Here is a 57,671-nt window from a genome sequence, read left to right as displayed (position 1 = left end):
GAGCCAATTTATTGCCGATATCCAGGGATAATCATGAAGCAAACCACCCTTTTTCCGGTAGTCATGGCTGGTGGCACGGGTAGCCGCCTGTGGCCGCTCTCCCGCGTGCTTTACCCCAAACAGTTTCTCTGCCTGAAGGGCGAGCTGACGATGTTACAGGCGACGATTAACCGTCTGAACGGCGTCGAGTGCGAAAGCCCGGTAGTGATCTGCAATGAAGAGCACCGCTTTATCGTTGCCGAGCAGCTGCGTCAGCTTGATAAGCTGACCGAAAACATCATTCTTGAGCCGGCGGGACGCAACACCGCGCCTGCCATCGCCCTCGCGGCGCTGGCCGCTAAGCGCAACAGCCCTGATGCGGATCCGCTTCTGCTGGTACTCGCTGCCGATCACGTGATCCAGCAGGAAGAGTCCTTCCGCGAGGCGGTGCGCGCGGCAATGCCCTATGCCGAAAGCGGCAAGCTGGTGACCTTCGGCATCGTGCCGGATCTGCCCGAGACCGGCTACGGCTACATTCGTCGTGGCGAGGTCAGTCAGGGCGGGATCGATACCGTTGCCTTCGAAGTGGCGCAGTTTGTCGAAAAACCCAATCTGGAAACGGCGCAGGCCTACGTTGCCAGCGGCGAATACTACTGGAACAGCGGCATGTTCCTGTTCCGCGCCGGGCGCTATCTCGACGAGTTAAAGCGCTTCCGCCCGGACATTCTCGAAGCCTGTGAGAACGCCATGCGCACCGTTGATCCGGATCTCGACTTTATCCGCGTTGATGAAGAGGCGTTCCTCGCCTGCCCGGAAGAGTCGGTGGACTACGCGGTGATGGAGAAGACCGCCGACGCAGTGGTGGTTCCGATGGACGCGGGCTGGAGCGACGTCGGCTCCTGGTCCTCGCTGTGGGAGATCAGCCCCCATACGCCGGAGGGAAACGTTCACCACGGCGACGTCATCAGCCACAAAACCGAAAATAGCTATGTCTACGCCGAGTCAGGCCTGGTCACCACCGTGGGGGTCAAGGATCTGGTGATTGTCCAGACCAAAGATGCGGTGCTGATCGCCGACCGCAACGCGGTGCAGGACGTCAAAAAAGTCGTCGAGCAGATCAAAGCCGACGGTCGTCATGAGCACCACGTCCACCGCGAGGTATACCGTCCGTGGGGTAAATATGACTCCATCGACTCAGGCGAGCGTTACCAGGTAAAACGGATCACCGTCAAGCCGGGGGAGGGACTCTCCCTGCAGATGCACCACCACCGGGCCGAGCACTGGATCGTGGTAGCGGGCACGGCGAAGGTGACCATCAACGACGAAATCCGCCTGATTGGTGAGAACGAGTCGGTTTACATCCCCCTTGGCGCGACCCACTGCCTGGAGAACCCCGGCAAGATCCCGCTGGATCTGATTGAGGTGCGCTCCGGCGGCTACCTCGAAGAGGACGACGTGGTGCGCTTCGAAGACCGCTACGGGCGAGTTTAGTACGCATTAACTCTGCCCGGCAGCGTGCGCTTACCGGGCCTATGGAGGCCATTATGGAAAAATTAACCTGTTTTAAAGCCTATGATATTCGCGGCAGGCTGGGCACGGAGCTCAATGAAGAGATCGCCTGGCGCATTGGCCGCGCCTATGGTGAATACCTGAAGCCGCAAACCATCGTGCTGGGGGGCGACGTGCGCCTGACCAGCGAGGCGCTGAAGCTGGCGCTGGCGAAGGGGTTGCAGGACGCCGGGGTAGACGTGCTCGACCTCGGGATGTGCGGCACGGAAGAGATCTACTTCGCCACCTTCCACCTCGGGATTGACGGCGGTATCGAAGTCACCGCCAGCCACAACCCGATGGACTACAACGGCATGAAGCTGGTGCGCAAGGGCGCGCGCCCGATCAGCGGCGATACCGGCCTGCGCGACGTGCAGCGTCTGGCAGAGGCCAACGATTTCCCGCCGGTTAATCCGGCGAAGCGCGGCAGCTATAAGCAGATCGATCTGCGCGATGCCTATATTGACCACCTGCTGGGCTATATCGATGTGGCGAATCTCAAGCCGTTGACGCTGGTGATTAACGCTGGCAACGGCGCGGCGGGCCCGGTGATTGATGCCATCGAAGCGCGTTTCCAGGCGCTGAAGGTGCCGGTAACCTTTATCAAAGTGCACAACACCCCGGACGGCAACTTCCCGAACGGTATTCCTAACCCGCTGCTGCCGGAGTGCCGGGACAGCACCCGCGATGCGGTGATTGCCCACCGTGCCGATATGGGCATCGCTTTTGACGGCGACTTTGATCGCTGCTTCCTGTTCGACGGCGAGGGTCAGTTTATCGAGGGCTACTACATTGTTGGCCTGCTGGCGCAGGCGTTTCTGGAGAAGCATCCCGGCGCGAAAATCATCCACGACCCGCGCCTCTCCTGGAACACCGTAGACGTGGTGACCCAGGCCGGCGGCACGCCGGTAATGTCGAAAACCGGCCACGCCTTTATCAAAGAGCGGATGCGCGCCGAGGATGCGATCTACGGCGGCGAGATGAGCGCCCACCACTACTTCCGCGACTTTGCCTACTGCGACAGTGGGATGATCCCCTGGCTGCTGGTCACCGAGCTGCTGTGCCTCTCCGGTCAGCCGCTGTCGGCGCTGGTGCGCGATCGCATGGCGGCGTTCCCTGCCAGCGGTGAGATCAACCGTACCCTCAGCGAACCGGCGCAGGCCATTGCCCGCGTGGAGCAGCATTTTGCCAGCGGGGCGCAGGAGATTGATCGTACCGACGGTCTCAGCGTCGCCTTCCCAAGGTGGCGCTTTAACCTGCGATCCTCTAATACCGAGCCGGTGGTACGCCTGAACGTCGAGTCCCAGGGCGACGTCTCGCTGATGGAGGCGAAGACGCAGGAAATTCTGGCGCTGCTCGACAGGTAGCCGTTGCGAGCCCTCTCTTCGGAGAGGGCATTAATGAACAGGAACAACGATGACAAACTTAAAAAAGCGCGAGCGAGCCAAAACGAATGCATCGTTAATCTCTATGGTGCAGCGATTTTCGGACATCACTATCCTGTTTGGCGGGCTTTGGGTGGTCTGTAAGGCAAACGCCTTACCCTTTTTCTATCTGCATCTGCTGATGGCGCTGATGGCGCTGGTGGTTTTCCAGATGATTGGCGGTATGACCGATTTCTACCGCTCGTGGCGCGGGGTGAAGATCTCCACCGAGCTGGTGCTGCTGCTGCAAAACTGGACCCTGAGCCTGATCTTCAGCGCCGGGCTGATGGCCTTTAACGCTGATTTTAACGACGACTTCTCGCTGTTTTTCGCCTGGTACGTGCTGAGCAGCATTGGCCTGGTGGTCTGCCGCTCGCTGATCCGCTTCGGCGCGGGCTGGCTGCGTAACCGTGGATATAACACCCGCCGGGTGGCCATTGCCGGCGATCTGCCGGTGGGGCAGATGCTGCTGGAGAGCTTCCGCAACGAGCCGTGGCTGGGCTTTGAGGTGGTGGGCGTCTATCACGACGTGGGCCCCGAGGGCGTGTCGGCGGAGTGGACGGGCACTATTGCGCAGCTCATTGAGGATGCCAAGGCGGCGAAAATCCACAACGTCTACATCGCCATGTCGATGAACGACGCTGCCAGCATTAAAAAGCTGGTGAGCGATCTGGCGGATACGACCTGCTCGGTGATCCTTATTCCCGATGTCTTTACCTTCAATATCCTGCATTCGCGTATTGAGGAGATGAACGGTATTCCGGTGGTGCCGCTGTACGACACGCCGCTCTCCGGCATGAACCGCGTCCTGAAACGCCTTGAGGACATCGTACTCTCCTCGCTGATCCTGCTGATGATCTCCCCGGTGCTGCTGAGCATTGCTGCTGCCGTGAAGTTCACCTCGCCGGGCCCGGTGATCTTCCGTCAGACTCGCTACGGCATGGACGGCAAGCCCATCATGGTGTGGAAGTTCCGCTCCATGAAGGTGATGGAGAACGACAGCGTAGTCACCCAGGCGACGCAGAACGATCCCCGCGTGACCCGCGTCGGCAACTTCCTGCGTCGTACCTCGCTCGACGAGCTGCCGCAGTTTATTAACGTCCTCACCGGTGGCATGTCGATTGTGGGCCCGCGTCCGCACGCCGTGGCGCATAACGAGCAGTACCGGACGCTGATCCAGGGCTACATGCTGCGCCATAAGGTCAAGCCAGGCATTACCGGCTGGGCACAGATCAACGGCTGGCGCGGAGAAACCGACACCCTGGAGAAGATGGAGAAACGGATCGAGTTCGACCTGGAGTACATTCGCGAATGGAGCCTCTGGTTCGATATCAAGATCGTTTTCCTGACCATTTTCAAAGGCTTTGTTAACAAAGCGGCCTACTGAGTGAGTACCCTGTGAGCCTGAGAGAGAAAACCTTAAGCGGGGCCAAATGGTCGGCGATGGCTACCGTCACGATCATTGGCCTCGGCCTGGTGCAGATGACCTGGCTGGCGCGAATTATCGACAGCCACCAGTTTGGCCTGCTGACCGTGGCGCTGACGATTATCGCCCTTGCCGATACGCTGTCCGATTTCGGCATCGCCAACTCGATTATCCAGCGCAAAGAGATCAGCCAGCTGGAGCTGACCACCCTCTACTGGCTGAACGTCGGCTTGGGGCTGCTGGTCTGCGTGGCGATGTTCCTCCTGAGCGATACCCTGGCCCGGGTGCTGCACAACCCGGATATCGCCCCGCTGATCAAAACCCTGTCGCTGGCCTTTGTGGTGATCCCCCACGGCCAGCAGTTCCGCGCGCTAATGCAAAAAGAGTTAGAGTTTGGCAAAATTGGCGCAATTGAAACGCTCTCCGTGGTCGCGGGATTCAGCGTGACGGTGATTGGCGCGTGGTTCTGGCCGCTGGCAATGACCGCCATCGTCGGTTATCTCGTTAATACCCTGGTGCGCACCCTGCTGTTTGGCTTCTTCGGGCGCAAAATCTATCGTCCGGGCCTGCACTTCTCCCTCGCCTCGGTCAGAGCCAACCTGCGTTTTGGGGCCTGGCTGACGGCGGATAGCGTCATCAACTACATCAATACCAACCTCTCCACGCTGGTACTGGCGCGCATTCTCGGGGCCAGCGTCGCCGGGGGCTATAACCTCGCCTACAACGTGGCGGTGGTGCCGCCGATGAAGCTTAACCCCATCATCACCCGCGTACTGTTTCCGGCGTTCGCCAAAATCCAGGACGATACCGCCAAGCTGCGGCTCAACTTCTACAAGCTGCTGTCGGCGGTGGGGATCATCAACTTCCCGGTGCTGCTGGGCCTGATGGTGGTTGCCAATAACATGGTGCCGCTGGTGTTTGGCGAGAAGTGGCGCGGGATTATCCCCATTCTCCAGCTGCTGTGCATTGTTGGCCTGCTGCGCGCCGTGGGGAACCCCATTGGCTCCCTGCTGATGGCCAAGGCGCGGGTCGATATCAGCTTTAAGTTTAACCTCTTCAAAACCGCGCTCTTTGTGCCCGCCATTATTCTCGGCGGGCAGTGGGCGGGGGCGCTGGGGGTCACGCTGGGCTTCCTGCTGGTGCAGATTATCAATACCGTGCTGAGCTACTTCGTGATGATCAGGCCAGTGCTCGGCCCCAGCTACCGCCAGTACGTGCTTAGCCTCTGGCTACCGTTCTACCTGTCACTGCCGATGCTGGCGGTGAGCTATGGGCTGGGTCTGGCGCTGAGCGGCCATCTGCCGCTGGTGACCCTGCTGATCGTCCAGATCGCCGCAGGCGCGCTGACGTTCGCGGTCACCCTCGCGCTGTCGCGTAACGCGCTGGTAGTGGAGATCAAACGCCAGCTTTGCCGCAATGAAAAATTAAGAACGCTCCTGCGGGCAGGTTAATCCTATTTCTTTAATGAGGTCACAATGAAACTATTGATTCTGGGCAACCATACCTGCGGGAACCGTGGCGACAGCGCCATCCTGCGCGGCCTGCTGGACGCGATTGCCGTGCTTGAGCCGAACGCCGAGGTGGACGTGATGAGCCGCTACCCGGTGAGCTCCTCCTGGCTGCTGAACCGCCCGGTGATGGGCGATCCGCTCTACAGCCAGATGAAACAGCACAACACGGCCGCCGGACTGATGGGGCGGGTCAAGAAGGTGCTGCGCCGCCGCTATCAGCATCAGGTACTGCTCTCCCGGGTCACCGACAGCGGCAAGCTGCGTAACATCGCCATCGCCCAGGGCTTCACTGATTTTGTTCGCCTGCTGGCGGGCTACGATGCCATTATCCAGGTCGGCGGCTCGTTCTTTGTCGATCTCTATGGCGTGCCGCAGTTCGAGCATGCGCTGTGCACCTTTATGGCGAAAAAGCCGCTCTATATGATCGGCCACAGCGTTGGGCCGTTCCAGGACGCCCAGTTTAACCAGCTGGCGAACTATGTCTTCGGCCACTGTGACGCGCTGATCCTCCGCGAGCGCGTGAGCCTGGAGCTGATGGAGCACAGCCAGATCACCACCGCGAAAGTCGAGCAGGGGGTGGATACCGCCTGGCTGGTGGATCACGACGAGACGTTCGTGCCGAACTATGCGGTTGCCCACTGGCTCGACGTGGCGGCAAAAGAGAAGACGGTCGCCATTACCCTGCGCGAGCTGGCCCCCTTCGACAAGCGGCTCGGCACCACGCAGAAAGCCTACGAGCAGGCTTTTGCTGGCGTGGTCAACCGCATTATTGATGCAGGCTACCAGGTGCTGGCCCTCTCGACCTGTACCGGCATCGACAGCTACAACAAAGACGATCGCATGGTGGCGCTCAACCTCCGCGAGCACGTCAGCGATCCCTCGCGCTATCACGTGGTGATGGACGAGCTGAACGATCTGGAGATGGGCAAAATTTTTGCCGCCTGCGATCTGACGGTGGGGACCCGCCTGCACTCGGCCATTATCTCGATGAACTTTGGCACCCCGGCGATCGCTATCAACTACGAACACAAGTCGGCGGGCATTATGCAGCAGCTGGGGATGCCGGAGATGGCGATCGATATTCGCCATCTGCTGGACGGCTCGCTGGAGGCCATGGTGGCCGACACCCTTGGCCAGCTCCCGGCGCTGGAGCAGCGCCTCTCTGATGCCGTGGCCCACGAGCGGCAGCACGGCATGGAGATGGTGGAGTCGGTGCTGAAACGCGTTCGGGAGGGTAAATGAAGGTCAGTTTCTTTTTGCTGAAGTTCCCCCTCTCGTCGGAGACCTTCGTGCTGGATCAGATCGTCGCCTTTATTGAGATGGGCTACGAGGTTGAGATCGTGGCGATGCATAAAGGGGATCTGAGCAATACTCATGCGGCATTCCAACACTATCGGCTGGCAGAGAAGACCCACTGGCTGCTGGACGAGCCGCAGGGCAAGCTGGCGAAGCTGCGCTATCGTGGCGCGGCGCTGCTGCGCGGGGCAGGGCGGGGCGCAACCTGGCGGGCGCTGAACGTAGGGCGCTACGGAGCCGAGGCGCGCAATCTGATCCTCGCGGCGATGTGCGGCCTTGCGCCGCGCACGTTCCATGCTGATGTCTTTATCGCCCACTTTGGCCCGGCGGGCGTCACGGCAGCCAAGCTGCGCGAGCTGGGCGTCCTCAACGGAAAAATCGCCACCGTATTCCACGGCATCGACATCTCCAGCCGGGCGGTGCTTAGCCACTATACCCCGGAGTATCAGCAGCTCTTTCGCCGGGGCGACCTGATGCTGCCTATCAGCGAACTGTGGGCTGGACGACTCATGAATATGGGCTGCCCGGCGCATAAAATTGCCGTCTCGCGTATGGGCGTTGATCTGTCACGTTTCTCCCCGCGTCCCGTACAGGCTCCGGCAAACCGGCTGAATATCATCTCCGTTGCCCGCCTCACCGAGAAGAAGGGACTGCACGTAGCCATTGAGGCCTGCCGCCTGCTCAAGGCGCGGGGCGTGGCCTTTCACTATCGCATTCTCGGCATCGGGCCGTGGGAGCAGCGTCTGCGCGACAAAATCGCCGAGTATGGCCTGCAGGAGATGATCGAGATGCCGGGCTTCAAGCCGAGCCACGAGGTAAAGGCGATGCTGGACGAGGCGGATCTCTTCTTGCTGCCCTCGATCACCGGCGCGGACGGCGATATGGAGGGGATCCCGGTGGCGCTGATGGAGGCGATGGCGGTGGGTCTGCCGGTCGTCTCTACCGTTCACAGCGGTATCCCCGAGCTTATCGACGCCGATCGGTCCGGCTGGCTGGTGCCAGAGAACGATCCCCAGGCCCTCGCGGATCGGCTGGCGGCGCTCAGCGCTATCCAGCAGGAGACGCTGGTGCCGGTCGTTTCCCGCGCGCGGGAGAAAGTCGAAACCGAGTTTAATCAGCGAATCATTAACCAGCGGCTTGCCACGCTGTTGCAAGCGCTCTAAGCCAGAGGTGATATGCCAGATATCTTACTCTCCCGTCGTCGCTTTATTGGGGCAGGCTCTGCCCTGGCGGCGCTACCCCTTCTGCACTCGCCGCTGCTTCAGGCTCAGGAGGCCGGCAGCGTTGATATCCGTCGCTACCTGAAAAATGACGTTATTGCTGCCTTTAAGCAGGCCTTTGCCGAGGCCAGCACGGTGCTGGTGCCGGCGGGCGTCGTCTGCGAGAACATCAATACCGCGATCTTTATTCCAGCGGGTAAAACGCTGCTAATTCGCGGGGCGCTCAAGGGCAACGGCCGGGGGCGCTTTGTATTGCAGGATGGCTGTCGGGTCCGCGGGGAAGAGGGCGGAAGCCTGTATAACATTACCCTCGACGTGCGCGGCTCGGACTGCACTATTGAGGGCGTGGCGATGAGCGGCTACGGCCCGGTGACGCAGATCTATATCGGCGGCAAAGAGAAGCGGGTTATGCGTAACCTGGTCATCGATAATATCACCGTGACCAAAGCCAACTACGCTATTCTGCGCCAGGGTTTCCACAATCAGATTGACGGGGCGCGCATTACCAACGGCCGTTTCAGCTACCTGCAGGGGGACGCCATCGAGTGGAACGTGGCGATTAACGATCGTAACCTGCTGATCTCTGACCACGTGATTGACCATATCGACTGTACCAACGGCAAAATCAACTGGGGGATCGGCATCGGGCTGGCGGGCAGCACCTATGACAACACCTACCCGGAAGACCAGGCGGTAAAACACTTTACCGTGGCCAACATCACCGGCAGCCACTGCCGCCAGCTGGTGCATGTCGAAAACGGCAAACACTTTGTCATTCGTCATATCACGGCCACGGATATTACTCCTGACTACAGTAAAAAAGCGGGCATTGATAACGCCACGGTAGCGATTTACGGCTGCGATAATTTCGTCATCGACGATGTTAAAATGCGCAACAGCGCCGGAATGCTAATAGGTTATGGGGTGATCAAAGGTAATTATCTTTCGATACCGCAAAATTTCAGACTAAACGCGGTCCATTTAGACAACGGCGAGCAGACGCGGAAATTACGCGGGATCCAGATCTCATCGGGAAATGCCGACTCGTTTGTCTCGATCACCAATCTCAATATTCAGCGCGCGTCGCTGGAGATGCATAATAAGCCCCAGCATCTGTTTATGCGCAATATTCAGATAATGCAGGAGGCCGCGACAGGCCCGGCGCTGAAGCTCCACTTCGACCTGCGCAAGGACGTGCGCGGCCGCTTTATGGCGAAGCGGGACACCCTGCTGTCGCTGGCGAATATTCATGCTGTGAATGAAAATGGGCAAAGCTCGGTGGATATTGACCGGCTCGATCAGCAGACAATTAATGCTGAAAAATTAAACTTTTCCCTGCCAGCAAAGCGCTCATAATTGTTCTGTCGCCATTTTGCGAGGATTCCTGGAGCCGCAACCTGCGGCTTCGTATTACATCTATTGCAGATGTTTTAGTTGATAGTCTCAACCCAGCGAAATCCTACTGGCTAAACGAGATCAAAGGGCTATAATTCAGCAACCATTTTATAGGTGGAAGTGATAATGATTAATTTGAAAGCGGTTATTCCGGTAGCGGGTCTGGGGATGCATATGCTGCCTGCCACCAAGGCGATCCCAAAAGAGATGCTGCCGATCGTTGATAAGCCAATGATCCAGTATATTGTCGACGAAGTGGTTGCTGCAGGGATCAAAGAGATCGTTCTGGTTACCCACTCCTCTAAAAACGCGGTGGAGAACCACTTCGACACTTCCTACGAGCTTGAGGCTCTGCTGGAGCAGCGCGTTAAGCGTCAGCTGCTGGCGGAAGTACAGTCTATCTGCCCGCCGGGCGTGACTATCATGAACGTGCGCCAGGCGCAGCCGCTGGGTCTGGGCCACTCCATTCTCTGTGCGCGTCCTATCGTCGGTGACAACCCGTTCGTGGTGGTGCTGCCGGACATCATTCTGGACAACGCCAGCGCCGATCCGCTGCGCTACAACCTTGCCGCGATGGTTGCTCGTTTCAACGAGACCGGCCGTAGCCAGGTGCTGGCAAAACGCATGAAGGGCGATCTCTCTGAGTACTCCGTTATTCAGACCAAAGAGCCGCTGGATAGCGAAGGTAAAGTGAGCCGTATCACCAACTTTATCGAGAAACCGGATCAGCCGCAGACGCTGGATTCCGACCTGATGGCGGTAGGACGCTATGTCCTGTCGGCGGATATCTGGGCTGAGCTGGAGAAAACCGAGCCGGGCGCATGGGGCCGTATTCAGCTTACCGACGCCATTGCTCGACTGGCGGAAAAACAGTCCGTTGATGCCATGCTGATGACCGGCGATAGCTATGACTGTGGCAAGAAAATGGGCTACATGCAGGCGTTCGTGAAGTACGGTCTGCGTAACCTGAAAGAAGGGCAAAAGTTCCGCAATCGCATTCAGAAGCTGCTGAGCCAAAGCCAGGCCTAGGCCACAAATAAGTAATATTTATTTAATTCGACGGCAAGAGATCGTTCATTGTGCGGTACCAAATCGCGGTGAACAATCCCTTGCCGTTTTTGTTTTACAACCCCCAAATTCTTGTAGATCAAGGGGTTGTGATGATTAAACATACAGCAAAACGCTAAGAATTTTCCTTGTTTCTGTACGCGTTTAGGATGACAATTAGCACCTGATTTATTGCCTATACGTCATCGTTAGGCATGAGTTGTGGTACAAATTGGTCCGTACAGTCCACGGGTAGCTGTTGAGCCTGGGGCGGTAGCGTGCCTGCGAATGGAGTGAGGCTAACCTGTTTCACACAGTCTCGCGTAAAATACCCCCTTCCTTATTGAATTGACGGAATTGATAGCGTGAAAATCCTTGTTACTGGCGGAGCGGGTTTCATCGGCTCTGCGGTCGTCCGACATATTATTAAAAATACCCAAGATTCCGTTGTGAATGTTGATAAATTGACTTACGCCGGTAATCTGGAATCGCTTGTTGACGTCGCCGATAGCGATCGTTATGCCTTTGAGCGTGTAGATATTTGTGATGCCGCTGAGCTGGCACGCGTCTTTGCCGAGCACCAGCCTGATGCGGTAATGCACCTGGCGGCAGAGAGCCATGTTGACCGCTCTATTACTGGCCCGGCTGACTTCATCGAAACCAACATCGTCGGAACTTATGTTCTGCTGGAGGCTACGCGTGCCTACTGGCTGACCTTGAGCGATGAGGCGAAAAACGCGTTTCGCTTCCACCATATCTCTACCGATGAAGTGTATGGCGATCTGCCGCATCCGGATGAGCATCCGCAGGGCACGGCGCTGCCGCTGTTTACCGAGCAGACCGCATATGCCCCCAGCAGCCCGTACTCCTCATCGAAAGCATCCAGCGATCACCTGGTGCGCGCATGGCGTCGTACCTATGGTCTGCCGACGCTGGTCACCAACTGCTCCAATAACTACGGTCCGTATCACTTCCCCGAGAAGCTGATCCCGCTGGTGATCCTTAACGCCCTTGAGGGCAAACCGCTGCCGATTTATGGCAAGGGCGATCAGATCCGCGACTGGCTCTATGTTGAAGATCATGCCCGCGCGCTCTATACCGTGGTAACGCAGGGGGCACCTGGCGAGACTTACAACATTGGCGGCCATAACGAAAAGCAGAACCTGGACGTGGTGCATACCATCTGTGACCTGCTGGATGAGATCGTGCCGAAAGAGGGCTCTTATCGCGACCAGATCACCTATGTGACAGACCGCCCGGGACACGACCGCCGCTACGCTATCGATGCTGACAAAATCAGCCGCGAGCTGGGCTGGAAACCAGAAGAGACGTTTGAATCCGGGATCCGTAAAACCGTCCGCTGGTATCTGGATAATCAGCAGTGGGTGGATAACGTGAAAAGCGGCAGCTATAAGACCTGGATCGAGCAGAATTACGAGAAACGTTAATGATGAATATTCTGCTGTTTGGCAAGACTGGCCAGGTAGGCTGGGAGCTGCAGCGCGCGCTTGCGCCGCTCGGCACGGTGACGGCGGTTGACGTTAAATCAACCACCTTTTGCGGTGACTTTAGCAACCCAGAAGGCGTAGCGGAAACCGTTCGCCGCGTGCGTCCGGATGTGATCGTCAATGCGGCGGCCCACACCGCCGTTGATAAAGCCGAGTCCGAGCGCGAATTTGCCGAGCTCTTAAACGCAACCAGCGTTGAAGCTATTGCTGTCGAAGCCGAAAAGCTTGGCGCATGGCTGATCCACTACTCTACCGACTATGTTTTTCCGGGGACCGGGGAGAGGCCGTGGCTGGAAACTGATGCCGTTGCGCCATTAAACGTCTACGGTGAAACCAAGCTGGCGGGCGAGAAAGCGGTGCAGAAGAACTGCACGAAACACCTCATCTTCCGTACCAGCTGGGTCTATGCGGGTAAAGGCAACAACTTTGCCAAAACCATGCTGCGCCTGGCCAAGGATCGCCCGGAGCTATCGGTGATCAACGATCAGTTTGGTGCCCCAACCGGCGCGGAGCTGCTAGCCGACTGCACGGCGCACGCCATTCGTACCGCGCTGCACAAGCCAGAGGTGGCAGGCTTATACCATCTGGTAGCATCGGGTACCACAACGTGGCATGACTATGCCGCACTGGTCTTCGCCGAAGCGAAAGCGGCAGGTATGGAACTGGCAATTGAGAAGCTTAACGCCGTACCGACCTCTGCTTACCCGACGCCTGCCCGCAGGCCGACCAACTCCCGTTTGAACACCGAGAAATTCCAGCGTCAGTTTGACCTGGTGCTGCCTGACTGGCAGGTTGGCGTCAAACGCATGCTGGCTGAGCTGTTTACCACGACCTCATTCTGATCGAAATTGATAATGCCCGGTGTCGGGCATTTTTTGTACACAGAGAAAAAAATGAAAACACGTAAAGGTATTATTCTCGCAGGCGGATCTGGGACCCGTCTTTATCCGGTCACGATGGCCGTCAGCAAGCAGCTGCTGCCGATCTATGACAAGCCGATGATCTACTATCCGCTCTCGACGTTAATGCTGGCGGGCATTCGTGACATTTTGATCATCAGTACTCCGCAGGATACACCGCGTTTTGAGCAGCTGCTGGGTGATGGTAGCCAGTGGGGCCTGAATCTGCAGTACAAAGTACAGCCGAGCCCGGATGGTTTGGCTCAGGCCTTTATCATTGGCGAAGAGTTCATCGGCGACGATAACTGTGCCCTGGTGCTGGGTGATAACATCTTCTATGGCCACGATCTGCCGAAACAGCTGGAAGCAGCCGTAAGCAAAGAGAGCGGGGCAACCGTCTTTGCCTACCATGTTAACGATCCAGAGCGTTACGGGGTAGTAGAGTTTGATAGCAACGGCACGGCCATCTCTCTTGAAGAGAAACCGCTGGAGCCGAAGAGTAACTATGCAGTAACTGGCCTCTACTTCTACGACAACAGCGTCGTTGAAATGGCGAAGAGCCTCAAGCCCTCTCCGCGTGGGGAGCTGGAAATTACCGATATCAACCGTCTCTACCTGGAGCAGGGTAAACTGTCGGTAGCAATGATGGGCCGTGGTTTTGCATGGCTGGATACGGGGACTCACCAGAGCCTGATCGAGGCCAGCAACTTTATTGAAACCATTGAAGAGCGCCAGGGGCTGAAAGTCTCCTGCCCGGAAGAGATCGCTTTCCGGAAAGGCTTTATCGATGCTGAACAGGTCAAAAAGCTGGCAGCACCGCTATCCAAAAATGCGTACGGTCAATATCTGCTTAAGATGATCAAAGGTTATTGAAATGAATGTGATCAAGACAGCCATTCCCGAGGTACTGATTTTTGAGCCCAGGGTCTTTGGCGATGCGCGCGGATTCTTTATGGAGAGCTTCAACCAGCGGATCTTTGAAGAGGCGGTTGGGCGCAACGTTGAATTTGTGCAGGATAACCATTCTAAATCCAGTAAGGGTGTGCTGCGTGGTTTGCATTATCAACAGGCTCCCCACGCGCAAGGTAAACTGGTGCGCTGCGCTGTAGGTGAAGTATTCGATGTCGCCGTTGATATCCGCGAAAATTCACCGACGCTAGGGCAGTGGGTGGGCGTTAACTTATCCGCTGAGAACAAACGCCAGCTCTGGATCCCGGAAGGGTTTGCCCATGGGTTCCTGACATTAAGTGATACGGCTGAGTTTCTCTATAAAACCACAACCTACTATATGCCAGCAATGGAAGCGGGAATTAAGTGGAACGATACCGATCTGAATATCGACTGGCCAGCGCACGGTGAGTTACTGGTTTCAGATAAAGATAAGATCTTGCCGTCATTCTCTGATGTAGTTTCAAATTTTAAAAATTTGGATGTAGCTACTTTAAAGAGTAACCATTAATAAAAATTATGCTGGCTAATAAATTATTTCTAAATTTGATCGTAACATTTAGTCTTTTTTCCGGTAGCTATATTCTGGGGGGGGTGAAGTTTTATCCCCCGCTTTTATTTGCGCTATTAGGGATCGGCCAAAGTATTTTAGGCAGAAAGATGCCTGCAATTATCGTAACCGAGATTAAATGGTGGGCATTTTTCCTTGTATTAATGCTTGTATGTTTTTTTATTGGCCAGAATAATGATTATCTTTTTGTCCTGTTTCGCTACTTATCTAAAGCGATACTGATACCTTTTGGGTGCTGTCTATTAATACGTAATATTGCTCAAGATATCACCAGAACACGGGGCGATTTCCACACCGTCATTCGTCAATCTGTTGCCTTTGCGCTCTATTTCCAGTTTACGATTGTCATTCTACAGCTCTCACTGCCTCCTTTCAGAGAAGCGTTTAACTCAATTATCGAGCTGACAGACGAATGGAAAGCGTTGGCTGACGTGGGGCACTTCAGGGCTACCGGTCTTGCCGGGCTGTCAATTTATGATACTTCAATAGCTTATGGTATCCTTTATCTGTTTTTCCTACCGTGGTGTACGTCGTATAAGTTTACGGTAAACTTTAAGTTCCTGCTTATTACGCTCATCATTACCGTTCTCTCATTGATTGCTGGCAGAAGCGGTTTTATTTTAGTGCTGACGATATTTATATTCTTCTTCCTGTACTGTCGTCGTAAGATATTTTATTCAGTCAATTTAGCCGCGTTCATCACCTTAGCGATAATGGCTGTGATTGCTGTAATGGGTATAGACCAGTTCACACGATTCCTGCAGTTTGTTTTTGAACCTATTTATAACTATATGGATACCGGGTCGTTTGAAACGGCTTCGACCAATGAACTCATTGATAGCTATCTTTTCATCCCTTGGGAAGTACCACCGCTAACAGGTTTCGGTTTTTGGGCCCAGCCAAGCCTTAGCGAACCGCATCATTTCATATACAAAACGGACTCTGGCATCCTGTTAAATTATATCGCATTCGGTATTACCGGCTTAATCTTTGTCTTGGGGTATACATGGCATTTTATCAAAAACCATGTTGTCTATACTGAGATCAACAGTTCAGCACTCAAAGTATTGTTTGGTATCAGTATGGCAGGGTTGATCGTCAGTTTTGCCCTTAAAGGACCTATCTATTTTTCTGAAAAGATTATGACTGCGTACTTTATTTGGCTGGTTTATAATTCTCAAACGAAAAAAGAGTTAACGGTTTAAAATGAAAAATATCATTCTGGTTGTTTTGTATAATGAGATAATAACTAAAACGCACAGCTTCATCTCGTTAGAAAAAGCGTTTGAGAATAGCGCGCATAGTGCAGAAGGGTATGAGGTTCTTTTTTGGGACAACAGCAGTGCCAGCATTAATGAAGCGCATGTTGATGAGGCAATCAGTAAGTTAACTGGACTGGGGCTAACGGCAAAATATATTAACACCCCTGAGAATCTGGCCTTATCGAAGCTCTATAACAGAGTTATTGAACTGTACCAGAATGAAAAAGATTATCTTTTTGTACTGGATCAGGATTCAGAGTTCGATAGTGGTTATTTCTCAACATTTGAAAGTATCACTAATCAGCAGACTCCGGATGTTATATTGCCGGTAGTGAAATTCAAAGAACAGATTGTCAGCCCAACGAAAATCCTCTATTTAAAAGGTTTTTACTACGATAGCGCACCGAAGGGGTTCATCAGTAGCAGCACGGTTTCTGCGATTAATAGTGGGATGATAATAGCGTTATCCTATATTGTTAAGCATGGCTACCGTTACAATGAACAACTGCGAAACTACTGTACCGATGATGATATCATGCAGTTTGTTCGTAAAACCAAAGGCAGCGTGTTCGTGATGGACTACAGCTTTGAGCACGACCTGAGTCTGTGTACGCTTAATGCCAATTCAGATAGCTTGCGTACGCGCTATAACGAGATGGTGCGTTCGAGAAAAATATTGCATTCAAGGAATATCTTTGAAAGCGCAATTGTAAATGTTTACTTTTTTGCGCACCGTGCCTATATGGCAATGAAGTATAAAGATATAAAATATTTTAAAGGTTAATGACGTGATTATCCACATAGCAATACCTCGGTTTGCATTATCTGGTGGAAACCTGGTATCTTTAGAACTTGCAAATTATCTGGAAAATGAAGGAATTACCGTCTATTGCCTGTCAGGCTCCCAGAAAAAACGCGCTCATGATGTCGTGCTGGTTAAGCCCCAGCGCGGTTTGATAAACTCCTTAAAAAACCTGTTCGCATTTTTTTCTCTTTCTGTACAGGCGCTGTTTTATAAAAATTATATTGCGACACATCATCTGACATCGCTTTTTAATTTTATAAAACGCAGCCAGTTTGCTTTAGTACAGGATCTGGAAGCCGATTTTTATCCGCAGCGGTTAAAAAAAGTGGGGGCCATTTTTTGGCAGAATTATCTTTCTGCGCGCCACCTGCTCTTTACGAATACTACCCTTGCAGCAAGAGTTCAGCGCATCAAACCCACCGCGGTTAAAGGCTTATCATTTGTTCCTTTTGAAATTGATGCGGTAGAGGGAAAAGAAAAAGAAATTGATGCCGTTGCTATTATCAGAGATGGAAAATATAAAGATCCTGATAAGACGCTACAGGTTATGATGTCTCTGGAAGATAAAAAATATAACGTCTGCATTATTAACGCCTCGCGACAGGCCCTGTCCGGTAAGAATATTATCAGCAACGTAAATCGTAAAGATTTTGTGGACGTGCTGCTCAGGGCTAAAGTATTTGTTTGCCTCTCGCAGTGGGAAGGATTGGGGCTACCAAATCTTGAGGCGTTTGTGGCAGGGTGCCACGTTGTTTCTACCGCGATCCCTTCGGCGCTGGCTATGCAGGAGTACGAACTTGAAGGGGTTAACGTACTCGATGAACAGTATAGTGTAGAGACAGCAGTAAATAAGATTGAGCAAGTTATCACAACTAATAGTTTTCCTGCTGCAGATATCAACGCTCGCTTGAATCTATTAAAGCACATCCAGCTTCAGTGGTTAGATGACGTAAAAGAGCAAATCATTAAAGGGAAAAATCAGTGAGTATCGTTATATCTGTAGTTTCTCATAAACATTTTAAAATAATTAAAGACTTGCAAAGCCTGGAGCATCTTGCCCCCTATTTTGATGTTTATTTAATTGATAATGTCAAAGAGGCTGGGCTCGAGGAGTGGTGTCAAAATCACAATATCAATTATCTTGCAAATGAGATTAAATGCGGCTTTGGTGAAAATAATAACAAAGTATTTGATGCGGCATTTAAAAATGGGATCGGCGAGGACGACTGGTTCCTCGTACTGAACCCGGATGTGGTCATTGAGAAAGAGCGAATTTTTGAGTTAGTAGAAAAAATGCGCCACGATCGTGTACGTCTGGCAACGGTAAATCTGTATAAAGACATTAATTTTAAAACCTATGATAATGCCGTTCGTCATTTCCCAACCCTAACTGATTTCTTCAAGTCTTATTTAACCGGGGCTAACCCAACCATTATCGACAAAAGTAAAATTACAGAACCGGCTAAGGTTGATTGGGCTTCTGGTTCCTTCTTAATGTTCGACGCTGAGCTATACCAGCAGATTGGCGGATTTGATAAAAGCTACTTTATGTATTGTGAAGATATTGATATCTGCTTACGATCCATGGCGTTACAGAAAGAGAAAGTCACTTTCTATCCTACCGTTAAGGCGTTGCACTTTGCTGCTCACTCCAACCGGAAGCTGCTTTCTAAAAGCTTCTTCTGGCATCTGAGGAGCATGGTTCGCTATCTGTGGGTAAAGAAAACGATGCCGCATAGTTTATAAGAGGGAATAGCATTGGATAAGCTTCTGCTTAAAAATATTTTCTCTCTGTTTAGTATTCAGGCAGTAAATTATTTACTGCCTCTGCTGATCATCCCCTTACTGGTCAGAGTGTTAGGCATTGAGTTGTTCGGTATATATATACTTATCCTGACGGTTATCCAGTATTTTATTATTGCTAGCGAGTATGGGTTCAATCTGACCGCGACGCGTAAGATCGCAATTAATATTGAGGATAAGCAGAGCGTATCAACGTTCTTCTTTGCTGTTATTAGTGCCAAACTGTTGATCGCAGGGATTGGTTTTGTTGCGATGAATGCGGTATTACTCTTGTTACCGCAGTATCAGCACTATACGCTATATCTAAACCTGGGATACCTGAGCGTCCTGGGAAGCGTTTTTTTCCCTATTTGGCTATATCAAGCTTATGAAAAAATGATTTGGATTGCTATCTGCAACTTCATTTCGCGCGTGGCGGGGATTATTCTTATTTTCTGGATGGTGACAGCAAAAAGCGACCTTTTATTGGCGATCGTTATCCAGAGTATTATGCCTATTATTGCTGCTGTCATTGCGCTGGTATACTGCTTTTCAAGCGGCATGGTGCAATGGACACGAATCAGCTTTCGCGAGGTTGTTGAGGAACTTAAAGATAGTTGGGACATATTTGTATCCACGTCCTTTGTCAGCCTTTACACAACGAGTATCCCTCTTATTTTAGGATATTTTGCAGGTGCGGGTAGCGTAGGGGTCTTTTCAGCCGCAGATAAGATTCGCATAGCATTACAGTCGGTGATCAACCCGGTCTCACAGGCAATCTATCCCCGTTTAAGCAAGTTAATGATTAAAGAAGAAGAGTCAGCGCTGAAGCTTATTCGCGTGATGTTTAAATTCTTTGTGTTACCTTTCTTCGGATTTTCTCTGGTGGTGATGCTGCTTTCAGACGAGTTGATTCGGATCTTCTATGGAGAAGATCTGATGGAAGCGGCTAGCGTGCTTAAAATACTTATCTGGATCCCACCGGTCGTGGCTATTGCTAACCTGTTAGGAATACAGATCATGCTGCCGCGCGGCATGAAGAAGCAGTTCAGCCTGACGTATATCATATGTGGGATCATCGGCCTGCCGTTGCTTTTTATAGGCGCTTATTTCTTAGCCGCCTGGGGCGTAAGTATCGCATCAGTTGTCATCGAAATTATTGTGGTGAGTATGTTCTGGTACTTTATCTCAGCCTCATCAAATCCATTTAAATTATTCGATAAATAATATTATGCCAATTGTCTCAATTTGTATTCCAACTAAAGACCGTCTGGAACATTTAACTAAAACGATTGATTCTATAATTAATGATGGCGTTGATGCTAACGATTTTGAAATAGTTATTTCTGATAATTCGGATAATGACGTCATCAAAAACCATTGCGATCGTATTGCTGCTCAAGGCTACAATATCAAGCACGTTCGTAATCCCGTCCTCGGTTTTTATAATTCGATTGTAGCCTTACGCAACGGCAGCGGTGCACTACTGAAGCTGCATAATGATTACAGCTGCTTTCTGTCGGGCCAGTTTAGATATCTTGTCGAGCTGGCGAAGCAGAATCTGGTCGATAAGCCAACGATCTTTTTCGCTAATGGAACCCTAAAGCTTGCAGAAAATACGCGGTGTAATTCGAAAGATGAGTTTATCGCCGCGACGCATTTTCAGAATAGCTGGAGTTCGGCGTTTAGCATCTGGAAGGCGGATTTCGACAAAATACCGCATGAGAAAGAAGATGTTAACCCCATGTTCCCTCACACATCGCTGTTGTTAAACTCTACAAATACACGTTATCTCATTTGTGATAAGACGGTCTTTGAAAATATCGCCGTGGCAGGCAAGGGGGGATATAACCTCTTTGAGTGCTTCTGCCTTATCTATCTCGGGTTAATTAAAGATAAAGTTAAAGCAGGTGAAGTTTCTGAGACAACGTTCAATGCGGTTAAATGGAAAATGTATCAGAAATTCGTTATTCCCTGGTACTATAAAACGGTATACACCAATCAAGGTTTTACCTTTATTACGGATAATGCTGACGAGATTTTGAAAAAAACCTATGGTTTGCCAGCCTGGCTGTTAATTCGCGTGGCATGTAAAATTAAAAAAACAATCAGCCGGAGCTAGCAATGTCTCGTCTTTCAAGCGAACGTTCTTTGTTGTTGACATTAAAAGCCTTGTTTTTCCCCTATAACAAATTACGTAATAAGTATTATAGCTATGCATTTTCGACGCAGGGTCTCATCGTAGGTAAAAATATATCTATCGTTGGTTCTAAAAATATAAAGCTTGGACGCCATGTTATTTTAGGAAACCAGACCTGGCTAGATGCTATTGGCACAGGGAGTATCATCATCGGTAATGATGTCTCTTTAAGTCAGAATGTGCATATTGCTGCTGCTGAATCCGTTACGATTGAGGATGGTTGTCTGATCGGGAGCGACGTGCTGATTAGCGATCATGACCATTCCTTCGGCGGCGACTCAGCAATGATATTGCCAAAACATCGTCCACTGACGATCCGCGATGCGACAAAGCTTGGAAAAAACTGCTGGCTAGGCGATAACGTTAAGATCCTATCGGGCGTAACCTTAGGTAATAATGTTGTGGTAGCGGCTAATTCGGTTGTGACACGCTCATTTCCTGACAATGTAGTCATTGGCGGCATACCGGCAAAGGTTTTAAAAAATATCTGAATCATTTTTCAACGTATCCCTAATCAGCCTGGGGTGGGGTAATGAGCAAGCACGTTTTAATCATCGGCGGATCAAGTTTTATAGCGCTTAATCTGATTGAAAAATTTATCAAAGAGTCCTGGCAGGTTATTGTCTATGGACGGAACAAACCACAATTAGATTTTGCAGGGCTAACCTTTATCAGCGGTGAACTCTCGGAAATCGATGTTAAGCTAAGCCATTTTTCCGAATCAACTATCGATAGCGCGATCTATCTCGTTAACAATATCCCTGTTAATGCTGATCCCACTGACTACGAAGCACGTTTAGAGGAAAACCGTTCGGCGATTGATTTTCTCTACACAATCGTCAAGCGCGTGGTCTATTTTTCTTCCGGTGGCAGGATCTATAAGACCAGCCCGGAACCGCATAAAGAGACGGATCCGCTTTCACCGACCTGCTCCTATGGGAAAAGCAAGGTTGAGCTAGAAGAGTATGTGGCGCAACGCAGTGCCGCTCTGAACCGAGACTACCTCATTATCAGACCTTCAAACCCTTATGGGCGGCATCAAAATTTGTATGCTAATCAGGGGCTAATCGCTATTCTTTTAGGAAAAATAAAAAGCGGTAAAGATATTGAAATTTGGGGTACGGGTACAGAGGTCAGAGACTACATCTATATTGATGATTTTGTTTCAGCTTTTTATACTCTTTTTAACTATATCAATCCTCCTTACACTATTTTCAATATCGGTTCAGGCTATGGGACCTCGACTATTCATATTGTTGAAACGGTGTTGGAGTTAGCGGGTAACAGTGGCGTTGAAAAGAAATATATTGATATTCACCGCAGCTTGATTCCTTCAAATATTCTATGTAACCAGCGATTAACGGATGTGATTGGCCCTTATCCGCTCACCCCTTTAGTTGATGGGATCTCAGCGTTTATTAAAAGTACAATGGATAAATAATTTGTCATACCGATTTATCGTTTAGCATAAATCGGTACTATCACCTGAGAAAATCCTGAGTTAACATATTTGTTACTTAACCAGCTGAAATGTTAACCAGCTGCAAAACACACCTGACAGGAGTATGTAATGTCTAAACAGCAGATCGGCGTTGTAGGTATGGCCGTTATGGGGCGCAACCTGGCGCTCAACATCGAAAGCCGTGGTTATACCGTTTCCGTTTTCAACCGCTCCCGTGAAAAAACTGAAGAAGTCGTTGCTGAAAACCCAGGCAAGAAGCTGGTGCCTTACTATACCGTACAAGAGTTTGTAGAGTCTCTTGAAACGCCGCGTCGTATCCTGTTAATGGTGCAGGCGGGTGCGGGTACCGATGCTGCTATCAACTCGCTTAAACCTTACCTGGATAAAGGCGACATCATCATTGATGGCGGCAACACCTTCTTCCATGACACCATTCGTCGTAATCGTGAACTCTCTGCTGAAGGCTTTAACTTTATCGGTACCGGCGTTTCCGGTGGTGAAGAGGGGGCGCTGAAAGGGCCTTCCATTATGCCTGGGGGCCAGAAAGAGGCTTATGAGCTGGTTGCGCCGATCCTCACCAAGATTGCTGCGGTAGCGGAAGACGGCGAGCCGTGTGTAACCTATATCGGTGCTGACGGTGCCGGTCACTATGTGAAGATGGTTCACAACGGCATCGAATATGGCGATATGCAGCTGATTGCTGAAGCCTATGCCCTGCTGAAGGGTGGCCTGAACCTCTCTAACGAAGAGCTGGCCCAGACCTTCACCGAGTGGAACGAAGGCGAGCTGAGCAGCTACCTGATCGACATCACTAAAGATATCTTCACTAAGAAAGATGAAGAGGGTAAATACCTGGTCGATGTGATCCTTGATGAAGCTGCCAACAAAGGCACCGGTAAGTGGACCAGCCAGAGCTCGCTGGATCTGGGCGAGCCGCTGTCGCTGATTACCGAATCGGTGTTTGCGCGTTACATCTCTTCGCTGAAAGAGCAGCGCGTTGCCGCCTCTAAAGTCCTGAGTGGACCGCAGGCTAAGCCAGCCGGTGACAAAGCCGAATTCGTCGAGAAGGTGCGTCGTGCGCTCTACCTGGGCAAAATCGTCTCCTATGCTCAGGGCTTCTCTCAGCTGCGCGCCGCGTCGGAAGAGTACAACTGGGATCTGAACTATGGTGAAATCGCGAAGATTTTCCGCGCGGGCTGCATCATCCGTGCCCAGTTCCTGCAGAAAATTACCGACGCCTACGCTGAGACCCCGGCGATTGCCAACCTGCTGCTGGCACCTTACTTTAAGCAGATTGCCGATGACTACCAGCAGGCGCTGCGTGACGTCGTGGCTTATGCTGTACAGAATGGTATCCCGGTGCCAACCTTTGGCGCAGCCGTTGCTTACTATGACAGCTACCGCTCTGCGGTGCTGCCGGCGAACCTGATCCAGGCCCAGCGCGACTACTTTGGTGCACACACCTACAAACGTACCGATAAAGAGGGTGTATTCCATACCGAATGGATGGAATAATCTGATTTATTAATTATTTATTAAGCCCGGTTTTGCCGGGCTTTTTTTATTTTGTCTGATTGTAATTTGTTAAAAAAGGTATGTATCTGCTACTGATTATGAAGCTTATCTGAATATGAAGAGGGTGTATTGACACTGTAATCTGAGTGTCGTTATCGTTAAAGCCGTTCCACTCACTGGCTGTGTCGTTTTCAGGCACTACGTTCTTTAACGAGAAAAAGTCAAACGTATGAAAATTACCATCTCCGGTACAGGTTATGTAGGCCTCTCCAACGGCATTTTAATTGCCCAGAATCATGAAGTTGTTGCGCTGGATATCGTGCAAGAAAAAGTGGATCTGCTGAATCAGGAAAAGTCGCCGATTGCTGATAAAGAAATTGAGGAATATCTTAAAACCAAGCCGCTCAATTTTCGCGCCACTACCGATAAGTACGATGCCTATCGTGATGCAGATTATGTGATTATTGCTACGCCTACGGATTACGATCCGAAAACCAACTACTTTTGCACGACCAGCGTTGAAGCCGTCATCAAGGATGTAAATGAAATTAATCCCAATGCGGTGATGGTTATCAAATCAACGGTTCCCGTTGGCTTTACGCAAAAAATTAAAGAGACGCTGGACATTGATAACGTTATCTTCTCCCCGGAGTTCCTGCGTGAAGGGCGGGCGCTGTACGATAACCTGCATCCCTCCCGGATTGTCATCGGCGAGCAGTCGCTGCGTGCTGAGCGTTTTGCTGCCTTGCTGGTAGAGGGCGCGATTAAAACCGATATTCCCGTTCTGTTTACCGACTCAACCGAAGCCGAAGCCATTAAGCTTTTTGCTAATACCTATCTGGCGATGCGCGTGGCTTACTTTAATGAGCTGGACAGCTACGCTGAAAGCCTGGGTTTAAATACCCGACAGATTATTGAAGGGGTGTGTCTCGATCCCCGTATTGGCAATCACTATAATAACCCTTCCTTTGGCTATGGCGGTTACTGTTTACCGAAGGATACCAAGCAGCTGGTTGCTAACTATAAATCCGTACCAAACAACATTGTTTCGGCTATTGTCGAAGCCAACCGCACCCGTAAAGATTTTATTGCCGATGCGATATTGGCGCGCCAGCCGAAAGTGGTTGGGGTTTATCGGCTGATCATGAAAAGCGGCTCTGACAACTTCCGTGCCTCATCCATTCAGGGCATTATGAAGCGTATCAAAGCGAAAGGTGTCGAAGTTATTATCTACGAACCGGTAATGAAAGAAGAACAGTTCTACAACTCACGTGTTGTGCGTGATATCACTGCCTTCAAGCAAGAGGCCGACGTTATTATCTCAAATCGTATGGCGGAAGAGTTACTTGACGTTGCAGAAAAAGTTTACACCCGCGATCTGTTTGGCAATGACTAATGTACCGTTCTGGAAGGCAAAAGCCTGATGCCAAGCATCAGGCTTTTTTTTGTTCAGTTTGTCGGGCTATGTGCTTGAATTGTTCATATTTTGTACACCTGGATGGGGGTGAACACTGACTCTGCAACATTCAGGTAATGAATTAGAATGAATCTTATAGTAAAAAAAAACGCCTTGGGTAAACTACGCTAAACGTAACGGTTACTTGCGCTTTCATCACAAAGGTTGCTATGACGCACAACGACAATGATGTGGTAAGAAAGGGAAATTACAATCCTGAACAAGTTGATATGATTGATCTTCTGCTGCAGCTTTGGCGCAGCAAATGGACAATTGCAATTTTTGTGGTTGCTACCCTGGCATTAGCAGCAGTGTATTTGACTGTGGCTAAAGAGAAATGGACCTCAACGGCAGTTATCACTATGCCGGATGCGGGTCAGATTACTGGCTACACCAACGCAATGAGCGTCCTTAACGGGGTCTCATCTGCCGATATCGATAATATCCAGCAGCGCGTTATAGGTCGCTTTAATGCTGCTTTCTCTGCACTATCGGAAATTTTAGAAAACCAGGAGGAGCCTGAAAAGCTCACTATCGACTCTGCGGTGCGCGGGCAGGCCCTGCCGTTAAAACTTACTTATCAGGGCGATTCTGCAGAAAATGCACAGAAAACGCTGGCCCAGTACATTCAGCAGGTAGACGAACAGATCGCTGACGAACTCGACCTGGATCTCTCAGTAAACATTAAGTCGCGCACAAATGAACTGGTTGCACTATTAGCGACCCAGGAGAAGGTGGCTCAGGAACAGAAAGATCTGCGCCTGAAACAGATCTCAGAGGCGTTGAAGGTCGCACAAGAGGCGCAAATTAAGAATCCACAGGTGCAGCAAACCCAAGAGGTAACGCAGGATACGCTCTTCCTGCTGGGTGGGGAAGCGCTGGAATCTATGGTTAAAAATGAAGCATCCCGACCGTTAGTTTATCCGGAAAGCTATTACCAGATGCGCAAAAACCTGTTGGATATTGCACGTCTGAAGCCCGATCCGTCCAATATGCACAGCTACCGCTACGTTATGAAGCCTACTCTGCCAATATGGCGTGATAGCCCGAAACGCGCGTTAACACTGATTATGGCCGTGTTGCTGGGTCTTATCCTTGGCTCCGGCTACGTCCTTACCCGCAACGCGCTGCGAAACTACCAGCCGAAAGCGTAATAAAAAAAACCGGGCTTGCCCGGTTTTTTTATCTCTGCGGTACTACTTGTGCCGCGCTCTCAAGTTTTCAATGATGGCCGTCATGTCCAGATCCTGATCCTGCAGCAGTACCAGCAGGTGGTAGATCAGATCGGAGGCTTCGTTAGTCAGCTCTTCGCGGTCGTTAACGGTAGCGGCGAGGGCGGTTTCAACCCCTTCTTCCCCGACCTTCTGGGCGATACGCTTGGTGCCGCTGGCGTAGAGCTTCGCCGTGTAGGAGCTGGCAGGATCGGCGCTTTTGCGCGCTGCCAGCAGCTGCTCCAGCTGGTAGAGGAACAGCCACTGATGGCTCTTCTCTTCACCAAAGCAGCTGGTGGTGCCGGTATGACAGGTTGGACCGACGGGATTGACCAGCACCAGCAGCGTGTCGTTGTCACAGTCCGGCGTGATACTGACCACATTAAGCACGTTGCCGGAGGTTTCACCCTTGGTCCACAGGCGCTGTTTGGTGCGCGAGTAGAACGTGACCAGCCCGCTCTCTTCGGTCTTCGCCAGCGCCTGCTGGTTCATATAGCCCAGCATTAACACCTCGCCGGATACCGCATGTTGGATCACGGCAGGCAGCAGCCCATCGGTTTTGGTCCAGTCCAGCAGGCTGCGTTGTTGCTCTGTTAACATATCCTTATCTCCACGCCCTGCAGTGCCAGGTACGCTTTCAGTTCACCAATATTAATAATCTGCTTGTGGAACACTGATGCGGCCAGCGCCCCGTCGACGTCAACATCCCGGAAGGCTTCCAGGAAGTGCTCCATGGTTCCCGCGCCACCGGAGGCGATCAGCGGAACATGGCAGACCTCGCGCACCTTCTTCAGCTGCACCAGATCGTATCCGTTACGCACCCCGTCCTGGTTCATCATGTTAAGCACGATTTCACCCGCGCCACGCTTCTGGACTTCCTGCACCCAGTCCAGCGTCTCCCAGGTAGTGACGCGGGTACGGCTCTCGTCACCGGTATACTGATTAACGTGATATTTGCCGGTGGCTTCATCAAACCAGGTATCAATGCCGATGACGATACACTGCACGCCAAAGCGGTCGGCGAGGCGGGTGATCAGCTCCGGGTCGGCCAGGGCCGGTGAGTTAATAGAGATCTTGTCCGCGCCAAAGGAGAGGATCTGTGCCGCGTCGTCAACGGATTTAATCCCACCCGCTACACAGAAGGGGATATCGATCGCTTCTGCTACGCTGGAGACCCAGCTCTTATCCACGACGCGTCCATCGCTGGAGGCGGTGATATCGTAAAACACCAGCTCGTCCGCGCCTTCCTCTGCATAGCGCTTCGCCAGGGGGACGATGTCGCCAATGATCTCATGGTTGCGGAACTGCACGCCTTTTACTACCTGGCCGTTGCGCACGTCCAGACAGGGAATTATCCGTTTTGCCAGCATTGGATCGCCTCCGTTACGTTAAATTTGCCTTCCAGCAGCGCCCGGCCAACGATCACCCCGCGCACCCCAGTACCACGTAGGGCGGCGATATCCTGTAGCCCGCCGATGCCGCCCGAGGATTGAAAAGCGATCTGCGGATAGCGGGCGCACACCTCTTCATACAGCGAGACGTTGGAGCCTGCAAGGGTGCCATCGCGAGAGATATCCGTGCACAGGACGTGCTTCAGGCCCACGGGCTGATAAGTTTCAATCAGTTCTTCCAGCGATACGCCGGAGTTCTCCTGCCAGCCGCTGACCGCCACCTGCTTCACGCCCTCGGCGTCGATGCGTACGTCAAGCGCCAGCACCAGCGCCTCTGCGCCGAAGCGCGTGAACCAGCCTTTAACGACCTCAGGGGATTTTACCGCCGTCGATCCGACTACCACGCGGGCAACGCCTGCTTCCAGTAGGGCGGCAACGTCCTCTTCCGTGCGGATCCCGCCGCCGACCTGCACCGGCACGTTTACGCCAGCTACCAGGGTTTTAATCAGCGGGATCTGCCGCTTAGCCGGATCTTTCGCCCCGGTCAGATCGACCAGGTGCAGCACCTCTGCGCCTTCGGCGGCATAGCCCTGCAGGCGGGTCAGCGGATCGTTACCGTAGTCGCGCTGCTGCGCGTAGTCCCCCTGATGCAGGCGGACTACCGTGCCATCAATTAAGTCTAACGCTGGAATAATCATTACATCTCCAGGAAGTTTTTCAGCAGCTGCGCGCCCGCCGCACCGGAGCGCTCCGGGTGGAACTGGACGCCGTAGAAGTTATCTTTCTGCACGGCGGCGGTGAAGGGCGCGCCGTAGTGACACTGGGCGATGGTCTGGGCATTCACCGGCATGGCGTAGCTGTGCACGAAGTAGAAGTAAGCCCCATCCTCAATGCCGCGAAACAGGCGATCGCCCGCTTTCGGGTAGACGCGGTTCCAGCCCATGTGCGGTAAAGGAAGACCGACGTCCTCCATCTTAACCACTGGCTCATCGATAATTCCCAGCAGCTCTACGCCGTGGGTCTCTTCGCTGCGGCTGCCCAACAGCTGCATGCCGAGGCAGATCCCAAGCACCGGCTGGGTGCAGGCTCGGATCAGGTTCACCAGTTCGCGCTGGTGGATCTGATCCATCGCAGCCTGTGCCGTCCCTACGCCAGGTAAAAAGAGCTTATCGGCGCGCAGCACCACGTCCGGATCGCGACTCACCACCGGCTGGTAGCCGTGGCGGGCAATCGCAGAGGTTACCGAGTGCAGGTTGGCGCAGCCGGTATCAAGGATCACCACGTTCATTACAGCACTCCTTTCGAGGAGGGAAGGGTATCGCCTTCCACACGGATCGCCTGACGCAGCGTACGGCCAAAGGCCTTAAACAGGCTCTCCACGCGATGGTGATCGTTCTTGCCCTTGGTTTTCAGGTGCAGGGTGACGGCCATGGTGTAGGAGAGTGAGCGGAAGAAGTGCTCAACCATCTCGGTGGTCAGGTCACCCACGCGCTGGTAGGTAAACTCGGCCTTGTACTCAAGGTGCGGACGCCCGGAGATATCCAGCGCGCAGCGGGCCAGGCACTCGTCCATCGGCAGGACAAAGCCAAAGCGGTTAATGCCGCGCTTGTCGCCGAGGGCCAGCTTCAGCGCCTCGCCGAGCGCCAGGCCGGTGTCTTCCACGGTGTGGTGATCGTCAATGTAGAGATCCCCCTTGACCTGAATCTCCATGCGAAAACCGCCGTGAGTGGCAATCTGATCCAGCATATGATCAAAGAAACCCACGCCAGTGTTAATTTTGCTGCCGCCTTCGCGATCCAGCCATACCTTCACGTCAATCTGCGTCTCTTTGGTCTTACGCTCGACGTGGGCGTAGCGGTCGCGTTTGGTCAGCTGGTCGCCAATGGCGCGCCAGTTCAGCGTTTCTCGATCGTAGCGCAGGCCGGTGATACCCATGTTTTCGGCCAGGGTCACGTCCGTCATTCGATCGCCAATCACGTAGCTGTTGGCCTTATCCAGCGCCTCGTTGGCGAGATAGCCTTCAACCAGCTTCACCTTCGGCTTACGGCAGTCGCACTCGTCGGCGGGCAGGTGCGGACAGATCAGCACCTCGTCAAAGATCACGCCCTGGGAGGTGAAGATCTGCATCATCAGGTTGTGCGGGCCGGTAAAGTGCTCCTGCGGGAAGCTGGCCGTGCCCAGTCCATCCTGATTGGTGATCATCACCAGCTTAAAGCCTGCCGCCTGCAGCTTGAGCAGCACCGGGATGGCATCTGGCTCAAAGGCCAGTTTTTCAAAGCTATCGACCTGAAAGTCGCTCGGCGGCTCGCTAATCAGGGTGCCGTCACGGTCAATAAAAAGGTACTTCTGGCTCATACTTGCTCCGCACGTAGGGCGTCGATGACGCGCTGGCTCTCTTCCCGGGTACCGATGGTGATCCGCAGGCAGCCGCTTAAAGAGGGTTGTTTGTTTTGATCGCGTAGAATAATGCCCTGATCCCACAGGGATTTAAATACCGCGCTGGAGGCGGTGATGCGCGCCAGAATATAGTTGGTTTCTGAATCGAATACCGTTTCCACGCAGGGAATCGTGCGCAGCTGCTCAACCAGATAGCGGCGTTCATTGAGGATCTGCGCCACCCGGCCCTGCATAGCCTCAATGCCCGCTGGGGAGAGGGCTTGAGCGGCGATCTCGGCGACCGGGGTCGAGAGCGGGTAGGGGGCAATCACCTTCAGCAGCAGGGCGATAATCTCCTGGCTTGCGAGGGTAAAGCCGCAGCGCAGACCGGCCAGCGCAAAGGCTTTCGACAGCGTGCGTAAGATCACCAGGTGCGGATAGTCCGCCAGCCAGCCGCTGAGCGTCGCCTGCGGACAGAACTCAATGTAGGCCTCGTCGGCAATCACCAGTGCTTTTCCACGGGTCATCTCTAACAGGGCACGCATATCCTGCGGGTCGATAATCTGCCCGGTCGGGTTGTTGGGGCTGCACACATAGATAAGCTTTACCCCATCGAGGGACTCAGAGATGCCCTCCAGATTGAGCTGCCAGCTCTCCAGCGCCGGAACGGTGCGCGCCTCAACGCCAAAGGTTTCGGCGCTCACGCTGTACATGCCGTAGGTCGGCGGGCAGTAGAGCACCGCGTCCTTGCCTGGCTCGCAGAAGGCGCGGATCAGCAGCTCGATACCTTCGTCCGCGCCGCGGCTGACCAGCACCTGCTCCGGCTGCAGACCGGCATAGCGGGCGTAACCCTCAATCACCGCTTTCGGCTGGCACTCCGGGTAGCGGTTGAGCGATGACTGGGTCAGCTCAAAGGCCACCGGAGTAGGGAACTCGTTGGCGTTCAGCCAGACGTCGCCTTTGCCGCCCAGGCGACGAGCGGACTGATAGGGCGTCAGGTTTCGCACGTTCTCGCGCGCTAAGTCTTCGATGCTCATGCTTGCTCCTTGAGGGCGTTAACGCGCAGGGTAACGGCATTCTTGTGGGCGTGCAGACGCTCGGCCGCCGCCAGGGTCTCAATGGTCGCCGCCAGCGCCGAGAAGCCCTCCCGGGACAGCTCCTGCACCGTCATGCGCTTCTGGAAATCCGCCAGCCCGAGGCTGGAGCAGGTGGCAGTATAGCCGTAGGTCGGCAGCACGTGGTTGGTCCCCGATGCATAGTCGCCCGCCGACTCCGGCGACCAGTCGCCGAGAAACACCGATCCCGCGCTGGTGATGCTGTCTACCAGCGAGCGGGCGTCGCGCGTCTGAATAATCAGGTGTTCCGGGCCGTAGGCGTTGGAGATAGCTACGCACTGGGCAAGATCCTTCGCGACGATCAGCCGGCTGGCGGCCAGCGCCTGGCGGGCGGTGTCGGCGCGCGGAAGCTCGGCCAGCTGGCGCTCAACGGCGTCGGCTACTGCTTCAGCCATCTGTGTGTCCGGCGTCAGCAGGATCACCTGCGAATCCGGGCCGTGTTCGGCCTGGGAGAGCAGATCCGAGGCGACGAAATCCGGCGTTGCGCCACTGTCGGCAATCACCAGTACCTCAGACGGACCGGCAGGCATATCAATCGCCGCCCCGTCCAGCCGCTGGCTGACCTGGCGCTTGGCTTCGGTTACGAAAGCGTTGCCAGGGCCAAAAATTTTATCCACCGAGGGGATCGATTCGGTGCCAAAGGCCAGGGCGGCGATGGCCTGCGCCCCGCCCACCTTGAAGACCTCCTGCACGCCGCAGAGACTGGCGGCATAGAGGATCTCATCGGCAATCGGCGGCGGCGAGCAGAGCACTACCCGCTGACAGCCCGCGATGCGCGCCGGCGTGGCCAGCATCAATACCGTTGAGAACAGCGGCGCGGAGCCACCGGGAATATAGAGGCCTACGGAGGCTATCGGGCGGGTCACCTGCTGGCAGCGCACGCCAGGCAGGGTTTCCACATCCACAGGCTGGAGCTTTTGCGCCTGGTGGAAGGTGTCGATGTTCTTCACCGCCACGGCCATCGCCTGCTTGATATCATCACCCAGGCGGGCGCTGGCGTCGGCGATCTCCTGCGCGGTGACCTTCAGCGCGCCGACCTCGGTTTTATCAAATTTAGCGCTGTATTCACGCAGGGCGTCGTCGCCGCGTGCTTTTACATTGTCGAGGATCTCTACCACCGTGCGGGTGATGCTTTCCGAGGCGGAGATTGCCGGACGCATCAGCAGATCGCGCTGCTGCTCGTCGCTACAGGTGTTCCAGTCGATAACGGTATTGAAGCTCATGGCCATTACTCCATCATCTTCTCAATCGGCAGCACCAGAATAGAGCTGGCCCCCAGCGCCTTCAGCTTCTCCATGGTTTCCCAGAACAGCGTTTCGCTGCTGACCATGTGCATTGCTACGCGCTGCTGGTCGCCTGCCAGCGGCAGAATGGTCGGACGTTCAGCGCCTGGCAGCAGGGCAATCACCTCGTCAAGACGCTCGGTCGGAGCATGCATCATGATGTATTTTGATTCGCGGGCCTGGATAACGCCCTGGATACGGGTCAGCAGCTTGTCGATCAGCTGCTGCTTGGCCGCCGGCATCTCGCCGTCGCGCTGGATCAGGCAGGCTTTCGAGCGATAGATCACCTCTACCTCACGCAGGCCGTTGGCTTCGAGCGTCGCCCCGGTCGAGACCAGGTCACAGATAGCATCGGCCAGACCCGCGCGCGGGGCCACTTCGACCGAGCCGTTCAGCAGACAGGATTTAAACGCGACGCCTTTCTGATCGAGGTAGCGCTTCAGCAGGTGCGGATAGGAGGTCGCGATACGTTTACCGTTCAATGCTGCCGGGCCGTCCCACGGCTCGTCAACGGCGGTGGCCAGCGACAGGCGGCAGCCGCCAAAATCGAGACGGCGCAGGGTAAAGTAGCGCGGGTCTTCGCCCTGTGCGCGACGGGTCAGCAACTCCTCTTCCAGCACGTTCTCGCCGATAATGCCGAGATCCACCACGCCGTCCATGACCAGCCCCGGAATGTCGTCGTCACGTACGCGCAGAATATCGATGGGCATATTCTCTGCCAGCGCAATCAGACGCTGCGTGTGCAGATTAATTTTGATGCCGCAGCGGGCCAGCAGTTCGCGTGAATCATCGCTTAAGCGGCCAGATTTCTGCATAGCTATGCGTAAACGGGAGTTATCTAACATTCTACTTATCCTCTTATCCTGCCTGAATTAGGTTCAAAAAAAAGCCCCCGGAAGAGGATCTTCCGGGGGCTTTTTCATGCGTTCATGCACCACTGGAAGATCCAAACGTCTTCCAGCACACATCGCCTGAAAGACTAGTCAGGATGATGGTGATGATGGTGGTGTTTAAATTGAACGCGTGTCATAAAATTTCCAATGAATGCTTATTCATGTCTTGTCAATTAACCTAAACCACTTTGCCCGCTGAAAGCAAGGGCTTTTTTACATCATTACATCATTTCATCTTGCCTTCTGAATTGTCAGTTGCCCTTGCCTGGCGTAGCCTTAATCCTAACGTATGAAAGCCGGGAGAATTAAGGATGAAAAAAGTCGCGATTGTCGGTTTAGGCTGGCTGGGGATGCCGCTGGCGCTCTCGCTGCAGTCAAAGGGCTGGCAGGTTACCGGCAGTAAAACGACCCACGACGGCGTCGAAGCGGCGCGCATGTGCGGTATTGAAAGCTATCCGCTGAAGCTTGAGCCGGAGCTGGTGTGTGACGCTGACGACCTGGAAGCGCTGATGAACGTGGATGCGCTGGTGGTCACGCTGCCCGCCCGACGGAGCGGCAGCGGGGACACGTTCTATCTGCAGGCGGTGCAGGAGATTGTCGACAGCGCGCTGGCGAGGCGTATTCCGCGCATTATCTTTACCAGCTCGACGTCGGTATACGGTAACGCAGAGGGCACCGTCAAAGAGAGCATGCCGCTTCAGCCGGTGACCCACAGCGGGCGCACCTTGAAAGAGCTGGAGGAGTGGCTGCACAACCTGCCGGGTACGTCGGTGGATATCCTTCGGCTTGCCGGGCTGGTCGGGCCGGGTCGCCATCCGGGGCGCTTCTTCGCCGGTAAAACGGCTCCCAATGGCAGCCAGGGCGTTAATCTGGTGCACCTGGAAGACGTTATCGCCGCGATTACGCTGTTATTGCAGTCGCCGAAGGGGGGGCATATCTACAACCTCTGCGCGCCTAAGCACCCTGCGCGATCTGAATTTTACCCGGTGATGGCTCGCCAGCTGGGCCTGGCGCCGCCGCAGTTTACCGAGAGCGACGCTGACAGCAAGGGCAAGCTTGTTGACGGGAGCCGCATCACCAATGAATTAGGGTTCGAATATCAGTATCCCGATCCGCTGATCATGCCGATGGAGTAGGGCAGCAGCCTGGGGACTGGTCGCACACCCTATGGGGCGAACATGAAACCATTGCTGGATGTTCTCGTTATCCTTGATGCCCTCGAAAAAGAGGGCAGCTTTGCTGCGGCCTCGGCGAAGCTCTACAAAACGCCCTCTGCGCTGAGCTACACCGTGCATAAGCTGGAGAGCGATCTTAATATTCAGCTTCTCGACCGCAGCGGCCATCGGGCCAGGTTTACCCGCACCGGCCAGATGCTGCTGGATAAGGGGAGGGAGGTGCTGCACACGGTGCGCGAGCTGGAGAAGCAGGCCATCAAGCTCAACGAGGGCTGGGAGAGCCATCTTACTATTGGTGTGGATGACACCTTTCCCTTCTCCCTGCTTTTACCGCTTATCGATGCCTTCTATCTGCAGCACAGCGTAACCCGGCTGGCGTTTATTAATGGCGTACTGTCGGGATCGTGGGAGGCGCTAATTCAGGGGCGGGCCGATATTATCGTCGGTGCGCTGCACGACCCACCGCCGCTCAGCGGATTTGGCTTTGCCAGGCTTGGCAGCCTTGAGCAGGTCTTTGCCGTTGCGCCCCATCATCCGCTGGCTGGGGCTGCGGAGCCGCTCCCCCGGAGGGTAATCAAACGCCATCGCGCTATTGTCGTTGGCGAAGCGCGGCCGGGCTGCTCACGCTCCCAGCTGCTGCTGGAGGATCAGGAGGCGATCACCGTTTTTGATTTTAAGGCTAAACTGGATCTGCTGATTGGCGGTCTTGGCTGTGGCTATTTGCCACGCTATATGGCGCAGCTTTTCTTAAATAGCGGCGCGCTGGTAGAGAAGCAGGTGGTCGCGCCAATCTCAGCCGAACCGGTCTGGATGGGCTGGAATGAGCAGACCGCAGGGCTGGCAAGCGGATGGTGGTGCACGGAAATTTTAGCAAATAGTGCGATCGCTGGCGTTTACATTCCGGTGAGCGGCCGTGAATCAGGCGTGCGTTAAAAAAGATGGCCTGATGGGTGTATGCCATCTTGTCATCGCGCCTCAGTTTGGGGCAAAATATGTCGCCTGCAAAAAATGACACTAACCGACGTTAAACGCGTCGGTTATTTTTTTGCATCAAAACGTCATTTAAAACCAAGAGGCCGGGCTTCGTACCGGATAGATACACATTTAAAAACCGACAGTCGTTGTCGCTGAGGAAAGAAACAAAATGGGGCAATTTTTTGCTATTGCGACGGCATTCGCCGTAATGGGGGCTGACCATGTCGCATAACGTTACTCCAAAAACCTCTCGCGTGGAACTGCGTAAATCGCTTACGTTGATTCCGGTTGTTATGATGGGTCTTGCCTATATGCAGCCGATGACGCTGTTCGATACGTTCGGCATTGTCTCTGGTCTGACCGATGGTCATGTCGCGACCGCGTATGCGTTTGCGCTGGTGGCTATTCTCTTTACTGCCCTGAGCTACGGTAAACTGGTGCGTCGTTTCCCGTCCGCTGGCTCAGCCTACACCTATGCCCAAAAATCCATTAGCCCGGCGGTTGGCTTTATGGTGGGCTGGTCGTCGCTGCTGGACTACCTGTTCATGCCGATGATCAACATCCTGCTGGCTAAAATCTACTTCGAAGCGCTGGTGCCCAGCGTGCCGTCGTGGATCTTTGTGGTGGCGCTGGTGGCCTTTATGACCATCTCGAACCTGCGCAGCATTAAATCCGTAGCTAACTTCAACACCCTGATTGTTATTCTGCAGATGGGTATTGTGGCAGCCATCGTCGGCCTGATTGTTTACGGCGTGGCGCACGGTGAAGGTGCGGGTACGCTGACCAGCTCCCGTCCGTTCTGGTCTGAAGGCGCGCACGTGGTGCCGATGATCACCGGTGCGACCATTCTGTGCTTCTCGTTCCTGGGCTTCGACGGCATCTCTTCTCTGTCGGAAGAGACCAAAGACGCCGAGCGCGTGATCCCGAAAGCGATCTTCCTGACAGCGCTGATTGGCGGCCTGGTGTTTATCGTGGCCTCCTACTTCCTGCAGCTCTATTTCCCGGATATCAGCCGCTTCAAAGATCCTGACGCGTCTCAGCCGGAAATCATGCTCTACGTGGCGGGTAAAACCTTCCAGTTCGGCGTGCTGGTCTTCTCGACCATTACCGTACTGGCTTCTGGCATGGCAGCGCACGCAGGCGTTTCCCGCCTGATGTATGTGATGGGCCGTGACGGCGTATTCCCGAGCCGCTTCTTTGGCTACGTGCACCCGAAATGGCGCACCCCGGCCTGGAACGTGCTGCTGGTGGGCGCGATTGCCCTGCTGGCGATTAACTTTGACCTGGTGACTGCGACGGCGCTGATCAACTTCGGTGCGCTGGTAGCCTTTACCTTCGTTAACCTGTCGGTGATTTCACAGTTCTGGATCCGTGAGAAGCGTAACAAGACGCTGAAAGATCACTTCCAGTTCCTGATCCTGCCGCTGTGCGGTGCGTTGACCGTAGGTGCGCTGTGGCTGAACCTGGAAGAGAGCTCAATGATTCTGGGTCTGATCTGGGGCGGTATCGGTCTGGTTTACCTGGCCTGCGTGACTAAAAGCTTCCGCAACCCGGTCCCGCAGTACGAAGACGTTGCGTAATGCGCTAAGCCGTAAGTAAAAAGAAAAGCCAGCTGAGAAGCTGGCTTTTTTGTTTATACAATCTCTTGCGCGTACTGATACAGGGCTTTGATCAGGGCGAGTTTTTCACTATCCCCCGCGTGCTGCTGGTAGAGCGTCTCCAGCTCTTCCGCCCAGGCCTGCAAAAATTCTGGTGTAAAAACGTTACGCCGATGCTGGAGCCAGCGCTGCTGCTCGTTTTCATCCAGCGTGCCGGGGAAATTGCGTGCCCGGTAGTTAAACAGCAGCTTCTCAATGCGCTTGTCGGCAAAGGTAATATCCAGCGCCGGCAGGTTCTGCGGATCGGTCGCCAGCACGATTTTCATCGCTGCACGATCGGCGTCGCTAAAGAAGCCGTTATAGAGCTGGGCGTCAACGTTATCCGACGGTACAAACGGCTCGGCTTCGGCGAAGATAGCCAGCACTTTTTCCCGCACCTCTGGGTTGTCGCGCAGAATTTGCAGGTTCGCCAGGCACGCCTGACGGTTGATACCCAGCCGATCGGCGTCTTCCGGACGCAGGGTATTCGCCTGCGCCAGCACCGGACACTTATTGAGGTGCACCAGCTTCACCGGTACGGGGGACTCGTCGCCCAGATCCGCTTTAGGCGTATAGAGGCGCTCGCGCAGGGCGTCGGCGTCCAGTTCCAGCAGAGGAGACATATCCCCCGCCAGGTCGACCATGATCACCGCGTTTCGGTTCTCGGGGTGCCAGGCCAGCGGCGCAACCCAGCTGGTATTGCCGCGATGGGCACCGAACATACCGGAAACATGCACCAGCGGTTTCATCTGCGGCACGTCGATCAGCGTGGTCAGCTTCTGCTTGCTGCGATAGGCGTAGAGGTAGTTAAACAGCTTGGGTTGGCGGGCTTTAACCAGCTGCGCCATGGCAATGGTCGCGTAGACGTCCGCCATCGCGTCGTGGGCGTTGCTGTGCTCGATGCCGTTGGCCTGCGTCAGATGCTCAAGGCGGAAGCTGGGCAGGCCGTCATCGTTCTCCGGCCAGTTGATGCCTTCCGGGCGCAGCGCGTAGCAGGCACGCATCACGTCCAGCAGATCCCAGCGGGAGTTACCGTGCTGCCAGCTCCAGGCATAGGGGTCATAGAAGTTGCGGTAGAAAACGTTGCGGGTGACTTCATCATCGAAGCGAACGTTGTTATAGCCCACCACGCAGGTGCCCGGCACGGTAAAGATATCGTGGATACGCTTCGCAAAGGCGGCTTCGTTGTCACCTTTTTCCAGGGCGATCTGCGGCGTAATGCCGGTGATCATCACGGCTTCCGGCTGCGGCAAATAGTCATCGGCAGGCTGGCAGTAAAACACCTCCGGCTCGCCAATCGGCGTGAAATCCTCATCGGTGCGGAGGGCGGCAAACTGTGCCGGCCGGTCCAGCGACGGGCTGGTTCCGAAGGTTTCGTAGTCGTGGAAAAGAAAAGTTGGCTGCGCAGCGGAATCTGACACCTGATATTGTCCTGTTGTTATATCACCTCTTTATGGTAAACCATGCCGCCCGCTAAACAGAAATAAAAGCGCTGTTTTTACCCGAACTGCGTGCCTGCTTCCGCCGCGTACCTCTTCGCTGTCACATTTGTTTGCAATTGTTCCAGGATTCGACACAAGATTTTCCGTACAAAGGTCAGCTCTTTTGTCACACCTTAAGGATATCCTCTTGAAACGCCGTTTGTTTGTTGCCGTCTCCCTCCTTGCTGTTTGCGTGAATTCTGCCCTGGCTGCCAGCCCCTCTTTTACTGTACAGCCTCCGCAGATCCAGGCCGGTGCCTGGGTATTAATGGACTACACCACGGGGCAGATATTGACCGCAGGCAATGAACACCAGCAGCGTAACCCGGCTAGCCTCACTAAGCTGATGACCGGCTACGTGGTTGACCGCGCTATCGATAGCAAGCGCATCACGCCGGACGATATTGTTACCGTTGGTAAAGACGCCTGGGCAAAGGGAAATCCGGTATTTGATGGCTCCTCGCTGATGTTTATCAAGCCGGGGGATCGCATCACGGTGCGCGATCTGAGCCGTGGCCTGATCGTTGACTCCGGCAACGACGCCTGCGTGGCGCTGGCGGACTATGTTGCTGGCGGCCAGCCGCAGTTTGTGAAGATGATGAACAGCTACGCGCAGAAGCTCAACCTGCGCGATACCCACTTTGAGACCGTCCACGGTCTGGATGCACCGGGCCAGCACAGCTCGGCCTACGATCTGGCCGTACTTTCCCGAGCCATCATTCACGGTGAGCCCGAGTTCTACCACATGTATAGCGAGAAGAGCCTCACCTGGAACGGTATCACCCAGCAGAACCGTAATGGCCTGCTGTGGGACAAGTCGCTCAACGTCGACGGTCTAAAAACCGGCCACACCTCCGGGGCGGGCTTTAACCTTATTGCTTCCAGCGTTAACGGCCAGCGGCGGCTGATCGCGGTCGTGATGGGCGGTGAAAGCCCGAAAGGTCGTGAGGAGCAGGCACGTAAGCTGCTGCACTGGGGCGATGATAACTTTGATACCGTACAGATCCTGCATAAAGGGAAACAGGTAGGAAGCGAGCGCGTCTGGTACGGCGATAAAGAGAAGGTGGCGCTGGGTACGGACCGCGACTTCTGGCTGGCACTGCCCAAGGCCGATTTGGACCACATCAAAGCCAAGTACGTGCTGAACGGTAAAGAGCTGGAAGCGCCGATGCCCGCGAACCAGCAGGTGGGCGAGGTGGAGCTATATGATAACGGCAAGCTGGTTGCCCGCTCACCGCTGGTCACTCTGGAAGCGATTGAGAAAGGCGGCGTTTTCTCACGTATGAGCGACTATCTGCACCACGTGCTGTAAGAGAGCGCGGGCAGGCTGGCAACTCTGCGAGTCTGCTCGCATACTGAACAGTTCAGGGGTGACAGTAAGCCCTTAAAAAGAGAGAGTGTATATCCATACAGCAATCATCGCGGAGGCAGCATGGACTACAGTATCAAACAGCTCGATAAGCGCACCATTGCCGGGTTTCATCTGGTGGGTCCGTGGGAAAAGACCGTTAAGCAGGGTTTTGCACAGCTTACTCTGTGGGTGCAAAGTAATCATCTCCAGCCGCAGGAGTGGATCGCCGTCTACTACGATAACCCCGACGAAGTCCCGCCGGAGAAACTGCGTGCCGACACGGTTATTTCAGTGCCCGAAGGGTTCACCGTTCCGGAAAACAGCGAGGGAGTGATCCTGAGCGAGCTGCCCGGCGGTCAGTATGCTGTGGCCCGGGCGCGGGTCTATAACGAAGAGTTTGAAAAAACCTGGGATCTCTTTTTTGACAGCCTGCTCCCGGATGCCTACTACCAGATAGCGGCCCGGCCCTGCTTTGAGCGCTACCTGAATGCAGACAGCAGTAGCGGCTACTGGGACGTTGAGATGCACATTCCCGTTGAGCCGAAGTCACTTTAAGCGTCCGCTTACCGTTGATCCTGTCAGCCTGTTTACTGATTTTAATCATTAAAAGCAGCTTTTACGGGGCTTTCGGTCACAACGCCAGGGCCCCGGCGCGAAAATTCGCTACAATTGCGCCTTTGGACGTCTTAGCCGGAGAGCGTGGTGCGCACCGACAAATCACTTAGCCCTTTTGAAATACGCTTATACCGCCACTATCGCCTTGTGCATGGGGCCAGAATAGCGCTGGCGTTTATTCTCACCTTTCTGCTGGTGCGCCTGCTAAACATTCCTGAGGGCACCTGGCCGCTGATTACCCTGGTGGTGATTATGGGGCCTATCTCCTTTTGGGGTAACGTCGTGCCGCGTGCCTTCGAACGTATCGGTGGCACTATCTTCGGTTCGGCGCTAGGGCTGATAGCCCTGAAGCTGGAAGTGATCTCTCTGCCGCTGATGCTGCTCTGGTGCGCCGCCGCGATGTTTCTCTGTGGCTGGCTGGCGCTGGGCAAGAAGCCCTACCAGGCGCTGCTGATCGGTATTACGCTTGCGGTTGTGGTGGGTGCACCGGCGGGAGATATGCAAATTGCGCTGTGGCGAGGCGGAGACGTTATTTTAGGCTCGCTGCTGGCAATGCTGTTTACCGGTATCTGGCCGCAGCGGGCTTTTCTGCACTGGCGTATCCAGATGGCGAACTACGTCACCAACTTCAACCGTGTCTACCAGGCGGGCTTCTCACCGAACCTGGTGGAGCGCCCGCGGCTGGAGAAGCATCTGCAAAACATTCTCAATGATGTCGTAAAGATGCGCGGCCTGATTGTGCCTGCCAGCAAAGAGACGCACATTCAGAAAGCGATTTTCGAAGCTATTCAGACCGTAAGCCGCAACATGGTGTGTATGCTTGAGCTGCAGATCAACGCCCACTGGGCGTCGCGGGCCAGCCACTTCGTGATGCTTAACGCCCGGACGATCCGCGAGACCCAGACCATGACGCAGCAAACGCTGCTGACCATCGCCCATGCGCTCTACGAAGGTAATCCGCAGCCGATTCTTGCCAACAGCGAGCGGCTTAACGAGATAGTGGTGGAGCTGCGGGAGCTGATCCAACAGCATAAAGATGAGCCATTAGCGGAAACTCCGATGCACAGCTACGTGTGGTTAAGCATGGAGCTGGCGCGGCAGCTGGAGCTGCTTTCGCATCTTATCTGCCGGGCGCTGCGCAAATAAGCTGCATCCGTAAATGAATCAGCAGCCGGTTGTTTCGATTCAGCCTGATTTAGCGTTATGATATTTAGAGGGATAAAATCATTGTCATCAGCAACGCCTAAAAGTATGTTTACCCTACAGCGGTTGCTTTAACGAATCCGAATCTGATATTAGCAGGGGTGTAAAAATGGAAACTACTAAGCCTTCATTCCAGGACGTTCTGGAGTTTGTACGTCTGTTCCGCCGTAAGAACAAACTTCAGCGTGAAATTCAGGACGTTGAGAAAAAAATCCGCGATAACCAGAAACGCGTTCTGCTGCTGGATAACCTGAGCGACTACATCAAGCCGGGCATGAGCGTTGAAGCGATCCAGGGCATCATCGCCAGCATGAAGACCGACTACGAGGACCGCGTAGATGACTACATCATCAAAAACGCTGAGATCTCGAAAGAGCGCCGTGAAATCTCTAAAAAGCTGAAAACGATGGGCGAACTGAAACACGCCGCGGTTGAAGCGAAAGACGAGTAACGTTTTTAAGCCGGGTCTGGCAACGCTGCCACCCGGCGTTTTACCCCTTCCGCGTTCCTGACTTACCTCGCAAACCGTTTAACTACTGCTCGTTAACTACTGCTCGGCATGAATGGCATTGAGCAGGATATCCATTAGCCCTGGAAAACGGGCGTCAAGATCGTCACGGCGCAGCGAGATCAGATTTTCCCGGCCCTGCGGGCGCTGCCAGATCACGCCGCTATCGCGCAGCACGCGCCAGTGGTGGGTCATGGTCGATTTGGCCACGTCCTTGCGCAGCGACCCGCAGGCCTGCTCTCCTTCATCTGCCAGCGTTCTGACGATCTCCAGGCGCAGCGGATTTCCCAGCGCGAACAGTACATTTTCGAGGCGGATTTTTGCCCGATCGGGATGGCTGGCAATCATAGTGTTCCTGAGTCAATAAGCACAAATAGTGACCAGCGAGCTGGCTAACGCATACTATACCTAAACCCAACGGCGAGTGCCATGCGGCAGCGGCGGCGAGATTATCATCCATAACTATAGCTAAAATAGTTCGAATATACTCGTACAGTTGGACTATGATGAGGACGTTAAACCCGAATGGCCGCACTGGCCGCTAACAGTCAAACTGACTAAGGACGCATCATGCCCCGACCCATCCCCCTCGAACGCTATCGCAACATTGGTATTTCTGCCCACATTGATGCCGGCAAAACCACCACCACTGAACGGATCCTGTTTTACACCGGCATGAGCCATAAGCTGGGTGAAGTTCACGATGGCGCAGCGACGACAGACTGGATGGCGCAGGAGCAGGAGCGCGGAATTACCATTACCTCTGCGGCCGTAAGCTGCTTCTGGCCCGGTATGGATCGGGGCTTTGAGCCGCACCGGATCAATATCATCGACACCCCCGGCCACGTCGACTTCACCATTGAAGTTGAGCGCTCCATGCGCGTGCTGGACGGCGCGGTGATGGTCTACGACTCCGTGGGCGGCGTGCAGCCCCAGTCGGAGACCGTCTGGCGGCAGGCCAACAAGTATCATGTCCCCCGGCTGGCGTTCGTCAACAAGATGGACCGGCCCGGCGCGGATTTCTTCCGCGTGGTGCAGATGATGATCGACCGCCTGAAGGCAAATCCGGTACCGATTGTGATCCCCATCGGGGCGGAAGAGCACTTCACCGGCGTAATCGATCTCATTAAGATGCGGGAAATCATTTGGGACGACGCCAGCCAGGGGATGGCGTTCAGCTATGCGCCGGTGCCGGACGAGCTGCTGGCCACGGCGAAAGCGTGGCGTGAAAAAATGGTCTCCGCAGCGGCGGAAGCCAATGACGAGTTAATGGATAAGTATCTGGAAAACGGCGATCTGGAGGAGGCGGAGATTATCAGCGGCCTGCGCGCCCGCACCGTGGCCGGTGAGATCCAGCCCGTACTCTGCGGCAGCGCATTTAAAAACAAAGGGGTACAGCGCGTGCTTGACGCCGTGGTGGAGCTGATGCCATCCCCACTTGATATTCCGGCTATTAAAGGCGTCGATGAGAAGGGGGCAACCGCCGAGCGCCATCCGGACGATCGCGAGCCGTTCTCCGCCCTGGCCTTCAAGCTGATGACCGATCCCTACGTGGGCCAGCTCACCTTTATCCGTGTCTACTCCGGCGTGCTGAAAAAAGGCGATGCGGTGTGGAACCCGATTAAGGGCAAGAAGGAGCGCATCGGGCGCATTGTGCTGATGCACGCCAACGATCGCCACGAGGTGGACGAGCTGCGGGCCGGGGATATCGCCGCCTGCGTCGGACTGAAGGATGTCACCACCGGCGATACCCTGTGCGCCCCGGATGCGGTGATCACCCTTGAACGCATGGAGTTTCCCGATCCGGTGATCTCCCTGGCAATTGAGCCAAAAACCAAGGCGGATCAGGAGAAGATGGGCATCGCCCTGCAGCGGCTGGCAGCGGAGGATCCCTCGTTCCATCTGCATACCGACGAGGAGTCGGGTCAGACCATTATCTCCGGCATGGGTGAGCTGCATCTGGAGATCATCGTCGACCGCATGCGCCGAGAGTTTGGCGTGGAGGCGAACATTGGTCGTCCGCAGGTAACCTACCGGGAGACGATCCGCAAAACGGTTAAGGATATCGAAGGCAAATTTGTCCGCCAGTCCGGCGGTAAAGGGCAGTACGGCCATGTCGTGCTGACGCTGGAGCCGCTGGAGGGAGGCAAAGGGTTTATCTTCGAGGATGCCACCAAGGGCGGGGTCGTACCGCGGGAGTTTATCCCTTCGGTGGAGAAGGGCCTGCGGGAGGCGATCAACAGCGGCGTGCTGGCGGGCTATCCGGTAGTGGATATCAAGGCGACCCTGACCTTTGGCTCCTATCATGATGTCGACTCCTCGGAGCTGGCCTTCAAAATGGCGGCCATTTTCGGCTTCAAAGAGGGGGCGAAACGCGCCGATCCGGCGATCCTGGAGCCGATTATGCACGTTGAGGTAGAGACCCCGGAGGAGTATGCCGGCAACGTGATGGGGGATCTCTCGTCCCGTCGCGGCATGGTTCAGGGAATGGATGAGCGGTTCGGGAGCCAGATCATCCGCGCCGACGTACCGCTGGCGGAGATGTTCGGTTACTCGACGACGCTGCGCTCAATGTCCCAGGGACGCGCCACCTACAGCATGGAGTTCCACCACTACGCGGAAGCGCCGCGAAACGTGGCGGAGAGCATTATCGCCAGCCGGGCTAAAACCGCCTGATTCACTGACCGATCCTCGCTAAACGCGCCCCGGTATGGCTAACCCTGCCGGGGCGCGCTTCTTTTGCGTAGCGGTAAAATCGCTCAACTCAGTGATCTCCGCTGCAAATTTGTACAAGCGGGGTGCGCAGCCTCACTTTCCCACAGCTATGTTTAAGATTCTGGACGGTCCGGACACCGCGTAGCCCAGCCAGCCATGTGATGGCGACCTCTTCCACGCCGCTGCTGGCGGCGGGTTCTGAACCGTGCTGAGGATTAACACATGTCTATCAAAACGCTTACGTTACCGCTTGCTCTGCTGAGCGGCCTGGGTGCTGCGTTTTATGCGCAGGCGGATATCACCATCGGCGTTGCCGGGCCATTTACCGGCCCTAACGCCACCTATGGGGCGCAGTACTGGAAGGGCGCAACCCAGGCGGCGGCGGATATCAACGCCGCAGGCGGCATCAAGGGCGAGAAGATCGTGCTGGTGCAGGGAGATGACGCCTGCGAACCCAAGCAGGCGGTGGCGGTGGCCAACCGGCTGGTAGACGAAGAGAAGGTCTCCGCCGTGGTCGGCCACTTCTGCTCCTCCTCCACGATGCCCTCGTCCGAGGTCTATGACGAAGCGGGCGTTCTGACCATTACCCCTGGCTCCACCAACCCACAGATTACCGAGCGGGGCATGCAGAACATGTTTCGCATGTGTGGCCGCGACGATCAGCAGGGCGTGGTAGCGGCAAACTATATTCTCGACGTGCTGAAGGCAAAAAAAGTTGCCGTGATCCACGACAAAGATACCTACGGTCAGGGACTGGCGGACGCGATGCGTGCCGCGCTGGCGAAACGCGGCACCAAAGAGGTGCTGTATGAAGGCCTCTCCCGGGGCGAAAAAGATTTCAACGCGCTGGTCACCAAAGTGGGCGCGCTAAAGCCTGACGTGGTCTACTTTGGCGGCTGCCATCCCGAGGCCGGGCCGCTGATACGCCAGATGCGCGAGCAGGGCGTAGAGGCGAAATTTTTCTCCGGTGACTGCGTAGTCACTGAAGAGCTGGTCACGGCGGCAGGCGGGGCGCAGTTCACCAACGGCGTGCTGATGACCTTCGGTAAAGATCCCCGCACCATCCCGGCGGGAAAAGCGGTCATTGAGAAGTTCCGCGGTGCAGGCTTTGAGCCAGAAGGCTACACCCTCTATGCCTACGCCTCCATTCAGGCTATCGCCGCCGCCTATAACGCCGTCGGCAAAGACAACGAGAAGGCTAGCGCCTGGCTGAAATCCAACAGCGTCGATACGGTGATGGGGCCGAAAGCCTGGGACGGAAAGGGCGATCTTAAAGTCTCTGACTACGTTGTCTATCAGTGGGACGACAAAGGTAAATATCATCAGCTGTAATCCCATCTACCGGGGCGAGGGCGTTCACCATGGATGCATTCTTCTTGCAGCAGCTTATCAACGGCCTGACGCTGGGCGCGGTGTATGGCCTAATCGCCATCGGTTACACCATGGTCTACGGCATCATCGGCATGATCAACTTTGCCCACGGCGAGGTCTATATGATCTCGGCCTACCTCTGTGCCATCGGTCTCGGGCTGCTGTCGTGGTTTGGTCTGCACTCGTTCCCACTGCTGATCTTCGGCACCCTTATCTTCACCGTGGTGGTTACCGGCGTCTACGGCTGGACCATTGAGCGTATCGCCTACCGGCCGCTGCGCAACTCCACGCGCCTCGCGCCGCTGATCTCGGCGATTGGCATGTCGCTGATCCTGCAAAACTATGTCCAGATCGCTCAGGGACCCAATCAGCAGGGGATCCCAACCCTGCTGACCGGCGTGCTGCGCCTGGACGTCGGGGATGGCATCGTGCAGATCACCTGGACCAAAATATTCATTCTGCTGGCGGCGCTGGCGGGGATGCTGCTGCTTACCTGGATAATTCAGTTTACCCGGCTGGGGCGCATCTGCCGGGCCACGCAGCAGGATCGGCGGATGGCGTCGATCCTTGGTATCAATACCGATAGGGTTATCTCGCTGGTGTTTGTGATGGGAGCGGCGATGGCGGGGCTGGCCGGGGTGCTGGTCACCATGAACTACGGCACCTTTGATTTCTATATTGGCTTTATCATCGGCATTAAAGCCTTTACCGCCGCCGTGCTGGGCGGGATCGGCTCGCTGCCCGGCGCAATGCTGGGTGGTCTGCTGCTGGGGGTGGCCGAAGCGCAGTTCGCGGGGCTGGTCAACTCTGACTATAAGGACGTCTTCTCCTTTGCGCTGCTGGTTGCCATTCTGATTTTCCGCCCGCAGGGGCTGCTGGGCCGCCCGGTGGTGGCGAAGGTATGAGGAGCGCGAGCATGACGGATGCGGCGATAAAACCCCGGCTGGATATGATGCAGTGCCTGCGGGATACCCTCCTGGCCGGGCTGTGCGCGCTGGTAGTGTTCGGGCCGATTGTTGGTGTGGTGCTTAAAGGTTACAGCTTTAATCTGGCTCCGGGACGCGTCGCAATGCTGGTAGCGATCGTCATGGCCGGACGCTTTCTGCTGAGCCTGGCGCTGCAAACGACGCGCGGGCGACAATTTACCCGCCACTTTGAAAGCGCCAACGATGGGGTCTTTGTGCGCTCTCCGGATCATATCTCCCACCTACGTTGGATGGGTCCGCTGCTGCTGGTGCTGGCGATGCTGTTTCCCTTTGTTGCCAGTAAATACCTTCTGACCGTCGCGATCCTCGGGCTGATCTATGTTCTGCTCGGGCTGGGGCTCAACATCGTGGTGGGCCTGGCCGGGCTGCTGGACCTCGGCTACGTCGCGTTTTATGCCATCGGTGCCTATGGTTTGGCGCTGGGGTATCAGTATCTTGGCCTGGGGTTTTGGGTGATGCTGCCCCTGGGGGCGATTATTGCGGCGCTGGCCGGGGCGCTGCTGGGTTTTCCGGTGTTGCGGATGCACGGCGACTACCTGGCGATTGTCACCCTTGGCTTCGGGGAGATCATTCGCCTGGTGCTCAACAACTGGGTGAGCTTTACCGGCGGGCCAAACGGCATCTCCGCACCCGCGCCAACCTTTTTAGGCCTGGAGTTTAGCCGCCGAGCGCGAGACGGCGGCGTTCCCTTTCATGAATTTTTTGGCATTACCTATAACCCCAACCTCAAGTTTATCTTTATCTACGCGGTGCTGATTCTGGTTGTCGTAGTAGTGCTGTTTATTAAACATCGCCTGACCACCATGCCTGTCGGCCGCGCCTGGGAGGCGCTGCGGGAGGATGAGGTCGCCTGCCGCTCGTTGGGTCTAAACCACGTTCTGGTCAAGCTGTCGGCGTTTATGCTCGGCGCTTCCACCGCCGGGATCGCCGGTGTCTTCTTTGCCACCTACCAGGGCTTTGTTAACCCCACCTCGTTTACCTTTTTTGAGTCGGCGCTGATCCTCGCTATTGTGGTGCTGGGCGGGATGGGCTCCACGCTCGGCGTAGTGCTGGCGGCGTTTATCCTCACCGTCGCCCCGGAGCTGCTGCGGGATTTCGCCGAGTACCGGGTGCTGCTGTTTGGCGTGCTGATGGTGCTGATGATGATCTGGCGGCCGCGCGGTCTGGTGCGTACCAGCCGGGCCGGATTCGCCGTGCGTAAAGGCGTTGCGCCATGAGCGACGCCATCTTACGCGTGGACAACCTGATGATGCACTTCGGTGGGATCAAAGCCCTCAACAACGTCAGCCTGGAGGTTGAGCGCGGCTCGATCACCGCCCTCATTGGCCCCAACGGCGCGGGGAAAACCACGGTATTCAACTGCCTGACTGGGTTTTATCAGGCTTCCGGTGGATCGATCCTGCTGGAGACGCGATCGCGCACCACCGACATTGTGCAGGTGCTGGGCCAGACGCTGCGGGCAGGTGATTTTCTTCATCCGCGCCGGTTGCTGTCCCGGATAGGCTACAAGATGTTTGGCGGCACTCATCTGGTGAACCGCGCCGGACTGGCGCGCACCTTCCAGAATATCCGCCTGTTTCGCGAGATGTCGGTGGTAGAGAACCTGCTGGTGGCCCAGCACATGCAGGCTAACCGCAATCTTATCGCCGGGATCCTCAATACGCCTGGCTACCGCCGGGCCGAGAATCAGGCTCTGGATCGGGCCTTCTATTGGCTGGAAGTGGTCGAGATGGTGGAGTGCGCCAACCGGCTGGCCGGGACGCTCTCCTATGGACAGCAGCGTCGGCTGGAGATCGCTCGCGCCATGTGCACCGGGCCGGAGATGATCTGCCTGGATGAGCCTGCGGCGGGGCTGAACCCCGTCGAGACCCATGCCCTGAGCCAAATTGTGCGGACCCTGCGCCAACAGCATGGGGTCACGGTGCTGCTGATTGAGCACGACATGGGCATGGTGATGTCGATTGCCGACTGGGTGATCGTTCTCGACCACGGCAACGTTATCGCGCGCGGGACGCCAGAGGCGATCCAGACCAATGCCAGCGTCATTGCTGCCTATCTGGGGACTGACGAGGAGGCGATAGATCGATGAGCCAGCCGCTGCTTGAGTTTCACCGGGTCGATGTTTTCTACGGCCCAATTCAGGCGTTGAAGAGCGTCTCTTTGACGGTAAACGAAGGCGAAACCGTTTCGCTGATTGGTGCCAACGGCGCGGGCAAGTCGACGCTGCTGATGTCGGTCTTTGGTCAGCCGCGCATCGCCAGCGGGGAGATACGCTATCGTGGGGAGGATATCAGCCATAAATCCACCCACTTTATCGCCAGCAACGGCATCGCCCAGGCTCCGGAGGGACGGCGCATCTTTCCCGACATGACGGTAGAGGAGAACCTGTTGATGGGGACCATCCCGATTGGCGATCGCTACCAGAAAGAGGACAGGGCGCGGATGTACGACATCTTTCCGTTGCTGGAAGAGCGGCGTAGCCAGCGGGCAATGACCCTTTCCGGCGGCGAGCAGCAGATGCTGGCCATCGCTCGGGCGCTGATGAGCCGCCCAAGGCTGCTGCTGCTGGATGAGCCCAGCCTTGGCCTGGCTCCGCTGGTGGTGAAGCAGATTTTCCAGGTGCTGCGCGAGCTTACCCAAAAAGGAATGACGCTGTTTCTGGTGGAGCAGAACGCCAACCACGCCCTGAGGCTCTCTGACCGCGCCTATGTGATGGTCAACGGCGAGATCCGCCTCAGCGGCAGCGGCGCAGAGCTGCTGGCGGACCCCGACGTGAGAAAAGCCTACCTCGGCGGGGTTTAATCCTCGCATTCCTGCCTGTCGATTATATTGCTAATAGTTGGGCGTGAATCTCCCGTTAGATAAGGTGTATTAAGCGTTAACCGTATTAAATTAATGCGGCAACGTGCGTTTTAGGTACGGGGTATGCAATTTAAATTTCTAGTGCTCTACTATTTTAATGCTTTTAGATGTTTTCTTGCGGTAAACCTATTTTTAGACATCGTGATGTGGAAATTGTTTGTTTTTCATTTTATTGATTTTAATAGAAAAGGTATTGGGTGCTTTGTTTTTATGTTGTGCTTTTATACGTTTGGTGAAAACTTACGGTAATGCCTTTACTTGCAGGCCTCGTTGTTAGTAATAAAAAGCCTTGAATTAATAGTCCCATCTTATCTGAAAGATCTATTCCGTTTTCAGCTTATACAAAGCACACAAACTGGAGCTATATTATGACTCTCTCAGCCAGCCCTGCGCTTCAGCAGATAGAAGCCGCTCTTCAGGTCACTTCCGGCACGTTTGAAAAAAAAAATTACCGCTCTGTTTTTGACATCACCCGCCTCTCCCGCAAACAGTTTATTACCGACAATATCGACTGGCTGGGCTCCCGCGGCGGCAGAGCCTGGGACCTGGCGACGGGCCAGGCTCAGTATATCCGCCACCTGTTCCGCGAGAATCAGCTGACCGGCCGGGTGCGGGGTGCCCTGCGGCAGGGCAGCGCCGGGGTCGGCGGCATTCAGGGGCTGGTACAGGACGGGCCGGACTGGCAGAGCCAGTTTGCCGAAAGCTGGCAGGCCTACTGTCAGTCCGGCGCTCCGGAGGCCGTGAACTCCCCGGTCAGCTACCTCACCTGGCTCTATAACCAGGCGATGCGGTTTGAACAGGAGATGACCGGCGACGGCGATATCATCCCGCTGTCCGAGCGCCGTCCGGACCTGGGCAGCATGGTGGTGGATAATGATGCCATTAACCAGCACATCCCCGCCCTGCAGCTGGTGAATGAAATTCTGGAAAACAGCATTGCCGGCAGCCTGCCCTCAGGGCAGTCCGTGGACGAAACCCTGGCAGAGACCCGCTACCCGACCCTGCTGCCATACCACTTCCCCCACGACCAGGTGGAGCTCTCCCTGCTCAGTGCCGGCGTGCCGCTTGAGGCGATTATCAGCCAGACCAGCACCGACTGGCCGTGGTTCCTCAGTGACGCCCTGACCGGGGAGAGCAGTAACAGTGCCATGGAGCTGGCCAGCGCCCTGGCCCCGGAGCAGCAGACCCTGCTGACCGAGCCGGATAACAGCACCGCCTCCGACCTGACCGGCTTCTATAAAACCAACCTCGGGCTGAACACCGCTGGTTACACGCCGTTTACTGACCTGAGCACTTTCACCCGCCAGCTGAGCATCACCGTGCCGCAGGTGGAGAAGCTGATTGCGGGGACTGCCGGGGGCAGCAGCGTGGTGGTGTCAGATAATGTGGATAAAACCGAGTATATTGCCTCACCGGACCATTACGGTGCGACATTTATTAATGTTAATGATCAACCAGTGATAGTACTGGGTGCTCCTGAACTGGGTGAGTTACATTTATCGAATACCTCTTATGTTGAAGGAAAATTTGGTCAGGGGATTCAGACCCGCAGTACTGACGACAGCTATTTTTATTTCAATCCTGAAGGGGAGGTCGCCCAGACGATGAAAGGGGACAAATCCTTTACGCTGGGCTTCTGGTTATACAGGAATAACTATACCACAGAGCGAAATCTCATTTTCAGTAATGCCGGAGATGCCAATAGTACGGCATACTCTTCAGGGTTTTATTTATCAACAGATGAGAATAATAGTAATATTGCTTTTGTCATCAATGATGATAAAGATAAGCAAATCTATAACTCCTGGAAACACACTTTAAATTGTAACAGCTGGTACTATATTGCGCTCTGCTGGGATGCCGAAACCCGGAATGCTTATTTATATACGCTAAACGATGGCTCGACTGTATCTGATGCTACTATTACGTTGAATGCTTCCAGTCTTGGCGATATCACTACCGCTCAAGGTTTTACCTGGGCCTTTAATACTCGTGGGGATTTAACACGCAATAGTAAAGCGACTGATGATACTCCGGATTTTATCTATGACGACATCGTTGTATTTGACGGTGCTCTGACTACTGAGGAGATAAATACGCTCGCCACCTCCGGCAAGCCCCTTGCGAAGACCGATATCTCCGGCTTCTCAGCGGACTGTATCTGGAGCAACAGTCTGGACCAGGGGCTGAACAACCTCTCCGACGCCCGTATGGACCGCATCAACCGCATGGTGCGCCTGCAGCGCTGGCTGGGCTTATCTTATGAGGAGACCGACCTGCTGCTCAGCGCCTGTATCCGCGCCCAGGGTGCAGACAACCCCGGCTACTCACTGAACGCCGATACCCTGCGGATGCTCGGCGCATTCCGCCACTGGCAGCAGAAATATCACGTTAGCGCCTTCCAGTTTGCTGCCGTCCTGAGCCAGATTACGCCCTACGCCATCTCGCCGGCGGTGCCGTTCCTCGACCAGGTATTTAACTCGCCGTCGCTGTTTGATGAGCCGTTTGCCATTACCGGTGCCACCGTCAGCTACACCGACACCACCGGCGACAGTGCCCGTACCGTGCGCCAGATATGTGCCGGGCTGGACATCACCCAGGCCCAGTTCCGCGTGCTGGCTGATAAAGTTGCTGCCCAGCTGGGTGATGCCAGCGCCCGCACCTTCCCGCTGACGCTGGCTACCGTCTCGGCCCTCTACCGGCTGGTGATGCTCCCCCGCTGGCTGGGGCTGTCGTTTGCCGACGGCGTGGCGCTCTGCAGCCTGCTGGGGCAGGATGACAGCGTCTGGACCACCCTGGCGGGCGAACCACTGTTGTCTGCTACTGACTCCGGAGAGGGCGATATTCTGGACATCCTGATGGCGCTGGAGGCCGCCGCGCAATGGGCCAAAGAGCACAGCCTGTCGTGGGTGAAAAACTGGCTGGCGCTGCAGCCGGAGTCGAATGACCTGGTCGCCACCGCTGCCACGGTGAACTTTGTTAACGGGATTAAGCAGCAGCTTCCTGCCGCACTGCTCACCGAACAGAGCTTTACCGGAGTTACGCTGTCTGAACCGAACAATATGCTGTCAGTACCAGGTGGATACACCGCAGTTGACAGTCCCCTGGGCAACTGGCACGGCATCCTGTTCAACTCCACTCAGGGGCAGTATGCCGCCTTCCCTGAAGCCGCCAATACGCTGGCAAACGGCAGTAACAGCTACACCCTGGGTATGTGGGTGAAAGTGAAAAGCGGTGCTTCGGTCGGTTTTCCTGTACTGGCAAACGCCGCTGCCTATAACCAGAAAACCAGCTCCGGTATTTTTATTGGGCTCGGGAGCAGCTACCACCTTGAAATCAGCACCGTCTCTGATGACGGTACGACCCCGGTCGTCACCGATACCGCCAGCACCACCTGGCAGGCTGATAAATGGTTCTGGCTGGGCGTGGCCAATGATTCAGCCAGTCAGACGCTCACCGTATATGCGTATTCTGCAGACGGGACAATCACCTCTTCCGCAGCACTGAAGTATGCTGGTTCTATTCTGATGCCGGAAAGCAATGTCTGGGCGCTCAGTCAGAATGGGTTGCTGAATAATACCAGCACCCATGCCACGATGAGTTACGACGATATCACCCTGTGGGACAGCGTGCTGACTACAGATAATATCGCGACCATCGTATCCTCCGGTAAACCGGCCACGCAGACCGTGGTTGCGACACTGGAACTGCGGACCGGCATGCTATGCGACCTGATTGACAGCAACGGCCTGGTGCTGCCTGCCGCCACCGACTACGCCACCATCACCGACATGGTCAGCGCCGATATTGACGCCGCCGGTATCGTTTTTGACTCCGATGCCGACCGGCAGCAGGCGGTCGATACCCTCTCCGGTATCATCAGCCAGGCCCGGCTGACCCAGAACGACATTGCCGACAGCGCCCTGGCGCAGATGTTCAGCACCGCACAGTCGCTGCCGGCCTTCCTGCTGCAGTGGGCAAACGACAGCGAGTATCGCCTGTTATCCGATTCGTTGACCATGAACAGCGGCGAAAACCTCACCGACCCGGCGCAGGTAACGGTCGCCTACCTGGCGGACCTGTACGCCCTTGGTCAGCGGGCCGGTATCACCGCCGCCTTCAGCCTCACCCCGGCCACCCTTCACGCCTTCCTGGCCCACCCTGACTGGTTTGGCCTCAGCGACACCACCCTGTCGCTGACCCTGCTCTACCGGTTCAGCCGCTATCTTGACTGTCTGACGCTGGCGGGGCGTGAAGATGCGGTGCTGGGCTATCTGGCGTGGGTGAATGCCGCCGCCGCGCCTGACCAGACCGATGCCGCTAAAGCCCTTGCCGCCCTGCTGGACTGGGACAGCGATGAGGTCAGCGCCGCCGTCGCCGGGTTGCCCGGTGGCATGGCGAAAACCGTGGCCGACGTGGATTACGTGATGCGCCTGAAGTCGCTGTCGGCAGAGAGCGGCCTGTCGGTCACGCCACTGCTGGCCGTCGGGGCGCTGGTACCCGGCAGCATCACTGACACCTGGAGTGCCTGGCAGTCGGCCGGTGAGTCGCTGGTGGCCGCCCAGTCCGGACAGCAATAGATCAAACCTTTCACCTGCGGCGCAACGCCCTGCGGGGGGCAGTAAAAGAACCGTGTCGGCCGCCTGCTGGCGGCCCGTTTCAGGAGGTTTTATGCAGCAGCAAAATACTTTTTCTTCAGCGGTCTCGGTCACGCCGCCCTCGCTACCGAAAGGCGGCGGTGCGCTAACGGGAATGGGGGAGTCCCTGGGACAGGCAGGTCCCACCGGGCTGGCCGGCATGTCCTTGCCGCTGCCCATCACCGCCGGACGAGGATTTGCGCCAGAGCTATCGCTTACCTACGGCAGCGGCAGCGGAAATAGCGTGTTTGGCGTAGGCTGGTTCTGCGAAACGATGCGTATCACGCGGCGAACCAGCCATGGCCTACCGCAGTATGACAAAGATGATGAGTTCCAGGGGCCGGATGGTGAGGTTCTGGTAAAAGTGGACGGTACCGCCAGCGACCCCAACCCAGCCACCTGTTCCGCCTATGGCGACGTGACGCTTACGCAAACCTACTCCGTGACCCGCTACCAGCCCCGCATTGAGGGAAGCTTCAACCGTCTGGAGTACTGGTTAGGGGATGACAAAGGCGATGACTTTTGGCTGCTGCATGGCAGCGACGGCACGCTGCATCTGTTTGGTAAAACCGCCCTGGCGCGTATCAGCGACCCGCAGGCCGCCTCGCACACGGCACAGTGGCTGCTGGAAGAGTCGCTTAATCCGCGGGGAGAGCACATTTACTACACTTATCTCGAGGAAAATAGCAGTGGCGTGAGCGATCACGGCCGCGATGAGAGCGCCATGCGCTACCTGAGCCAGGTGCAGTATGGTAATAAAGCCCCCGCAGCAGATCTCTATCTCTGGCGTAGCGATACCCCCACCGCCGACTGGCTGTTTACGCTGGTATTTGACTACGGTGAACGCGGCGTGGATCCCCAGACGCCACCCCTCTTTTCCACGGAGGCGGCGTGGCCTGCCCGGCAGGATCCTTTCTCCCGTTACGACTACGGGTTTGAGATCCGCGTCTATCGCCTGTGCCGTCAGATCCTGATGTTTCACCACTTTTCCGACGAGCTGGGGGAGGCAAATACGCTGGTCTCGCGCCTGCTGCTGGAGTATGACGAGAGCCCAGTACTGACTCAGCTCACCGCTGCCCAGTCACTGGCGTATGAGTCCGATGGCTACGTGCAGTCGCTCCCACCGCTGGAGTTGCAGTACAGCCAGCCCGCCGCTAACGGCGGTGCCAGCTGGCAGCAGATGCCCGCCATGCCGGGCCTGGATAGCTGGCCTTACGCGCTGGTGGATCTCTATGGCGAGGGGCTGCCTGGCGTGCTCTGCCGCACCGGCAACGCATGGCGCTACCGTGCGCCGCAGCGGGGAGAGGAGGGCGGCGACAGCGTCGACTATGCTGACTGGCAGCTGTTACCCACCATGCCGGCGATGCAGCGCGATACCGCACGGCTGATGGATATCAACGGTGATGGCCAGCTGGATTGGGTCGTGGCCCAGCCGGGCATGGCGGGCTTCTTTACCCAGAGACCGGATAAGAGCTGGAGCGGCTTTACTCCCTTCAGCGCCCTGCCCACGGAGTTCTTCCATCCGCAGGCGCAGTTTGCTGAGCTGGTAGGCAGCGGCCTGGCCGATCTGGTGCTGATCGGGCCGTCGTCGGTGCGCCTCTATGCCAACCAGGGCGAGAGCTTTAGCGTAGGCCTCGACGTCGAACAGGAAGAGAGCATTCAGCTGCCGATCCCCTGGCGCAACGCGCGTGAGCTGGTGGTGTTTGCCGATATGCTCGGCTCTGGCCAGTCCCATCTGTGCCGCATCCGCTACAATGAGCTGACCTGCTGGCCCAACCTGGGCCGTGGTCATTTTGGTCAGCCGATAAGCCTGCCGCTGCCAGCGATTGAGGGTCTTGATGAGAGCACGTTTAACCCGGAGAACGTGCTGCTTGCGGATACCGACGGCTCAGGGGCACATGACATCATCTATATGCAGCATGACCGGGTGCAGGTGTGGCTTAACCAGGGCGGAAATAGCTTTATCCTCGGCGAGCCGATCCTGCTGCCTGAGGGCGTGTTTTTCGATCGCCTGTGCCAGGTGACCGCAGCCGACGTGCAGGGAACCGGCATGGCAGAGCTGGTGCTCTCTGTGCCTTACATGACCCCGACCCACTGGCGCTTCCCGTTTAACAGCGCCAAGCCTTACCTGCTCAACGGCATCAATAACAACCTGGGTGCCGCTCATACCCTCTGCTATCGTAGCTCTGCCCAGTCATGGCTGGATGAAAAACAGGCCAACCCGCAGGCGGTGCCCGCGCTGCCTTTCGCTATGCAGCTGCTGGTGAAGACCCTGACGCTGGACGAGATCACCGGTAACCAGCTTAGTCAGGTGTGCCGCTACTACCAGGGGGTCTATGACGGGCGCGAACGGGAGTTTCGCGGGTTTGGCTATGTTGAGACTGAAGATACCAGTGACGATGCGCTGCCGGTAGGAGATGACACCCCCCTTGCCGCCACGCAGCTGATTAAAACCTGGTACCACTGCGGAAGAGAGGAGGATGAGACCCGCCTCTACGGTAATCCCTGGCAGGGAGACAGCGAGGCGATAATCCTCAATCCCACTCTGTTCACAACCTACCAGGATGGCCAGGACAAGGTGCTGGATGCGCCGGATGAGACGACCCGCTGGTGGCTCTACCGGGCACTGAAA

General features: G+C 55.2%; 51 protein-coding genes and 1 other annotated feature (2 of these 52 only partly in view). Of the genes, 40 read left to right on the top strand and 11 right to left on the bottom strand.

The window, feature by feature from the left end; translation table 11 throughout:
* The 24 genes from wcaI to wzzB form a co-directional block, all read left to right on the top strand.
* Nucleotides 1-31: the 3' end of a colanic acid biosynthesis fucosyltransferase WcaI gene (gene wcaI / locus NR795_RS09575; protein ID WP_144817250.1), read on the top strand. 1,193 nt of this gene lie to the left of the window's left edge; the window shows 31 of its 1,224 coding nt (coding positions 1,194-1,224); the start codon falls outside the window, past its left edge; the stop codon is at nt 29-31.
* Nucleotides 28-1,470: a mannose-1-phosphate guanyltransferase gene (gene cpsB, locus NR795_RS09570; RefSeq protein WP_257758290.1), complete on the top strand. Its 1,443-nt coding sequence runs from the start codon at nt 28-30 to the stop codon at nt 1,468-1,470. Before wcaI ends, cpsB begins: the two co-directional genes overlap by 4 nt.
* Nucleotides 1,471-1,523: 53 nt before the next feature.
* A complete protein-coding gene (gene cpsG, locus NR795_RS09565; protein ID WP_257758035.1) occupies nt 1,524-2,894 on the top strand; it encodes a colanic acid biosynthesis phosphomannomutase CpsG in 1,371 nt (456 codons plus the stop codon).
* Nucleotides 2,895-2,943: 49 nt separating this feature from the next.
* Nucleotides 2,944-4,338: an undecaprenyl-phosphate glucose phosphotransferase gene (wcaJ, locus tag NR795_RS09560; protein ID WP_144817253.1), complete on the top strand. Its 1,395-nt coding sequence runs from the start codon at nt 2,944-2,946 to the stop codon at nt 4,336-4,338.
* Nucleotides 4,339-4,349: 11 nt separating this feature from the next.
* Nucleotides 4,350-5,828 carry an MOP flippase family protein gene (locus NR795_RS09555; RefSeq protein WP_257758034.1) on the top strand — a complete coding sequence of 493 codons (1,479 nt, stop codon included), beginning with the start codon at nt 4,350-4,352 and terminating at the stop codon, nt 5,826-5,828.
* A gap of 24 nt (nt 5,829-5,852) precedes the next feature.
* Nucleotides 5,853-7,130 carry a colanic acid biosynthesis pyruvyl transferase WcaK gene (gene wcaK / locus NR795_RS09550; protein WP_222888275.1) on the top strand — a complete coding sequence of 426 codons (1,278 nt, stop codon included), beginning with the start codon at nt 5,853-5,855 and terminating at the stop codon, nt 7,128-7,130.
* Nucleotides 7,127-8,347 carry a colanic acid biosynthesis glycosyltransferase WcaL gene (wcaL, locus tag NR795_RS09545; RefSeq protein ID WP_144817256.1) on the top strand — a complete coding sequence of 407 codons (1,221 nt, stop codon included), beginning with the start codon at nt 7,127-7,129 and terminating at the stop codon, nt 8,345-8,347. Before wcaK ends, wcaL begins: the two co-directional genes overlap by 4 nt.
* A gap of 12 nt (nt 8,348-8,359) precedes the next feature.
* The gene (wcaM, locus tag NR795_RS09540; RefSeq protein WP_186370554.1) at nt 8,360-9,760 is read left to right on the top strand and encodes a colanic acid biosynthesis protein WcaM; all 1,401 of its coding nucleotides are present in this window, start codon (nt 8,360-8,362) and stop codon (nt 9,758-9,760) included.
* Nucleotides 9,761-9,925: 165 nt separating this feature from the next.
* Nucleotides 9,926-10,828 (top strand): GalU regulator GalF, encoded by a 903-nt coding sequence (gene galF / locus NR795_RS09535; RefSeq protein WP_257758033.1) that lies wholly within the window; start codon nt 9,926-9,928, stop codon nt 10,826-10,828.
* A 383-nt stretch (nt 10,829-11,211) separates the two neighbouring features.
* A complete protein-coding gene (gene rfbB / locus NR795_RS09530; RefSeq protein WP_144817258.1) occupies nt 11,212-12,294 on the top strand; it encodes a dTDP-glucose 4,6-dehydratase in 1,083 nt (360 codons plus the stop codon).
* A gap of 2 nt (nt 12,295-12,296) precedes the next feature.
* Nucleotides 12,297-13,196, top strand: a complete 900-nt coding sequence (rfbD, locus tag NR795_RS09525; RefSeq protein ID WP_144817412.1) for a dTDP-4-dehydrorhamnose reductase — start codon at nt 12,297-12,299, stop codon at nt 13,194-13,196.
* Nucleotides 13,197-13,247: 51 nt separating this feature from the next.
* Nucleotides 13,248-14,126 carry a glucose-1-phosphate thymidylyltransferase RfbA gene (rfbA, locus tag NR795_RS09520; protein ID WP_144817259.1) on the top strand — a complete coding sequence of 293 codons (879 nt, stop codon included), beginning with the start codon at nt 13,248-13,250 and terminating at the stop codon, nt 14,124-14,126.
* Between the two features lies 1 nt (nt 14,127).
* The gene (rfbC, locus tag NR795_RS09515) at nt 14,128-14,712 is read left to right on the top strand and encodes a dTDP-4-dehydrorhamnose 3,5-epimerase (RefSeq protein ID WP_144817260.1); all 585 of its coding nucleotides are present in this window, start codon (nt 14,128-14,130) and stop codon (nt 14,710-14,712) included.
* Between the two features lie 8 nt (nt 14,713-14,720).
* Nucleotides 14,721-15,977: a hypothetical protein gene (locus NR795_RS09510; protein ID WP_144817261.1), complete on the top strand. Its 1,257-nt coding sequence runs from the start codon at nt 14,721-14,723 to the stop codon at nt 15,975-15,977.
* A 1-nt stretch (nt 15,978) separates the two neighbouring features.
* Entirely contained in the window at nt 15,979-16,818 is an 840-nt protein-coding gene (locus tag NR795_RS09505) for a glycosyltransferase (protein WP_144817262.1), read from the top strand.
* Between the two features lie 4 nt (nt 16,819-16,822).
* Entirely contained in the window at nt 16,823-17,824 is a 1,002-nt protein-coding gene (locus tag NR795_RS09500; RefSeq protein ID WP_257758032.1) for a glycosyltransferase, read from the top strand.
* On the top strand, nt 17,821-18,585 hold the full coding sequence (locus tag NR795_RS09495) for a glycosyltransferase (RefSeq protein ID WP_257758031.1): 765 nt from the start codon (nt 17,821-17,823) through the stop codon (nt 18,583-18,585). The genes NR795_RS09500 and NR795_RS09495 overlap by 4 nt, the downstream gene beginning before the upstream one ends.
* Before the next feature lie 12 nt (nt 18,586-18,597).
* Complete coding sequence (locus tag NR795_RS09490; protein WP_257758030.1) at nt 18,598-19,848, top strand: flippase; 1,251 nt, start codon at nt 18,598-18,600, stop codon at nt 19,846-19,848.
* Nucleotides 19,849-19,852: 4 nt separating this feature from the next.
* The gene (locus tag NR795_RS09485) at nt 19,853-20,743 is read left to right on the top strand and encodes a glycosyltransferase family 2 protein (RefSeq protein ID WP_257758029.1); all 891 of its coding nucleotides are present in this window, start codon (nt 19,853-19,855) and stop codon (nt 20,741-20,743) included.
* Nucleotides 20,744-20,745: 2 nt separating this feature from the next.
* Complete coding sequence (locus NR795_RS09480) at nt 20,746-21,312, top strand: DapH/DapD/GlmU-related protein (protein ID WP_144817267.1); 567 nt, start codon at nt 20,746-20,748, stop codon at nt 21,310-21,312.
* A 41-nt stretch (nt 21,313-21,353) separates the two neighbouring features.
* Nucleotides 21,354-22,262 carry an NAD-dependent epimerase/dehydratase family protein gene (locus NR795_RS09475; protein ID WP_257758028.1) on the top strand — a complete coding sequence of 303 codons (909 nt, stop codon included), beginning with the start codon at nt 21,354-21,356 and terminating at the stop codon, nt 22,260-22,262.
* A 129-nt stretch (nt 22,263-22,391) separates the two neighbouring features.
* Nucleotides 22,392-23,798 (top strand): NADP-dependent phosphogluconate dehydrogenase, encoded by a 1,407-nt coding sequence (gndA, locus tag NR795_RS09470; protein WP_144817269.1) that lies wholly within the window; start codon nt 22,392-22,394, stop codon nt 23,796-23,798.
* Between the two features lie 229 nt (nt 23,799-24,027).
* The gene (gene ugd, locus NR795_RS09465; protein WP_257758027.1) at nt 24,028-25,194 is read left to right on the top strand and encodes a UDP-glucose 6-dehydrogenase; all 1,167 of its coding nucleotides are present in this window, start codon (nt 24,028-24,030) and stop codon (nt 25,192-25,194) included.
* A 230-nt stretch (nt 25,195-25,424) separates the two neighbouring features.
* Nucleotides 25,425-26,408, top strand: a complete 984-nt coding sequence (gene wzzB / locus NR795_RS09460; protein WP_257758026.1) for an LPS O-antigen chain length determinant protein WzzB — start codon at nt 25,425-25,427, stop codon at nt 26,406-26,408.
* 42 nt (nt 26,409-26,450) lie between these two features.
* Here wzzB and hisIE read toward each other — a convergent pair whose 3' ends face one another.
* The 9 genes from hisIE to hisL form a co-directional block, all read right to left on the bottom strand.
* Nucleotides 26,451-27,065, bottom strand: coding sequence for a bifunctional phosphoribosyl-AMP cyclohydrolase/phosphoribosyl-ATP diphosphatase HisIE (gene hisIE, locus NR795_RS09455; RefSeq protein WP_238085117.1), 615 nt, complete (start codon nt 27,063-27,065; stop codon nt 26,451-26,453).
* Complete coding sequence (gene hisF / locus NR795_RS09450; protein WP_144817273.1) at nt 27,059-27,835, bottom strand: imidazole glycerol phosphate synthase subunit HisF; 777 nt, start codon at nt 27,833-27,835, stop codon at nt 27,059-27,061. Before hisF ends, hisIE begins: the two co-directional genes overlap by 7 nt.
* Entirely contained in the window at nt 27,817-28,554 is a 738-nt protein-coding gene (gene hisA / locus NR795_RS09445) for a 1-(5-phosphoribosyl)-5-[(5-phosphoribosylamino)methylideneamino]imidazole-4-carboxamide isomerase (protein ID WP_238085116.1), read from the bottom strand. Before hisA ends, hisF begins: the two co-directional genes overlap by 19 nt.
* Complete coding sequence (gene hisH, locus NR795_RS09440; RefSeq protein WP_257758024.1) at nt 28,554-29,144, bottom strand: imidazole glycerol phosphate synthase subunit HisH; 591 nt, start codon at nt 29,142-29,144, stop codon at nt 28,554-28,556. The genes hisA and hisH overlap by 1 nt, the downstream gene beginning before the upstream one ends.
* A complete protein-coding gene (hisB, locus tag NR795_RS09435) occupies nt 29,144-30,211 on the bottom strand; it encodes a bifunctional histidinol-phosphatase/imidazoleglycerol-phosphate dehydratase HisB (protein WP_144817276.1) in 1,068 nt (355 codons plus the stop codon). The genes hisH and hisB overlap by 1 nt, the downstream gene beginning before the upstream one ends.
* Nucleotides 30,208-31,269, bottom strand: a complete 1,062-nt coding sequence (gene hisC, locus NR795_RS09430; protein ID WP_144817277.1) for a histidinol-phosphate transaminase — start codon at nt 31,267-31,269, stop codon at nt 30,208-30,210. Before hisC ends, hisB begins: the two co-directional genes overlap by 4 nt.
* The gene (hisD, locus tag NR795_RS09425) at nt 31,266-32,570 is read right to left on the bottom strand and encodes a histidinol dehydrogenase (protein WP_257758022.1); all 1,305 of its coding nucleotides are present in this window, start codon (nt 32,568-32,570) and stop codon (nt 31,266-31,268) included. Before hisD ends, hisC begins: the two co-directional genes overlap by 4 nt.
* Nucleotides 32,571-32,575: 5 nt before the next feature.
* Nucleotides 32,576-33,475, bottom strand: coding sequence for an ATP phosphoribosyltransferase (gene hisG / locus NR795_RS09420; protein WP_144817279.1), 900 nt, complete (start codon nt 33,473-33,475; stop codon nt 32,576-32,578).
* Between the two features lie 35 nt (nt 33,476-33,510).
* Nucleotides 33,511-33,634 (bottom strand) — a sequence feature (His leader region).
* Nucleotides 33,610-33,660, bottom strand: a complete 51-nt coding sequence (gene hisL, locus NR795_RS09415; RefSeq protein ID WP_001364200.1) for a his operon leader peptide — start codon at nt 33,658-33,660, stop codon at nt 33,610-33,612. Its footprint overlaps the feature before it by 25 nt.
* Nucleotides 33,661-33,834: 174 nt before the next feature.
* Here hisL and NR795_RS09410 point away from each other — a divergent pair, with 174 nt between their 5' ends.
* The 4 genes from NR795_RS09410 to NR795_RS09400 all read left to right on the top strand — a co-directional run bounded on the left by NR795_RS09410 (nt 33,835) and on the right by NR795_RS09400 (nt 37,253).
* Entirely contained in the window at nt 33,835-34,659 is an 825-nt protein-coding gene (locus tag NR795_RS09410) for an SDR family oxidoreductase (RefSeq protein WP_144817280.1), read from the top strand.
* Nucleotides 34,660-34,701: 42 nt separating this feature from the next.
* Nucleotides 34,702-35,631, top strand: coding sequence for a LysR substrate-binding domain-containing protein (locus tag NR795_RS09405; protein ID WP_257758021.1), 930 nt, complete (start codon nt 34,702-34,704; stop codon nt 35,629-35,631).
* A 211-nt stretch (nt 35,632-35,842) separates the two neighbouring features.
* Nucleotides 35,843-35,905: a membrane protein YoeI gene (gene yoeI, locus NR795_RS20715; protein WP_103819469.1), complete on the top strand. Its 63-nt coding sequence runs from the start codon at nt 35,843-35,845 to the stop codon at nt 35,903-35,905.
* On the top strand, nt 35,895-37,253 hold the full coding sequence (locus NR795_RS09400; protein WP_222888250.1) for an APC family permease: 1,359 nt from the start codon (nt 35,895-35,897) through the stop codon (nt 37,251-37,253). The genes yoeI and NR795_RS09400 overlap by 11 nt, the downstream gene beginning before the upstream one ends.
* Nucleotides 37,254-37,306: 53 nt before the next feature.
* On the opposite strand, the gene sbcB is transcribed toward NR795_RS09400, so the two are convergent.
* Entirely contained in the window at nt 37,307-38,731 is a 1,425-nt protein-coding gene (gene sbcB, locus NR795_RS09395) for an exodeoxyribonuclease I (protein WP_144817283.1), read from the bottom strand.
* A gap of 202 nt (nt 38,732-38,933) precedes the next feature.
* On the opposite strand from sbcB, the gene dacD reads away from it, so the two are divergent.
* The 4 genes from dacD (at nt 38,934) to NR795_RS09375 (ending at nt 42,411) form a co-directional block, all read left to right on the top strand.
* Nucleotides 38,934-40,103 (top strand): serine-type D-Ala-D-Ala carboxypeptidase DacD, encoded by a 1,170-nt coding sequence (dacD, locus tag NR795_RS09390; RefSeq protein ID WP_144817413.1) that lies wholly within the window; start codon nt 38,934-38,936, stop codon nt 40,101-40,103.
* A gap of 120 nt (nt 40,104-40,223) precedes the next feature.
* The gene (sbmC, locus tag NR795_RS09385; protein ID WP_144817284.1) at nt 40,224-40,697 is read left to right on the top strand and encodes a DNA gyrase inhibitor SbmC; all 474 of its coding nucleotides are present in this window, start codon (nt 40,224-40,226) and stop codon (nt 40,695-40,697) included.
* A gap of 147 nt (nt 40,698-40,844) precedes the next feature.
* Nucleotides 40,845-41,903 (top strand): FUSC family protein, encoded by a 1,059-nt coding sequence (locus NR795_RS09380; protein WP_222888245.1) that lies wholly within the window; start codon nt 40,845-40,847, stop codon nt 41,901-41,903.
* A gap of 166 nt (nt 41,904-42,069) precedes the next feature.
* Nucleotides 42,070-42,411 (top strand): DUF496 family protein, encoded by a 342-nt coding sequence (locus tag NR795_RS09375; RefSeq protein ID WP_042389917.1) that lies wholly within the window; start codon nt 42,070-42,072, stop codon nt 42,409-42,411.
* 96 nt (nt 42,412-42,507) lie between these two features.
* On the opposite strand, the gene NR795_RS09370 is transcribed toward NR795_RS09375, so the two are convergent.
* A complete protein-coding gene (locus NR795_RS09370; RefSeq protein ID WP_042389919.1) occupies nt 42,508-42,816 on the bottom strand; it encodes a helix-turn-helix transcriptional regulator in 309 nt (102 codons plus the stop codon).
* A gap of 222 nt (nt 42,817-43,038) precedes the next feature.
* On the opposite strand from NR795_RS09370, the gene fusA reads away from it, so the two are divergent.
* The 8 genes from fusA to NR795_RS20670 form a co-directional block, all read left to right on the top strand.
* Nucleotides 43,039-45,144, top strand: coding sequence for an elongation factor G (gene fusA / locus NR795_RS09365; protein WP_257758017.1), 2,106 nt, complete (start codon nt 43,039-43,041; stop codon nt 45,142-45,144).
* A gap of 261 nt (nt 45,145-45,405) precedes the next feature.
* A complete protein-coding gene (locus NR795_RS09360) occupies nt 45,406-46,515 on the top strand; it encodes a branched-chain amino acid ABC transporter substrate-binding protein (RefSeq protein ID WP_144817287.1) in 1,110 nt (369 codons plus the stop codon).
* Nucleotides 46,516-46,544: 29 nt separating this feature from the next.
* Nucleotides 46,545-47,459, top strand: a complete 915-nt coding sequence (locus NR795_RS09355) for a branched-chain amino acid ABC transporter permease LivH (protein WP_222888242.1) — start codon at nt 46,545-46,547, stop codon at nt 47,457-47,459.
* 11 nt (nt 47,460-47,470) lie between these two features.
* Nucleotides 47,471-48,757: a high-affinity branched-chain amino acid ABC transporter permease LivM gene (livM, locus tag NR795_RS09350; protein WP_257758016.1), complete on the top strand. Its 1,287-nt coding sequence runs from the start codon at nt 47,471-47,473 to the stop codon at nt 48,755-48,757.
* Entirely contained in the window at nt 48,754-49,629 is an 876-nt protein-coding gene (locus NR795_RS09345) for an ABC transporter ATP-binding protein (protein WP_144817290.1), read from the top strand. Before livM ends, NR795_RS09345 begins: the two co-directional genes overlap by 4 nt.
* Nucleotides 49,626-50,342, top strand: a complete 717-nt coding sequence (locus NR795_RS09340) for an ABC transporter ATP-binding protein (RefSeq protein WP_257758015.1) — start codon at nt 49,626-49,628, stop codon at nt 50,340-50,342. Before NR795_RS09345 ends, NR795_RS09340 begins: the two co-directional genes overlap by 4 nt.
* 428 nt (nt 50,343-50,770) lie before the next feature.
* A complete protein-coding gene (locus NR795_RS09330) occupies nt 50,771-54,982 on the top strand; it encodes a Tc toxin subunit A (protein WP_374544079.1) in 4,212 nt (1,403 codons plus the stop codon).
* 91 nt (nt 54,983-55,073) lie between these two features.
* Nucleotides 55,074-57,671, top strand: partial view of a SpvB/TcaC N-terminal domain-containing protein gene (locus NR795_RS20670; RefSeq protein WP_308219174.1) — the 5' portion only. Its footprint extends 1,788 nt past the window's final position; the window shows 2,598 of its 4,386 coding nt (coding positions 1-2,598); the start codon lies at nt 55,074-55,076; the stop codon falls past the right edge of the window.

This window comes from Pseudescherichia sp. L3 (assembly GCF_024656065.1).
Lineage (GTDB): Bacteria > Pseudomonadota > Gammaproteobacteria > Enterobacterales > Enterobacteriaceae > Pseudescherichia.
This window is presented reverse-complemented; position numbering and strand designations above follow the sequence as displayed.

Coding starts and splice junctions, on each gene's coding strand:
- cpsG (WP_257758035.1), top strand. CDS start 1,524: ATGGAAAAATTAACCTGTTTTAAAGCCTATGATATTCGCGGCAGGCTG.
- wcaJ (WP_144817253.1), top strand. CDS start 2,944: ATGACAAACTTAAAAAAGCGCGAGCGAGCCAAAACGAATGCATCGTTA.
- wcaK (WP_222888275.1), top strand. CDS start 5,853: ATGAAACTATTGATTCTGGGCAACCATACCTGCGGGAACCGTGGCGAC.
- wcaL (WP_144817256.1), top strand. CDS start 7,127: ATGAAGGTCAGTTTCTTTTTGCTGAAGTTCCCCCTCTCGTCGGAGACC.
- wcaM (WP_186370554.1), top strand. CDS start 8,360: ATGCCAGATATCTTACTCTCCCGTCGTCGCTTTATTGGGGCAGGCTCT.
- galF (WP_257758033.1), top strand. CDS start 9,926: ATGATTAATTTGAAAGCGGTTATTCCGGTAGCGGGTCTGGGGATGCAT.
- rfbD (WP_144817412.1), top strand. CDS start 12,297: ATGAATATTCTGCTGTTTGGCAAGACTGGCCAGGTAGGCTGGGAGCTG.
- rfbA (WP_144817259.1), top strand. CDS start 13,248: ATGAAAACACGTAAAGGTATTATTCTCGCAGGCGGATCTGGGACCCGT.
- rfbC (WP_144817260.1), top strand. CDS start 14,128: ATGAATGTGATCAAGACAGCCATTCCCGAGGTACTGATTTTTGAGCCC.
- NR795_RS09510 (WP_144817261.1), top strand. CDS start 14,721: ATGCTGGCTAATAAATTATTTCTAAATTTGATCGTAACATTTAGTCTT.
- NR795_RS09505 (WP_144817262.1), top strand. CDS start 15,979: ATGAAAAATATCATTCTGGTTGTTTTGTATAATGAGATAATAACTAAA.
- NR795_RS09485 (WP_257758029.1), top strand. CDS start 19,853: ATGCCAATTGTCTCAATTTGTATTCCAACTAAAGACCGTCTGGAACAT.
- NR795_RS09480 (WP_144817267.1), top strand. CDS start 20,746: ATGTCTCGTCTTTCAAGCGAACGTTCTTTGTTGTTGACATTAAAAGCC.
- NR795_RS09475 (WP_257758028.1), top strand. CDS start 21,354: ATGAGCAAGCACGTTTTAATCATCGGCGGATCAAGTTTTATAGCGCTT.
- gndA (WP_144817269.1), top strand. CDS start 22,392: ATGTCTAAACAGCAGATCGGCGTTGTAGGTATGGCCGTTATGGGGCGC.
- ugd (WP_257758027.1), top strand. CDS start 24,028: ATGAAAATTACCATCTCCGGTACAGGTTATGTAGGCCTCTCCAACGGC.
- wzzB (WP_257758026.1), top strand. CDS start 25,425: ATGACGCACAACGACAATGATGTGGTAAGAAAGGGAAATTACAATCCT.
- hisIE (WP_238085117.1), bottom strand. CDS start 27,065: ATGTTAACAGAGCAACAACGCAGCCTGCTGGACTGGACCAAAACCGAT.
- hisF (WP_144817273.1), bottom strand. CDS start 27,835: ATGCTGGCAAAACGGATAATTCCCTGTCTGGACGTGCGCAACGGCCAG.
- hisA (WP_238085116.1), bottom strand. CDS start 28,554: ATGATTATTCCAGCGTTAGACTTAATTGATGGCACGGTAGTCCGCCTG.
- hisH (WP_257758024.1), bottom strand. CDS start 29,144: ATGAACGTGGTGATCCTTGATACCGGCTGCGCCAACCTGCACTCGGTA.
- hisB (WP_144817276.1), bottom strand. CDS start 30,211: ATGAGCCAGAAGTACCTTTTTATTGACCGTGACGGCACCCTGATTAGC.
- hisC (WP_144817277.1), bottom strand. CDS start 31,269: ATGAGCATCGAAGACTTAGCGCGCGAGAACGTGCGAAACCTGACGCCC.
- hisD (WP_257758022.1), bottom strand. CDS start 32,570: ATGAGCTTCAATACCGTTATCGACTGGAACACCTGTAGCGACGAGCAG.
- hisG (WP_144817279.1), bottom strand. CDS start 33,475: ATGTTAGATAACTCCCGTTTACGCATAGCTATGCAGAAATCTGGCCGC.
- NR795_RS09410 (WP_144817280.1), top strand. CDS start 33,835: ATGAAAAAAGTCGCGATTGTCGGTTTAGGCTGGCTGGGGATGCCGCTG.
- NR795_RS09405 (WP_257758021.1), top strand. CDS start 34,702: ATGAAACCATTGCTGGATGTTCTCGTTATCCTTGATGCCCTCGAAAAA.
- NR795_RS09400 (WP_222888250.1), top strand. CDS start 35,895: ATGTCGCATAACGTTACTCCAAAAACCTCTCGCGTGGAACTGCGTAAA.
- sbmC (WP_144817284.1), top strand. CDS start 40,224: ATGGACTACAGTATCAAACAGCTCGATAAGCGCACCATTGCCGGGTTT.
- NR795_RS09375 (WP_042389917.1), top strand. CDS start 42,070: ATGGAAACTACTAAGCCTTCATTCCAGGACGTTCTGGAGTTTGTACGT.
- NR795_RS09370 (WP_042389919.1), bottom strand. CDS start 42,816: ATGATTGCCAGCCATCCCGATCGGGCAAAAATCCGCCTCGAAAATGTA.
- fusA (WP_257758017.1), top strand. CDS start 43,039: ATGCCCCGACCCATCCCCCTCGAACGCTATCGCAACATTGGTATTTCT.
- NR795_RS09360 (WP_144817287.1), top strand. CDS start 45,406: ATGTCTATCAAAACGCTTACGTTACCGCTTGCTCTGCTGAGCGGCCTG.
- NR795_RS09355 (WP_222888242.1), top strand. CDS start 46,545: ATGGATGCATTCTTCTTGCAGCAGCTTATCAACGGCCTGACGCTGGGC.
- livM (WP_257758016.1), top strand. CDS start 47,471: ATGACGGATGCGGCGATAAAACCCCGGCTGGATATGATGCAGTGCCTG.
- NR795_RS09345 (WP_144817290.1), top strand. CDS start 48,754: ATGAGCGACGCCATCTTACGCGTGGACAACCTGATGATGCACTTCGGT.
- NR795_RS09340 (WP_257758015.1), top strand. CDS start 49,626: ATGAGCCAGCCGCTGCTTGAGTTTCACCGGGTCGATGTTTTCTACGGC.
- NR795_RS09330 (WP_374544079.1), top strand. CDS start 50,771: ATGACTCTCTCAGCCAGCCCTGCGCTTCAGCAGATAGAAGCCGCTCTT.